The following is a 55,641-nucleotide window of genomic DNA, read 5'->3' on the forward strand; positions in this document are numbered from 1 at the left end:
GACGTTCCCCACCTCGTCGGCCGTGAAGTACCGCGCCGGTCCGTCACCGCCCTCTTCCCCCAGCAGTGTCCCGCCCAGCACGAAGTCGACCTCGAACCCGGCCCGTTCGGTCAGGAACCACAAGGCGTGCCACGCCTTGTCGATGTCCACGGCCCGCTCGGTGTCCCTGGTTTTCTCGGCGTACTCCCAGTACTGATCGGGCTTCTCGATCAGCTCACGCAGTTCACCGGACGTGACGCGAAAGTACGCTCCGCACATGCCCATCGGTCAAAGCCCCGCCATGATGTCGGTCTCGGTGATACCCGGCCCCTGACCTGCGCGGATGAACCACTCGGTGCCGAACGCCTGCGCGAAACCCTCGTCGGGCATCGCGAGGAAGAACGAGTCCTCACTGATCTGACTGGCGTGCGCGCGCATCGCGGCCCGCTTCTGCGGCAGGTACGCGGAGACGTCGACCCTCGCCGTCAGCACCGCCTCCGGCTTGCCGAACTCGGCACCGCTCTCGTCGAAGTCGGGCAGGTCCTCGGCCTTCATCTGCCCTGCCCGCACCGCCTCCTCCATCCCGCGGCGCATCTCGTCACTGTTGCTCGTGGCCTCGTAGACCCGCGGCGTGCCCGCCAGCTCGGCCGCCCGCATGCCGACGCGGTACACCTGGATGTGGTCCGGATGCCCGTAGCCGCCGTTGTCGTCGTAGACGGTCAGGACGTCGGCCTGCTCCTCGCGCAGGATCTCGGCCAGCCGCTGTGCTGCCTCCTCGACGTCGGCCTGCCAGAACGTGCCGGGCACGTCGTTACGCGGCTCGCCCATCATGCCGGAATCCGTGTACCCCAGGAACTCCACGCGCTTGGCCCCCAGCACCTCGGCCGAAGCGTGCGTCTCCTGCACGCGGCGCTGCCACAACTCCTCTCCGTCGTCGAGGAACCCGTCCGGAACCTCGCCGACCTCGCCCCTGGTCGCGACGACGAGCACGACACGGTGACCTTCCTCGAAGGCCTTGCGCATGACGCCGCCCGCGACGATGCACTCGTCGTCGGGGTGGGCGTGAAAACTCACCAATGTGGCCATAGTGGGGAAACTACCGGGAGGCACCGACATATTCCGGCGCGCACCCACCCGCATAACGGTTGGCCATCCGCGTGTTGCGGATCCGGCCGCTCACCCGACTCAAGACACACGGACAACGGGGTGGAAAGGGTGGCCGGCTTTGGTGAGGATCGACGATTGGTACCTGGACCGTGCGCACCGGCGCGAGGTGAGGTCAAAATACGGCCCTGACGACGACATCCCGGATCCGGATGTTTTCGGAGAGTCATCGGCGCAAGGGTGGATCGTCCTGGGAAGCGGGCGGCTACGGCACAAGCATCCGGCCCCGGCGCCTGAAGCTCCGCGCAAACTGCCACGCGCTGGTGCCTGCAGGGGCCGAGCGGGGAGGATTTCGGACGTTCAACGTCCGAAATCCTCCCCGCTCGGGAGTGTGCCGGGGGAACTCAACGTCCCAATTCCTACATCGTCAGCCTCACACAGCGACGAAGAGCCGTCCGACTTGCAAGACCTCGACTTTGCCGGGACCCTGCACCCTCAGAGTAGGGAAGCCGGGCGCGGCACGCTAAGCCGGCTCAAGCAGGGAAGGTCCGCTCCAGGAACTCCAGCGTCAGCGCCCAAGCCGCCGCGGCAGGCTCAGGCTGATGAAACATCGGCGCCACGTGGTTGTGGAACGCGTGTCCCGCCCCCTCGTGAATGTGGATCTCCGCGCCCTCATGACCGGCGACAGCGGCTTCCAGTCGACGCACACCCTCGACGGGGATGTAGGGATCGGCCCCGCCGAACTGGAACTGGATCGGGCAGGTGATCCTGTCCAGCAAGGGAAGCTGCTCCGGCACCCGGGATCCGTAGTACGAAACGGCGACGTCCGGGTCGCCCTCGGCGGCGGCCGCGTAGGCCATCGAGCCGCCGAGGCAGAAACCGAAGACTCCCGCGCGGCCATCGGTTTCGGGCAGGGAACGCAGCGTCGCCAGTGTCGCGAGTACGTCGGTGACCGCGCGTGGCGGGTCGAGTTCGCCGGCGACCGCCATCGACGCCGAGACCCCGGCTTCATCGTGGGTGGCCGACCAGGCGGGGGCGATCCGCCAGAACAGTTCGGGCACGGCGACGACGTAGCCGAGTGCGGCCAGGTCGGCGGCGACGGACTTGAGGTAGTCGTCGAGACCGAAGATCTCCTGGATCAGCACCAGTCCCGGGCCGGAGCCGGATTCGGGCAGCCAGAGCGGGGCGTCGAACGAGCCGTCGTCGACGGTCACTTTCGTCATCGGGTTCCTTCCAGTGCGTGCACGAGGCAGTCCGTCACCAGGGCGGCCTGCGTGCCGTCGGGGTCGAGGTCGGGATCGAAGATGGTTAGCTCCAGTCCGACCGCGCCGGGGATCGCGAGCAGACCGCGGAGAAGTTCGACGAGCTTGTCCGGGCTGAGCCCGCCGGGGTCGGGACTGTCCACAGCGGACACGAACTCCGGGTCGAGGGTGTCGATGTCGATGTGGATCCAAAAACCTTCCAGTGGCGCGAAAATCTCACGGGCGGCGGCGAGCGCGCCGTCGGTGCCGGAAGCCATGATCTCCTGGCTGGTCACGATGCGAAGCCCGGCATCCCGCGCCTCGGCGGACTCCTCCGCGCGTACGCCGAGCACGAGGACGTCTTCGTCACGGACGTAGGGTCCCAATCCGTCCACATCGGCCAGTTCCGGAGCGCCGCGACCGGTCACGACGGCCAGGGCCTCGCCACCGACGGAGGCGACGTGATCGGAGTTGCCGACGTGCCGGAAGTCGTCATGCCCGTCGAAGTAGACGATGCCGAAGCGGCCTTCGCGACGCAGGGTCAGCATCGCGGCGAGCGCGATGGAGCAGTCGCCGCCGAGCACGACCGGGAAACCACCGTCCGCGCGGATCTTCGCGATCCGCCCGGCGAGGGCCGCCGTGTAGTCCGCGATACCGGCCGCGTTGCGGACGCCACCGTCCGGGGACCAGTCCGGCAGATAGCGCGGCGGAGTGACCACGCCGCCGTCGGTCGCGCCCAGACGGGTGCGCAGTCCGTGATCACGCAGCGCGCCCGGTGCCTTGTAGCAGCCCGGAACCACGCCTTCGGCGGGTGGCCGCAGCCCGAGGTTGGACGGCGCGTCCAGCAGTACGAAATTCCCCATGCCCACACCGTAGTAGTCGCGCCGTCCGTCCCTTCAGGTTGAAGAGATACGGAGGAGGCTCAATGGCGGAGCGGACGAAGTACCCCTTCCCCTGATCGCGATTCGTCCTCTAGTTGCGGTACTTGCACACGCATCTACCGCAACTAGAGGACGAAACGCGGGAGGAGGTCAGCCGGTCACCTGGTAGCCGGAGGTCCGGTTCCGCCCGGTGTTCTTCGCCTCGTACAGCGCCTGGTCCGCGACGGCGATCACCGCGTCGAGGTCGGTCACGCCCGGCCGGTCGGCGAGGCCGATCGACACGGTGACGTGCTCCGGCAGACCATCGGCACGCGAAGCCACACTCGACCGGATCCGCTCCGCGATCGCGTGCGCGTGCACCGCGGGCGTACCGGGCAGCAGGACGACGAACTCCTCACCGCCGAACCGCCCGACCAGATCGGTGCCGCGCACCTCGGTGCGCAGCGTTTCCGCGATGGCGGCGAGGTACCGGTCGCCGACCAGATGCCCGTGCCGGTCGTTGATCAGTTTGAACCGGTCGACGTCGAGCATCAGCAGGCTGGTGTGCCGTCCCGCGCGACGCGCGCGGTCGAGTTCGTCGGCCGCGGCCTCCCGCCACGCCTTGGCGTTGAGCAGCCCGGTCTTGGCGTCGTTGCGCGCCTGCCGTTTCAGTTGCCGCAGCAGCACCCCGCGGTGCAGCACCAGCGTGATCCCGACGACCAGCAGCAGCACCACCGGCCAGTCCCGCAGCGCCCACGCCACGATGACGCCGAGCGCGATCGTCGCCGCCTCGAGCGCGTACTCGAACGGCTTCGCGAGCGCGTCGCGCAGCTGGTCGTGCGGGGTGCCGTAGTACACCGCGATGGTCATCAGCACGGTGTTGACCAGCAGGAACACCCCGCCTGCCGCGATGACCAGCCCGAACGACCGGACGTCGCGGGGGAGGACGTCGAACGGGACGGCGTACCGGTCGAGGAACGTGGCGGCCGCGAAGCCGGAGAGCACGGTGGCCGACGCGGAGAACGTCCGCCGGAACAGCGGGTTCGGCTGGCCGCGGAACCAGCGGTAGAAGAACGACACGGCGATGACGAGCGCGGCGAGCGTGGGGTGTGTCAGCAGGACCGCGGCGAAGGTCCATACGCTGTCCAGTGAAATGTGCGGCGTCCCCGCGAAACGTTCCCGAACTCGCTCTACAGGGCGTGACAACTCCGTGTACAGCACGGCGCTGGTGATCAGGATCGCGAGGGGGACCGCGTCACCCGGAGTGACCGGGACGCGAACAAAAGACCAGGCGGATCCGACGATCGCCGCGACGTCCACCAGAAGGACGAAGCCGATCAAACCGCGGTGGGGTAGCCGCCACAGCGCCCAATTCGTTAGCGCCACGGTGACGAACGTAATCGGTTGGATACTCGGTGTCACTACGCTGTATGGGTAGGCGTGGGTGCACCACGCGTGACCGGGATCGAGATCAAGAGGGGGTGAGCTCCATGCGCGGGCAGAACTGGTGAATACCCGGTTCCGGTCAAAGGGGGTGAAGCGGGGCCACGTGGCGCCATGCCCGGGTGGCCGGAACAGCCACTACGAGACCGGCGAGTGCGATGACCGAGACCGTCGTCGCGGGTGAACCGAGTACGCCGACGAGCAGGCCGCCGGCGATCAGCCCGATTCCCTGCACGGCGATGAGTCCCGACCCGGCGAGGCCGAAGGCCTGGCCTCGTTCGGTGTCGGGTACCAACCGCATGAACGTGGTGCTCGCGGTGACCTGGTAGGCCGCGCACATCCCGGACAGCACGAGCAGTCCGGCGGCGTAGGGGAGCGAGGGCCGGAACCAGAACGCCGCGAGCGGCACGATCGCGCCGAGCGCCAGCGTCCCGACCAGCCGCAGCCGGACTTCCGGCCGGACCAGGCGGCCCAGCACGAACACCCCGAGCACGATCCCCGCCGGATGCGCCGCGAGCAGCAGCCCCGCCGTCACCGCACCGCCGCCGATCTCCGCGGCGTAGGGCACGGCGAGCCCTTCCGGCACGATCACGAAACCCGCCAGCCACGCGAGGCCGACCAGCGCGCGCAACCGCCGGTCGTGCCAGATCGTGCGGGCACCCGCCGAGAGCCGCCGCAGGGTCGACGTCGCCGGTCCGCCGGAACCCGAAGCGGGCCGGGCGCGGACACCCAGCCGCAGGACGATCGCGGAGATCCCGAACGTCACCGCGTCCAGCGCGAGCCCGCGCCCCGGCCCGATCGCGGCGATGATCGCGCCGCCGAGGGCGAACCCGGCGAGCTGCCCGACCTGGTTGGTGATCTTCAGCAGGGACTGGCCGAGTACGTACTGGTCCCCGCTCAGCACCGACGGCAGGACGGCGGCCTGAGCGGCGGTGAACGGGGCGTTCGCCAACTGCACCACCACGAGTACGGCGGCGAGCACGGGCAACGGGATGCCGGGGATCGCGAGTACCGCGACCAGCATGGCCCGGACGACGTCGGAGCAGACCATCACCGCCCGTCGTGGGAACCGGTCGGCCAGCCCGCCGAGCAGTGGCCCGCCGACCAGGTCGGGCAGGTAGGTGAGCGCGTAGGTCAGCGCCGGCCAGGTCGCCGACTGGGTCCGCTGGAACACCAGTACCGACAGGGCGACCCTGGCCACCTGGTCGCCGAGGATCGACTGGAGTTCCGCGAACCAGATCGCCCGCAGTTCACCGACCGCGAGGATCTGCCGGAAGGTCGCCTTCGAGGTCACGAGGTGGCCACCCCCGTTCAGTCGGGTCGGCCACTCAGCGTACCTTCCCGGACGCGCTCGGTGAACGCGTCCGGGTGAAAATTACTCCGTACCGCAGGTGATCTTCGGCTGCGGGTTGTAGTGCACGTTCCGGGTGTGGCGCCGGACCTCGCGGCCGGACGCGGCGTCCTTGATGACCCGGGTGTCCGACGTGGTGAAGCCGGGCGCGCCGTTGCTGGGCTTGCAGTTCTCGGCGGGGCCGGGCTTCGTCGGCGGCTCGGACGGGTTGGTGCGGCCGCCCGGTATCGACTCGACGGTGTACTTCTTGGTGCCCCACAGCCGGATCGTGATGTCCGACGGCGACCAGATGGTCTGGATCGCGACGCCGGTGTCACCGTCGTTGGTGAACTTCAGGTCGATCACGCTGCCGCCGCCGTGGTTCTGGAACACGGTCGCCTCACGCGCGGCGGGGTACCGGCTGATGTAGTAGCTGTGTTCCTTGTGTTCGGTGTCCTTCATGCCGGCGAAGTACGAGGCGTTGTACAGCGTGGTCGCGAACTGCGAGATCCCGCCGCCGACCTCGCGGCCGGGCGCGCCGTCCTTGATGACACCGGCTTCGACGTAGCCCTGAGCCGCGCCACGCGGCCCGGTGAACCCGTTGAGGCTGAACGTCTCGTTCGGCTTCACGATGGCGCCGTTGACCTTCTGCGCCACGACCCGGATGTTCGTCCCCGAGTCCGAAGCGAAGCCGCCGGTCTTGAACTCGCTGACGACCTCCTTGATGCCGAGCTGGTTCGCCTGCTCGGTGGTCACCTTGGCCGGGGTCTTCTTGTAGGTCACCGGCAGCTCGCGGGGACCGGTGCGCTTGAGCACGTCGAGCACCGGTTTGAGGCTCGGCTCCCAGTCGACGACGTTGGCGTCCTCGGAGGGCTGGACGGTCGGCTTGCCGCCTTCGAAGACGATCTGCGCGTCCTTGCCCTCCTTCTCGGTGGACTTCAGCTGCGGGCCCGCGGCCTCGATGATCTTGTTGTTGTCCACCTTCGGGTTCAGCACGCCGCCGTCGGCGGGCTCGAAGGTCAGCGCGGTCGCGATGGCGTCGGGTTTCACGACGGCGTCCTTGCCATCGCCCTTGATCACCATCGGCGCGGCCACGGCGGGCTTCGCGACCTGTTCGAGGGCGGTGTTGACAGCCTCCGCGGAGACCTTGACCGGGGTCTGGGTGACCGCGAGCGTGAGCGGCTCACCGCTCGCCCAGCGGTCCAGGATCGTCTGCTTGGCGGCCTCGACGTCGAGCTTCTGCCCGGTCTTCGGCTCGACGGCGACCGGCTTGGCCTCCTCGAAGCGGATGGTGCCCTCGACGGGGTCGCGGTCGATCTTGTCGCGCAGGCCCGCCAGCGCGGAGGTGAGCTTCTCGTCCTCGGTGCGCGTGACGACCCCGACCTCGGTGGTGGAGAAGAACGACGCGACCCGCGTGAACGGGTTCAGCGGCTGGTCGCCCGCCTGGTCGAGGGTGGCGGGCCAGTCGAGGCGCAGGCCTGCCGTGTTCGGCGCCAGCGACTCCTCGGCGTCGCCCGCGACGACCTTCACCGGCCGGGTCAGGCGCGGCTCGATCGTTCCCTTGAGCTCCTTCTCGGCCGCGGCGCGGTCCATCCCGCCGACATCGACCCCGGCGACGGTGACGCCGCGGGGGACGCTGCCCTGGGAGACCAGCACGTCGAGGGCGTACGCGACGACCAGCAGGCCGAACACGCCGCCACCGATGAAGGCGGCCTTGCGGTAGCTGCGACGGCGTTTCGGTGGCGCGGGCTCCTGCGGCGTGGCAGACTCCGCGGCCCCGGGCGTGACGACCGGGAGAATGTCCGTCTGCTCGGCATGGGACTCGGGCCAGCGCGGTTCCTGCGGCAACACTCCACCCTCCACGGTCCGGCGAGTACGCCGGACGTCGTGATCGAACATCCGGGCCTTCCACGCGTTCCGGACGTAGGTTCAAGATACGGGGCGCGTTTTGTGGGCTTGCAACTCGCCCGGTTGGGCGATCGGGCCACTCCGTCGGGTGGTCACTGGGCGTCAGGTTCGTAACTTTCACTCTTTCTGGTGAGGAAATTGAAGTCCCAACCCGCGTCGGCTTGCGTGATGTGTTCGGAGTACGACGCGCCGTAACCTCTTTCGTGGCGCGGGGCGGGCGGTGTCCACTGTGCTCGCCGGTGTTGCAATTCCGCATCATCGACGTCGAGGCCGAGTTGTCGCGAAGGAACGTCCAAGGTGATCGGATCGCCATCGCGGACCAGCGCGAGCGGTCCGCCGACGTGTGTTTCCGGCGCGACGTGCAGCACGCGCCGTAACCGGGTGCCGCTCATGCGGGCGTCGGAGACCCGGACCAGGTCCCGGACCCCCTTGGCCGGCAGGTGATCGGGCAGCGGCAACATCCCGTACTCGGGCATCCCGTGGCCGCCGAGCGGGCCGGAACCGTGCCGCACCATGACAGAATCCTCGGTGCTGCCGAGCGCGCGGGATCGTTGACGCGTGCCTCCAAGTCCTTGTGATCGCCGAAAGCCACCGCTGGTCCAGTGTGGACGAGCAGGTTGCCCCGAAGCACCGCGACGCCTCCTTCGGTGAGGCCAGGGTTGTCGCGGGTACGGATGACGTCATCGTTGTGCACTCGCGCCATTCCCAGTGAATTGCCAAGGGTTTCGCCGGTAACGGTGACGCGATCGGTGTGCAGCAGGTCGGCCAGCCGGGAGAGCAGGCCGGGAAGTCCTCCCGCGTGAGAGAAGTCCTCCATCAGCCAGTCCCCGCCGGGCCGGATGTTCGCCAGCACCGGGGACCCGGCGCGCGATCATGTCGAAATCGTCGATGGACAGCGGGATCCGCCCGCGGCCGCCGAGCGCGGTGGTGATCGCGTCGGCGTACGCGCGCTCGTCGAGGATCTTCGTGATGGTGAGGGTCCTCCCACGCCAGGTCCGCCAACCGCGCTCCGCTCGCCGCGGCCATCCGGTGGTGCGCCGGGCAGTGTCAGCCCGAGCACTTCGGCGACCGACATCATCGTGGGGCGGTTCCCATCGTCGTACAGGTGCCGGGGGAGCGGGCGAGCCCACGCTCCAATTCGGACAGTTCCTCGCCGCCGATCCTCCCGGCGCGCTTGTCGTCCCGGTACTTCCACAGGTCGGTGCCGCTGCCGAGCACCTCGGTCCGCCAGTGCCCACGCTCGCCGCGCCCATCAGGACCGCCGTCGATCGGGTAGGACCGCAGGATCTCCTCGGTCTCCATCGACAACAGGTTGCGGTAGAGCGTGGGTGTCGGTTTCTGGAAGGTCTCCGACAGCGTCGCGACCGGAACCAGGGGTTGATATCCCTCCAGGTGTGAGGATGGCGATGACCGGTTTACCGAGGTGATCTTCCGGGTTATGCCGAGTTGCCTGCTCCGGCCCGGTGGCCGCGGAGTTCCTCAGGGTCTTTCATGAACCGAGTATGACATCTCATATATGATTACCCGATGTCGTTGACCTTCAATCTGCCCGCTTCGCGCACCGAAGTGGTGCTCGAGGAGATTCGCCGCGGCATCCTCACCCGTGAGCTGAAGCCCGGTCAGCCGTTGGTCGAAGCCGAACTCGCGGCCCGGCTCGGGGTGTCGAAGACGCCCGTCCGGGAGGCGCTCAAGGTGCTGTCGAACTCGGGACTCGTGACCTTCAGCCCGTACAAGGGCGCGTCGGTGTGCGTGGTGGACGCGGAGCTGGCGAAGTCGGTCTACGACGTCCGCATGGTGCTGGAGCCCGAAGCCGTGCGCCGGTCGGTGGAACGCCGCTCGCCGGACCTGCTCGAAGACGCCACCGAACTGCTGAAAGAGGCGTCGGCGGCGATCTCGGACAAGGACCAGGTCGCGCTCAGCCTGCTCAACCGCCGGTTCCATCGCGCGCTCTACAGCGGCTGCGGCAACCCGCTGATGGTCTCGATGCTGGACGACCTCAAGGACCGCGCCGCGCTGATCAGCGCGGTCGGCTGGGAGACGAACCCCAGCTGGCGCAGGGAATGGAACGAGCACAAAGCGGTGCTGGCGGCGGCGAAGAAGGGGGATGCCGACGGCGCCGCCGGGTTGCTGCGTGCCCATATCGGCGACTTCCTGGCCCGGATCCTCGGGGCCATCGGGGACCGGTGATGCGCCTGCTGCTCATCGCCGACACGCATCTTCCGTCGCGCGCGAAGGCGCTGCCGGACCAGGTCTGGCGCGAGGTCGAAGCGGCGGACGTCGTCGTCCACGCCGGCGACTGGGTCGAGGCCGGCCTGCTCGACGAACTCGAGGCCAGGAGCAAGCGGCTCATCGGGGTCTACGGCAACAACGACGGGGCGGACCTGCGATCGCGGCTCCCCGAGATCGCGCGGGCCGAACTCGGCGGTGTCCGCCTGGCGGTCATCCACGAAACCGGCGGCAAGCAGGGGCGCGAGCGGCGCTGCGACGAACTCTTCCCCGAGACCGACGTCCTCGTCTTCGGGCACAGTCACATCCCGTGGGACACGGTCACACCGAAGGGGTTACGGCTGCTGAACCCGGGCTCGCCGACCGACCGGCGCCGTCAGCCGTTCTGCACGTATCAGACCGCGGAGATCCACGACGGCGAGTTGCGCGATGTCGCCCTGCATGAGCTGCCGTTACGCCGTTGACGGGGTAGACAGGTAGCCATGGAACCGGCGCAGGCGTTGAGGGAGATCGCGTTCCGGCTGGAGCGCGCCGGCGAGCCGACCTACCGGGTGCGGGCCTTCCGGCAGGCGGCCTCGGTGATCGCCAAGGTCAAGCTGGACGACCTGCGCAAACGTGCCGAGGCGGGCACGCTGACCGCCTTGCCGAACATCGGCAAGGCGACCGCGGCCGTGGTCGAGGACGTCCTCGCCGGGCGTCGTCCCGCGTACTTCGAGAAGATCGGCGAGCCGAAGCTGCCCGACGGCGGCTCGATGCGGGCGGCGTTGCGCGGCGACTGCCACACCCATTCGGACTGGTCCGACGGCGGGAGCCCGATCGACGAGATGGCCGAGGCCGCCCGCGCGCTGGGGCACGAATGGATGGTCCTGACCGACCATTCGCCGCGGCTGACCGTCGCCAACGGTCTTTCGCCCGAGCGGCTGCGGCGGCAGATGGACGTGGTCGCCGAACTGAACGAGACGATGGCGCCGTTCCGGATCTTGCACGGCATCGAGGTCGACATCCACCTCGACGGCACCCTCGATCAAGAGGAAGACCTGCTGGAGCGGCTGGATTTCGTCGTCGCGAGCGTGCATTCGAAACTGCGGATGCCCGCGAAGGAGATGACACCGAGGATGCTCGCGGCCGTCCAGCATCCGCGGGTCCGGGTGCTGGGGCACTGCACCGGGCGGCTGGTGATGGGGGCGCGGGGGAAGCGGCCCGAGTCGGAATTCGACGCCGAGGCGGTGTTCACCGCTTGCCGGGACAACGGGGTGGCCGTCGAGATCAACTCACGCCCCGAACGCCGTGACCCGCCGACACGCCTGCTGAACCTGGCCGTGGACCTGGGCTGCGACTTCGCGATCGACAGCGACGCGCACGCGCCGGGGCAGCTGGACTGGCTGGTCTACGGCTGCGTGCGGGCCACCGAGCTGGGGATCGAGCCGGACCGGGTGATCAACACGCGGACCGCCGAAGACCTGCTGGCCTCGTGAGTGCTGATTCGGAACTCCGTGAAGGCCTCCTTACCTACTTTCAGGCAGGGTCCTGGCAAAGTCGCAGAGCTGGTCAAGCGGGTCGTGAGTGGCGATTCGGGTTCTGCCCGACCCGTTTTGCCTACTGGCTGAAAACGGTGTCATCCTCCCCACCCCAGCCGACCGAGTTGACCTTGATCGACGGAGGATCGGGGACGTTGAGTGTCCCCCATCCTCCGTCGATCAAGGTCGGAGGCCCTGCGCCGTCGGGCTGATTCACGTGGGTAAGCAACTACCGGTCCGCCCTGACCCGACTTACCCACTCACGACCGAAGGGTGGCTCAGACGTCAAGCGCGGCCGCCCCCCGGTGTCGCGAAAGCCACTTTCGCGACACCGAAACGGCAGTTGCGCGACTTTGCCGGAGCCCTGCTTTCAGGGTAGGTAAGGAGGCTTCACGACATGCGGGAGGTGCCGGCGGGCGAGTGGGTTCTGGGGACCGAATTCATCGAGCAGGTCGCCGGTGCCGGAGCGGAACCCGATGATGCCGACGGTGTACCCGCGTCCGTCCCGGCGAGGCGAACACGACACGAGGCGAAACAGCGAGGCGAGGACGGAGACCGCGCCGCAAAGGAAATATCAATGAAAGGTATCCCTTTGCGTAGAGAATTGTCTCTTTCTGTTATTGCTGGCAGGAAAAGCGTCAGCGGCGGTCGCCGGTGTAGACGACGGCGGCGCCCACCGCGTCCACACCCGAGATCAGATCGGCCAGCGCCCGCGGGAGTTCGCGGTGGGTGGCCTCGGCCCACGCTCGCAACCCGGCGCGGTCGAGCTCCGGTTCGCAGAGGTCGTCGAGACCGATGGTCCAGGCCAGCAGGGCGAGGCAGACCGAATGCGGATCCGGTCGTTCGGTGCCGAGCACGGCGGCCCTCGCCTTGCTGCGCGCGGCCGTCGACATCAGCAGATCCCGTGGCGGGTACCGGTGATTCTTCCGCACGAGCCCCCGGTCGGTCTCGTGGTTGATCACTCCCGCGGCGAGCAGATTGTCGGCGACTGTTTCCCCGAGATCCTGACGGAGGTGGTCGACCCATTCCCGGACGGTGTGCCACTCGCCTTCGCCGAGGATTTCCGAGAACACCCGATCCAGCGCGGGATGGGCGAGGCCACGCCGCGACAGCGGCCGGATTCGCTTGCGCTCCACGGTGATCCGCTCGGCGAGGAGGAGATCACAGAGCGCGGAGCCTGCCATTCCGATGCCGAGCCCCGTGCGGCGCAGCACGGGTTTTCCGGTGAACTCGTCGTGGGCGAGGAAGAACAGGGAATCGACCAAGGTCAGCCGACGCATGAATGGCACGCCCCCCGGCGTTGTAGTGCGGGACGGCCAAAGTAGCGGTAGGCGGTGGACCACTGCGACCCGAGGTCCGTTTTTAGCCTGAACGGACGTATCTCACCGCCCTGCCCGGCCCTAAGGTTGGATGGCCTCTCAAGATCAAGAGCACGAACCGACCGTGTTCACCGCCATTCGACGTCCGGGGGGACGGGTCAATGGGTACGCACAGGCCGAGGCGTGTCCTCGGCCACCGGCGGCTCGGTGCCGCCCAGATCGTCTTCTTCGTCGTCGCCGCGGCGGGTCCGCTGTTCGCCATCGCGGGCGGTGTCCCGACGAACTACGCGGTCACCGGCAGTGTCGGTGTGCCGCTGTCGTTCCTCCTGCTCGCCCCGATACTGGGGCTGTTCGCGGTCGGGTACGCGGCGATGAGCCGCTACATCACCAACGCGGGCGCCTTCTATCCCTACGTCGCCAACGGTGTCGGCAAATCCACCGGCGCCGGGATCGCGTTCGTCACGCTGATCTCCTACAACGCCATCCAGATCAGCATCTACGGCCTGTTCGGCTGGTCGGTGTCGACCTGGCTGGGCACGCTCACCGGGTCCCCGCCGCCGTGGTGGCTGTGCGCGCTGGTGATGGTGCTGATCGTCGGCGCGCTCGGTGTGCTCCGGGTCGATCTCAACGCCAAGGTGCTCGGGGTCGCGCTGTGCCTCGAGGTCGCCGTCGTCGCGATCGTCGACATCGCGTTGTTCGCGAATCCCGCCGGTGGCAGTGTTTCCTTCGTGCCGCTGGAGCCGTCGAGCCTGTTCACCACCGGCGTGGGCGCGGTGTTCGCCTTCTCCGCCGCCGCGTTCGTCGGCTTCGAGGGCGCGGCGACCTACGGTGAGGAGACGCGCGAACCCAGCCGCACGGTCGGCAGGGCGACGTTCGCGGCGATCGGGCTCACGGCGGTGCTCTACGTCGTCTCGTCGCTCGCGCTGGCCGTGGGCACCGGACCCGACGTCATCGTGACCACCGCGGCCGCGCAGGGGCCGGACCTGCTGTTCACCCTGGCGGGCGAGCATCTGGGCGGCACGTTCTCCGACATCGCCTACACGCTCTTCGTGACCGGCCAGTGCGCGGCGCTGCTGAGCTTCCACAACGCCGTCGCGCGATATTTCTTCGCGCTGGGCAGGGAAGGACTGCTGCCGCACTCACTGGCCAAGACCAGCAAGCGCACCGGCGCGCCGGTGGCCGGTTCGGCCACGCAGACCGCGCTCGCGCTGGTCGTGGTGGCCGCGTTCGCGATCGCGGGCCGCGACCCGGTGACCGAACTGTTCACCTGGCTCGGTGCGACGGCGTCGACCGGCGTCGTGGTGATCATGATCGCCGTCTCGCTTTCGGTGATCGGCTTTTTCAAACGGCGCCGCCACGCCGAAAACGCATGGCGCCGCTGGATCGCGCCGGGGCTGGCGATGCTCGCGTTGTCGGCCGTTCTCGCGCTGATCCTGCTCAACTTCGACCTGTTGCTCGGCCCGGCGGGGACGTTCCTGTTGCGCTGGGGTCTGCCTGGCCTCATCGTCGTCGCGGCACTGGTGGGTTTCCTGCGCGCGGAAGTGCTGCGGACCAGGGATCCCGAGACGTACGCCGCGATCGGCGGCCCGCTCGAAGACGAGGGTGACCGACGCGAACCCGCCATGCTGAGGTCGGGGCGATGACCGTGCGCACCGCCCACTGTCCTAAATGGACACGGACCGGCTTTCGCGGTCGAGGACCGGCCGCCGATGCGCTCGATCCGTGACAGATCTCTCGCCGATCTGTCTATAAAGGACTGGTAAAGTGGCGGCCAGATGACGACGAACCGTGCCCCCGCCCCACGGCACCGTTCCGTCTTCTTTCTGCTGATCTTGCTCGTTTTCGCCTTCGTCACGCCGACCGTCCCCCACGGTCATGGCGGCGTCGCGAAGGAAGATGACCCCGTCGCCGTCTTCGCGACCCATCCGCTGCCCGCCTTCCATGGTGGCCAAGCCGTTCCCCTCGCCGACGCGCCCGCCGAAACGGCGACCGTCGACCTCCCCGACGCCGGACTCGCCCCTGCGCAGGGTGTGCCCGTCGTCGTCAGCCGTGCGGTGCCTCAGGCCGCCGCGCGGGCACCTCCGCGCTGATCGGCGTCCCCATCCCGCATCAGCCACCATCGGAGGTCTCATGAGTTCCGGTCATGCCCTGCTGGCCGTCGGCGGGGCGTTCCTCGCCGCCGGTGTCATCGCCAGAGCGGGCGCCCGCATCGGGCTGCCCACGATCCCTTTGTTCATGCTGGCCGGTTTCGTCTTCGGCCCCAACACTCCTGGACTGTCCCTTGTGGACGATCCGAGTGAGCTCGGTGTGCTCGCCGGGCTCGGTCTCGTCTTCCTCCTGTTCTACCTCGGCCTCGAATTCTCCCTCGACGACCTGGCCAACGGGGGTCGCAAACTCGTCTGGTCCGGGCTGATCTACCTGATCCTCAACATCGGCGGCGGGCTCGCGTTCGGCTTCCTGCTGGGCTGGGGGACAAGGGAGGCGCTGGTCATCGCCGGCGCCATCGGGATCTCGTCGTCGGCGATCGTCACCAAACTCCTGGTCGAAGCACGCCGGATGACCAATCCCGAGTCCCGCCTGATCATGGGCATCATCGTGATCGAGGACCTGTTCCTCGCGCTGTACCTGGCGTTGCTGCAACCGGTGTTGTCCGGTGCCGGGAGTTTCGGCTCGGCCATGGCCGATTTCGGCAAGGCCTTCGGGTTCCTGATCGTGCTGGCCGCGCTCGCCCGCTGGGGCGGCCGCGTGGTTTCGAAGCTGTTCGGCTCGGCCGACGACGAACTGCTGACCGTCTGCTTCGTCGGTGTCGCCGTGATGGGCGCCGCCGTCGCCGAAGAGGTCGGGGTGTCCGACGCCATCGGCGCGTTCATGGTCGGCATGATGCTCGGCGGCTCGAAGGTCGCGCCACGCATCCACAAGCTGGTGCTCCCGCTGCGGGACGCGTTCGGCGCGCTGTTCTTCTTCATCTTCGGCCTCGGCATCGACCCGAACGCGGTCGGTTCGGTGGTCGTGCCGGTGCTGATCGCGGTGGCGCTGACGATCGCGGCGAACCTCGGCGCGGGCGCGCTGGCCGCGCGACTGCACGGATTCGGCCGCCAGGCCGGGGTGAACATCGGGCTGACCGTGCTCACGCGCGGCGAGTTCTCGCTGGTGCTCGCCGCGATGGCCACCGCGGCCGGGCTGGACTCGAGGGTCGCGCCGTTCGTCGCGGGCTATGTCCTGCTGCTGGCCGTGATCGGTCCAGTCGCGGTCATCCGCTCGGAGAGACTCACCTGGTTGCTACCGGCGAGTATCGTCCGGGGTACTTCGACCCGCGAAGGCCGCGAAGAGGTGGCACGGGCGACGTGACGAGGAGGCCTGGGTGACAGAGCGGTTCGGCGGCTACCAGAACGAGATCTACCTGCGGGGGCTCGGCGGGACCTTCCCGCCGTGCTCCACCGACGCCACGAAGCTGGAGGAGTCGGCGAGGGAGATCCTGGAGCCCGGGCCGTTCTGGTACGTCGCGGGCTCGGCCGGTTCGGGCGCCACCGCGCGCGCCAACCGGGAGGCGTTCGACCGCTGGCGCCTGGTGCCGAGGATGCTCACCGGCTCCACCGAGCGCGATCTGTCGACGACCGTCCTGGGGACGCCCGTGCCGGCGCCGGTGCTGCTGGCGCCGGTCGGCGTCCAGTCGATCGTGCACGAGGGCGCGGAACCGGCTGCCGCTCGCGCTGCGGCGTCGGTCGGTCTGCCCTACGTCATGTCGACGGCGTCCTCGACGAGCATCGAGGACGTCGCGCAGGCCAGTGGCGAGGGGCCGCGCTGGTTCCAGCTCTACTGGCCGACCGACAACGACGTCTGCGCGAGCATCCTGGCGCGGGCGAAAGCAGCGGGCTTCACCACGCTCGTGGTCACGCTCGACACCTGGACCCTCGCGTGGCGCCCGAACGACCTCGACCACGCGTACCTGCCGTTCATCAAGGGCGAGGGACTCGGCGTCCCGCTGAGCGACCCGGTGTTCCGCGGCCTGCTGGAGAAGACGCCCGAAGAGGACGCGCCCACCGCGATCCTGCGCTGGATCTCGATGATCACCGGCACCGACAGCACCTGGGACCGGCTGCCGTTCCTGCGTGAGCACTGGGACGGGCCGATCGTCCTCAAGGGAATCCAGCACCCCGACGACGCGCGCCGCGCCGTCGAGGCCGGGATGGACGGGATCGTGGTGTCCAACCACGGCGGTCGCCAGGTCGACGGCGCCGTCGGCTCGCTCGACGTGCTCCCGGAGATCGTGGCCGCGGTCGGCGACCGGCTCGAGGTGCTGTTCGACTCCGGGATCCGCACCGGCGCCGACATCGCCAAGGCCCTCGCGCTCGGGGCGAAGGCCGTGCTGGTGGGGCGGCCCTGGGTGTACGGGCTCGCGCACGCGGGGGAGGACGGCGTCCGGCACGTGCTGCGAAGCCTGCTCGCCGACCTCGACCTGACCATGGGCCTGTCCGGTCACCGCACCCTCGCCGACCTCACTCCCGCCTCCCTCGCACGCCCCTGACCCCCCGCGTTTAGTCCTCTAGTTGCGGTAGTTGGTGGTGCGAACTACCGCAACTAGAGGACTAGTTGCGGGGGGTGGTGGTGACGTGAGGGATATTCGGGAGCCCTGATCGTCACGCGCGGCTATCCTGGTGCCGGTCATGGCTTCCACAACTTCCCCGCTCGGCGCCCTGCGCGCTCGCTTGCCCGAACTCATGTCGCGCGACGAGCACCGCCTCCGGCGACGGCTCGACGGTGCCCGGAAAGCGCGAAACGCCGAGGACCTCGCCGCCCGGATCGAGGCCGACATCGAGGCCGCGGAATTGCGGGTCACCCGCCGCCGCGACGGCGTCCCGAAGATCTCGTTCCCCGAAGAGCTACCCGTCAGCCAGCGCAAGGACGAGATCGCCGCCGCGATCCGCGACCACCAGGTGGTGATCGTCGCGGGTGAGACGGGCTCCGGGAAGACGACCCAGCTGCCGAAGATCTGTCTCGAACTCGGACGCGGCATCCGCGGCCAGATCGGGCACACGCAGCCGCGGCGGCTGGCCGCGCGCACGGTCGCCGACCGGATCGCCTCCGAGCTGAGCACCGAACTCGGCGAGGCCGTCGGCTACAAGGTCCGGTTCACCGACCAGTCCGGCCAGGACACGCTGGTCAAGCTGATGACCGACGGCATCCTGCTCGCCGAGATCCAGACCGACCGGATGCTGCGACAGTACGACACGCTGATCATCGACGAGGCGCACGAGCGCAGCCTCAACATCGACTTCATCCTCGGCTACGTCAAACAGCTCCTGCCGCGCCGCCCCGACCTCAAGGTGATCATCACCTCGGCGACCATCGACCCGGAACGCTTCTCGAAGCACTTCGGCGACGCGCCGATCGTCGAGGTCTCCGGCCGGACGTATCCGGTCGAGGTCCGCTACCGGCCGATCATCGACCCCGACGATCCGGACGCCGACTCCGATCGCGACCAGACGCAGGCCATCTGCGACGCCGTCGACGAGCTCCAGCACGAGGGCCCCGGCGACATCCTGGTGTTCCTCTCGGGGGAGCGGGAGATCCGGGACGCCGCGGACGCCTTGTCCAAACAGGACCTTCGCAACACCGAGATCCTGCCGCTGTACGCCCGGCTCTCGTCGTCGGACCAGCATCGTGTGTTCCACCGGCACACCGGGCGCCGCGTCGTGCTCGCCACCAACGTCGCCGAGACGTCGCTGACCGTGCCGGGCATCAAGTACGTCGTCGACCCCGGCACCGCCCGGATCTCGCGCTACAGCCACCGCACCAAGGTCCAGCGCCTGCCGATCGAGCCGGTCTCGCAGGCGTCGGCGAACCAGCGCAAGGGCCGCTGCGGCCGGACCTCGGACGGTATCTGCGTCCGGTTGTACTCCGAAGACGATTTCGACGCGCGGCCCGAGTTCACCGATCCGGAGATCCTGCGGACCAACCTCGCGTCGGTCATCCTGCAGATGACCTCGCTCGGCCTCGGGGACATCGCGGCGTTCCCGTTCGTGGAGCCGCCGGATCGTCGCCAGGTCACCGACGGCGTCCAGTTGCTGCAGGAACTCGGCGCCTTCGACATGACCGACGGCAAGAAGCTGACCGAGACCGGCCGCAAACTCGCGCTGCTCCCGGTCGACCCGCGGATGGCGCGGATGGTGCTGGAGGCCTCGCGCAACGGCTGTGTGCGCGAAGTGATGATCATCGCCGCCGCACTGTCCATTCAGGACCCTCGTGAGCGGCCGGCGGAAAAGCAGCAGGCGGCGGACGAGCAGCACGCGCGGTTCGCCGACAAGACGTCCGACTTCCTGGCGTACCTGAACCTGTGGGAGTACGTCAGCGAGCAGCAGAAGGCGTTGTCCACCAACCAGTTCCGCCGGTTGTGCCGCAACGAGTACCTGAACTACCTGCGCATCCGCGAGTGGCAGGACATCTTCAGCCAGCTGCGTCAGCTGGCCAAACCGCTCGGCATCACCCTCAACACCACCGGCCCGGCCGATCCGCAACGTGTGCACACGTCGCTGATCGCCGGGCTGCTGTCACATGTGGGACTCAAGGACCCGGCCAAGGGGGACTATCTCGGCGCGCGCGGGGCGCGGTTCTCGGTGTTCCCGGGTTCGGCGCTGTTCAAGAAGCAGCCGCGATTCGTGATGTCGGCCGAACTGGTTGAGACCTCGCGCCTGTGGGGCCGGGTCAACGCGCGGATCGAGCCGGAATGGGTCGAGCCGCTCGCCGGGCACGTGGTGAAGCGGAGCTACTCCGAGCCGCACTGGGAGCGCAAGCAGGGCGCGGTGATGGCGCTGGAGAAGGTGACGCTGTACGGCGTCCCGCTGGTCGCCGATCGCCGGGTCAACTACGGGCGCATCGATCCGGAACTGAGCCGCGAACTGTTCATCCGGCACGCGCTGGTGGAAGGCGACTGGGAGACCAGGCACCACTTCTTCCGCGAAAACCGCGCGCTGCTCGATGAGGTCGAGGACTTGGAGAACCGGGCCCGCCGCCGCGACATCCTGGTCGACGACGAGACACTGTTCGAGTTCTACGAGCAGCGCGTCCCGGCAGACGTCGTCTCCGCGAGGCATTTCGACAGCTGGTGGAAGAAGGCGCGGCACACCGAGCCCGACCTGCTGAGCTTCGAGAAGACGATGCTCATCAACGAGACCGCGGGCGGCGTGCGCGAGGCCGACTACCCCGATTTCTGGACTCAGGGCAGCCAGACCTTCAAGCTGACTTACCAGTTCGAGCCGGGCGCGGACGCGGACGGCGTCACCGTGCACATCCCGCTGCCGGTGCTGAACCAGGTCACCCCGGACGGCTTCGACTGGCAGGTCCCCGGCCTGCGCGAAGAACTGGTGACGCAACTGATCAAGTCGCTGCCCAAGGCGATCCGGCGCAACTTCGTGCCGGCGCCCGACCACGCGAAGCTGGTGCTGTCGCGGGTCGGCCCGGCCGACGGTCCACTGCTGCACGCCGCCGCCGACGAACTGGAGGCCTTGCGCGGGGTGGTGATCCCCGACGACGCCTGGCAGCTGTCCGCGGTACCCGAACATCTGAAGATGACCTTCCGCGTGGTCGACGTCCGCGGCAAGAAGGTGTCCGAGGGCAAGGACATCGAGGCGCTGAAACGAGACCTGTCCGGCCAGGTGCGCGCGACGATCTCGAAGGCCGCCGACAGCATCGAGCGCCAGGGCTTGACGACGCCCGCGTTCGGCGAGCTGCCGAAGGTGTTCGCGAGCAAGCAGCGCGGGCACGACGTCAAGGCGTATCCGGCGCTGGTTGACGAGGGCGGCACCGTCGCGGTGCGGCTGCTGGACACGCCGGGACAGCAGGAACAGTCGATGTGGGCGGGTACGCGGCGGATGCTGCGGCTGAACCTGCCGTCGCCGATGAAGTTCATCACCCGCAATCTGGGCAATTCGTCGAAGCTCGTGCTGAACCGCAATCCGCACGGGTCGGTGGCGGCACTGCTCGAAGACTGCGTCGACTGCGCTGTCGACAGACTCGTGGGTGACAACGGCGGCCCGCGCTGGGACGAAGCCGGTTTCGCCGTCCTGCAGGAAAAAGTGCGTGCCGGGCTGAACGCCGGAGTGCTCGACGTGCTGACCAACGTCGAGAAGATCCTGCGCGCGGCGAACGACGTCGAAACGCGGCTGGCCGACACCCGCGGCCCGGCGGATTCGCTCGCGGACATCCGGGCACAGCTGGACGGATTGGTGCGCAAGGGTTTCGTCACCGAAACCGGGCAGGACAGGCTGAAGCACGTCGTCCGGTACCTGCGGGGGATCGAACGGCGGCTGGAGAAACTCCCGACCGAACCGACCCGCGACGTCCAGCGCACCGGCGACGTCGCGTGGCTTTGCAACGAGTATCAGGCCGCGCTCGACGCTCAGCCGCCAGGGACCTCGTCCCCGGCGCTGCGCGAGATCCGGTGGATGATCGAGGAATTGCGGGTGAGCTTCTTCGCCCAAACTCTCGGCACAGCTCACCCCGTCTCGCTGAAGCGCGTCATCAAGGCCCTGGACGACGCAGCCTCCTGATCACGCGTGTTGTCTGCCCAATCACGAGAGTTCGCCGCCCAATCACGAGAGTTCGCCGTTCAATCACGCAAGCCCGCCGCCTGATCACGCGCGTCGTCCGTTCAATCACACGTGTTTGCCGCCCAAGCACGCGTCTTCCGTGGCGTGGAAAGTGGAACGCGCTTGATCGGAGGCGGAACTCGTGTGATTGAACGGCGAACTCGCGTGATCAGGCGGCGAGTTCGTGTGATTGGGCGGCGAACTCGCGTGATCAGATGGACGACACGGTGCGGGTCACTTGGCGTCGGCGTAGGTGTCCACGGCGGCGATGTGCAGCGGGAACCGGACCGGGCAGGCGGCACCGAACATCATCCTCGCCGACTCCGCCATGCTGTCCACAATGGACTGCGAGATCTCGTCGGCGAACTCGGCCGGGGTGTGCACCAGGACTTCGTCGTGCTGGAAGAAGACCAGGTGCGCGGGGGAGGGGAGCTTGCCCCGCAGGGTCGCCAGCAGGACCGCGGTCATGTCCGCCGCGCTCGCCTGCACGACGAAGTTCCGGGTGAACCGGCCCCAGCCACGCGACGCCTGACGCGCCTTCGTCTCGGCCGCTTCGTCGTCGGTGGAGCCGCCGGTCAGCGCGCGCCAGGCTTCCGACGGCGCGGGCGACGTCCGGCCCAGCCGCGAGCGGACGCGCTCGCCGCGTTCCCCGGCCTGAGCGGCACGCTCCACATAGGACACCGCGTCGGGGAACCTGGTCCGCAGCAACGCCAGCAACGGACCGGCCTCCCCGGACGTGCCGCCGTACATCGCCGACAGCATCGCGATCTTCGCCCGGTCGCGATCGTCCCTGTCGTCCCAGGCGGGCACCGGCACGCGACGCACTCCGGAGAACATCGCCTCGGCGAGGCTCGCGTACAGATCCGTGGCCGCGGCGACGTCGGCCAGCTTGCGGTCCCCGGACAACGCCGTCAGCACCCTCGGCTCCAGCTGCGCGGCGTCGGCGACCACCAGTTTCCAGCCCGGATCGGCGCGGACGCAGGTCCGGAGCACTTTCGGGATCTGCAGCGCGCCGCCGCCACGGCTGGCCCAGCGGCCCGAAACGACCCCGCCGACGATGTAGTGCGGGCGGAACCGGCCGTCGTGCACCCATTCGTCGAGCCAGGTCCAGCCGTTGGCCGAATGCAGCCGCGCGAGTTCCTTGTACTCCAGCAGCGGCGGGACGGCGGGATGGTCGATGTCGCGCAGCAGGTACTTCCTGGCCGAGGTGACCTCGATGCCCTCCCGTCCCAGCGCCCGGACGACGCTGGCCGGAGCGTCCGGGTTGACCGGACGCCCGCCGAACGCGTCGCTGATCTTCGCCGCCAGTTCGACCAGCCGTTTCGGCCGCTGCCCGGCCGGGACGCGCGGCCCGAGCTGGTCGGCTAGCAACTCGAGGTGCAGGTCGGCCCGCCACGGCAGCCCGTCGGCCGACATCTCCGCGGCCGCCAGCGCGCTCGCCGACTCCGCCGCGAAGAGCAGCCGAAGCCGCTCCGGATGTTCGGCGAGCGCGACCCGCTTCTCCTGCTCGGCCAGCACGCGGCGGGCGGCCTCTACGACGGTGACGCCGTCGGGCAGTTGCGGGCCGCGCGTCTCGAACAGCGTCGGCTGGTCGTCCTCGGCCCAGGGCGGCGGCTCGTCGGCGGGCGCCTCCTGTCCGTTCGCCCTGGCCAGCGCCGCGTGCAGGCTCCGCGACTCCTGCGGGCGACCCTCATGGGCCAGCAGCAGGCCTTCGGTCAGCGCCAGGTCGTGACACCGCCGCACCCGGACGCCTGCCTTGATCAGTGCCGGGTACGCCCGCTCGACCGACGGGAACACCCAGCGCGGTGCGTGCTCGGCTTCCAGGCCTCGCACCTTCTCAGCGAACTCCGCGAGCTTCAGGCCCCGCAGCGTTTCGCCGGGAAACGAGATCGCGAAGTCGCCATCTTCCTCTTGACCTGCGAACGCCTGCACGTTGCCATTGTGCTAGTTCCTACCGACATTTCTGTCACCAGCGGGTTAATGCGCCGCAGCTACCGGTCGGCTACTGTCGAGTAGCAACCCCATACCGCCGGTACGCGAACGACGGCGGCATGGTGTCTCGCCGCAGCAGCAACGGAGGTGCCCGGATGAGAAACCCCACCGGCCTCGCCACCATGGTGGCGGGCAAGGTGACCGAGACCGTGCGGAGCATCGACGTGATGCGCCAAGCGGGCCTGCTCCCGATCCCCCGGGTCGACGAGGGCCTGCGCTCGCTGGTCTTGGTGCGGAAGTGGGGCCCGTTCGCCGGCGCCAACATGATCGCCGCCCGCCGGGACCCGGCCGCGACCGGCATCATCGACGAGCTCGGGCCGCTGACCTTCAAGCAGCTCGACACCCAGTCGAACGCGCTGGCCAGGGCATGGGCCGAACGCGGCCTCGGCCCGGGTTCGGTGATCGCCGCGCTGTGCCGCGACCACCGCGGTCTCGTGCTGACGATGCTCGCCTCCGGCAAACTCGGCGCGAAGCTGCTGCTGATGAACACCGGATTCGCCAAACCGCAGCTCGCGGATGTCGCGAAGCGCGAAGGCGTCACGGCGCTCGTGTACGACCAGGAGTTCACCGACCTGCTGGAAGCCATCGAGGGCGACGTCGAGCACTATCTCGCGTGGGTCGACACGGACTCCGCACGTCAGGGTGATATCCCGGTCGTCACCGAACTGGTGGCCAGCACCGACGACCGCCCGTGGCCCGCGCCCGCCAAACCGGGCGGGTTCATCCTGCTGACCAGCGGTACCACCGGGACGCCGAAGGGCGCGCCCCGGCCGCACACCTCCGCGCTCGCGTCGGCGCAGTTCCTGGACCGCATCCCGCTGCGGACCGGCGAAGCGACCTACATGGGCGCGCCGCTGTTCCACGGCACCGGGTTGTCGCAGTTCATCCTGTCCTTCGCGCTCGGCTCGAAGGTCGTCATGCGGCGCAAGTTCGTGCCGGAGGAGACGTTGCGCGGGGTCGCGGAGAGCCGCTGCACCACGCTGGTCCTCGTGCCGACGATGCTGCAGCGGATCGTCGACCTGCCCGAAGAGATCCGCGCCAAATACGACACCTCGTGCCTGCGGATCATCTTCGTCGCGGGTTCCGCGCTGTCCCCGGACCTCGGGAACCGCGCGACCGCCGCGTTCGGGGACGTCGTGCACAACCTCTACGGCTCGACCGAGGTCGCGGTCGCGACGGTCGCGACGCCCGAGGACTGGCGCAAGGCGCCGGGCACGGTCGGCCGCGCGCCGGTCGGCTGCAAGGTCGCGTTGTACGACGAGAAGGGCGGCAAGATCACCGAGCCGCACGTCACCGGCCGGGTGTTCGTCGGCAGCGGGCTGAGCTTTCAGGGCTACACCGACGGGCGGAACAAGGAGATCATCGACGGGCTGCTCTCCAGCGGCGACGTCGGCCACTTCGACGAGGACGGCTTGCTGTTCATCGACGGCCGCGACGACGAGATGATCGTCTCCGGCGGCGAGAACGTCTTCCCGATCGAAGTGGAGAACCTCCTGGTCGAGCGCGAGGACGTGATCGAGGCGGCGGTCGTCGGCGTCGACGATCCCGAGTTCGGGCAGCGGCTGAAGGCGTTCGTCGTGCGGGCCGACGGCGCGGATCTGGACATCGAGGGCGTGCGCGAGTACGTCAAGGCGAACCTCGCCCGGTACAAGGTGCCGCGCGACGTGGAGTTCCTCGACGAACTACCGCGTAACGCGACCGGGAAGGTGCTACGGAACAAGCTGCACTAGGGCTTGTCACCTGGAGGTGAAGAACGCCGGGGACTCTGAAGCCGTTGATCAACATCACCGAAAACCAAGTCCCCGGCTAATACTCCCAGTCGATGCCGAAGACACCGGGACCGAAGTCGAGCGCGACGGCGTGGACGCCATGGTTCTGATCGAGCTTCAGGTCCCGGCGGTCCAGCGGCGATGTCCCCTGCCGGGAGTACTGCCAGCATTTCGTCGGGATGGTGTCCGGGTCGAACCGGATCTCCAGCAGGTACTCCCGGACGGGCCGCCGGAACTCGCGGTAATGCGTGTTCCGGCATTCCGGATACGGCGGCCCGGGGTTCGTCAGCGAATACTCGATCAGGTGGGTCTCGCCGCGGTCGATGGGCCGGTCGAAGAGCAGTTCGGCCACCGTGAGCCCGTGCTCGTCGTCGACCTCGGCGCGCCCGACGTGGCAGTTCCGCAGGGTGTTGAGCACCGGCGGTCCCGCCTCGGGATCACCTTGGGCGTAGACCAGCAGCCAGCGGTCCTGGCCGTCCGCGCCCGCCTGGAACACCGCCCGCGCGGTCACCGCGCGCTGTCCGCCGTCGGCGGCGATCTCGCACAGGTCGTGCAGGCCGACCAGTTTCAGCTGATGGTGTTGTTCGAGCGCGTTGGGAGCGCCGACCTTCTCCAGCAGGGCCTGGAGCGCTTCGAACGGGAAGGTCATCGGCTGTTCGGTGGTGGCGCGGCTGCGGCGTGACGCCGCCCCACGTGGCCGAGGCGGCGGCAGCAGGCTGAGCAGTGAACCGGCGGGAATCGCCAGCACTTCTTCGAGGACCCGCACCGCGGACAGCGAACTCTGCCGTTCCGGCTGTCGTTTCCCCGATTGCCAGTAACTCAACGCGGTGACACTGACCGACGCGCCGCGCGCCAGGAGCCGGGCCTGGATGCGGTCGAGACTCAGCCCGCTGGTCGCGATGGCCGACCGCAACGCGGTGGCGAACGCCGTACGCGGCTGGTCGTCCTCGTTCGTGATAGCGCTCCCCACCGCCATATGCTGCTGACCGCCCCCATCTGCCGCTTCTTGACATCGCTCGGTTGATAACAACACGAATAACTTCAACAGTCCGGGGTAACACTCCAAGGGCGCCTTCCGTCAGGCGAAAACGCCTTTCCGGACGAGCGCCGCTACTCCCTTCGGTCTAGTACTGGTAACTGTGAATCATTGCCCGGCCCATGGCGCACCGGTTTGCATGACCTCAGCAACGATCATCCTCCCGGGTGATCCGCACGGTGCGGCAGGAAGGGATCCAGTGAGCAAGTCCCGGAAAAACCTGAAGTCCCGAAAGACCCGGAACGGCTTGATGGCGGGGGTCGCCCTCGCCGGTGTGACCGCGGCGGTCGCCACCTTCGGTGCGGGTCCGGCCAATGCCGACCAGCAGGGCGAGATCCGCGGCGCCGGTGCGGCCAACGCGGTCGGCGGCAGCTACATCGTCGTCCTCAAGCCCACCGCCGTCGGCCAGGGCGTGGCCGTGGCGGGCGAGGTCACCGCGAACGTCGCCGCCAAGGCGCAAGGCCTTACCGGTCGATATGGCACCACGCTTTCCCGCACGTTCGGTTCGGCGCTGAACGGCTTCTCGATCAAGGCCGACGAGGCCGCCGCCAAGCGTCTCGCTGCCGACCCGCAGGTCGAGTACATCGTCCAGGACAAGACGTTCAAGATCAGCGAGACCCAGGACAACCCGCCGTCGTGGGGCCTCGACCGCGTCGACCAGGCGGACCTGCCGCTCGACAAGAAGTACACCTACCCGAACAAGGCCGACGACGTCACCGCGTACGTCATCGACACCGGTGTCCGCGGCACGCACGGCACCTTCGGTGACCGCGCCGCCGGCGGCAAGGACTTCATCGACAACGACGACACCCCCAACGACGAGCACGGCCACGGCACGCACGTCGCCGGCACCATCGGCGGCACCGAGTACGGCCTGGCCAAGGGCGTGAAGATCGTCGGCGTCCGCGTGCTGGACGCCAACGGCAGCGGCACCACCGAAGGTGTCGTCGCCGGTGTCGACTGGGTCGCGGCGAACGCCAAGGGCCCGTCGGTCGCGAACATGAGTCTCGGTGGTGGCGCGGACGACGCCCTCGACGAGTCGGTTCGCGGTGCCATCTCCAAGGGCGTGACCTTCGCGCTCGCGGCGGGCAACGAGTCTTCCGACGCCGGCACCACTTCGCCTGCCAGGGTGAAGGAGGCCATCACGGTGGCCGCCAGCGACAAGACCGACAAGCAGGCCGGCTTCTCGAACTACGGCTCGGTCGTGGACCTCTACGCCCCGGGTGTCGACATCACCTCGTCGTGGGGCACCGGTGACGACGCCACGAACACCATCAGTGGTACTTCGATGGCTTCGCCGCACGTCGCGGGTGCTGCCGCGCTCTACCTGTCGGCCCACCCCGACGCCACCCCGGCTCAGGTCTCCGAAGGCCTGGTCGCCGCGGCGGCCGACGGCAAGATCAGCAACCCGACCGGTGGCACCGCCAACAAGCTGCTCCAGGTGAAGTAGTAGGCCTTCCGGACAGGCTGCCCCCGGCGAATCCTAGGCGCCGGGGGCAGCCTTTCGTCCGGAGGGCGCCGAACTTGTTACCAACCGGTACGCTCCCGGACATGGTCCTGCGGAAGAACATCCTGATCACCGGGGCGAGCTCCGGACTCGGCGAGGGAATGGCGAGGCAGTACGCCGCCAGAGGCCGCAACTTGGCCTTGGCCGCCCGCCGTCTCGACCGGCTCGACGCTCTCGCCGCGGAGCTCAAGAAGGCGTATCCCGGCATCACCGTGGTCACCCGGAAGCTGGATGTGAACGACCACGACCAGGTCTTCGCCGTCTTCGAGGAGTTCCGCGAGGAACTCGGCTCCCTCGACCGCGTGATCGTGAACGCGGGCCTCGCCAAGGGACAGCCGATCGGCTCCGGCCGGTTCGACGCCAACCGCCAGACCCTGCAGACCAACTTCCTCGCCGCGGCCGCCCAGATCGAAGCCGCCGTCGGCATCTTCCGGAAGCAAAAGGATGGTCACCTCGTGGTCGTCTCCTCCTTCTCGGCGCTTCGCCCCTTCCCCGGCAACATGACCGCGTACGCCGCTTCGAAGACGGGCGTCTCGGCGCTGGCCGAGGGCACCCGGATCGAGCTGATGCGGACGCCGATCAAGGTAACCCAGCTGCTGCCAGGGTTCATCGAGTCGGAGATGAACGCGGACATCTCCAAGATCCCGCTCGCCATCAAGGCGGAGGCCGGCGCGCTGGCGCTGGTCAAGGCGATCGAAACCGAGAAGGCGAAGGCGTTCGTGCCGTCGTGGCCGTGGACCCCGCTCGCGAAGGTGTTCCGGTTCGTCCCGGCGTCGGTGCTGAAGAAGTTCGCATGACCCTGGGCTCGGACAAGACGGTCGAGGTTCGTGATGAGGACGCGTTCGACCCGGCCGCGGTGCACACCTGGCTGACCGGACGGGTGCCAGGGCTCGGCGATACGCCGCCCGAGGTCCGCCAGTTCCCCGGCGGCGCCTCGAATCTCACGTACCTGCTGACCTACCCCGGCCGGGAGCTGATCCTGCGGCGTCCGCCCGGTGGGCACAAGGCCGCGTCCGCGCACGACATGCGCCGCGAGTTCCGGGTCCAGCGGGCGTTGCGGCCGGTCTTCCCTTACGTGCCCGAGGTGCTCGCCTTCTGTGACGACGAAACCGTGCTTGGCGACGACTTCTACGTGATGGAGCGGCTCGAAGGCCTGATCCTGCGCGGGGACCTGCCTTCGGGACTGGATCTGGCGGCGGAGAGCGCGCGTGAGTTGTGCGGCAAGGTCGTCGACAGGCTGGTGGAATTGCACGCCGTCGACGTCGGGGCCGCGGGACTGGCCGACCTCGGCAAGGGCGCCGGATACGTCGAACGCCAGGTGCGCGGCTGGTCGGAGCGGTTCCTCAAGGCGCGCACGGAGAACGTCCCGGACTGCGCCGAGGTGATGGCGTGGCTGAAGGAGAATCAGCCGTCCGAGGTGAAGATCTGCCTGATCCACAACGACTATCGGCTCGACAACCTGGTGCTCGACGACGATCTCGACATCGTCGGGGTGCTCGACTGGGAGATGGCCACGCTCGGCGATCCGCTGATGGAGCTCGGCAGCACGCTGGCGTACTGGGTGCAGGACGACGATGACGACGTCATGAAGCTCAGCCGTCGTCAACCGACGCACGTGCCGGGCATGTACAAGCGTGAAGATTTCGTGCGGCGGTACGCGGAGCGATCCGGCCTCGGGATCGGCGATTGGACGTTTTACGAGGTGTACGGCCTGTTCCGGCTCGCGGTGGTGATCCAGCAGATCTACTTCCGTTTCCACGAAGGACAGACGGACAACCCGGCACTGAAGGATCTTTGGCAGTTCGTCGGCTATCTGGACGGGCGCTGCCGCCGGATCATCGCGAAGGGAGGACACGCGTAGATGGGCGCGATTTACCTGGTCCGGCACGGGCAGGCGTCCTTCGGTGCGGAGAACTACGACCAGCTCTCGCCGCACGGCTTCGAACAGTCCACTGTGGTCGGTGCGGAACTGCTGCGGCGCGGCGTCGAATTCAGTCAGGCGCGCTCCGGTTCCCTCGCCCGGCAACGGGACACGGCCGCGACGGCGTTAAAGGTGCTCGACTCCGGGATCGCCGTCGTCGAGGACGAGCGCTGGAACGAGTACGACCACGTCGACATCGCGAAGTACCACGCCGCCGGTGTTCAGCAGACCGATTCGCGGGCGTATCAGGCCGCTTTGGACGGCGCGCTGAGCGCGTGGATCGCGGCGGGGGCCGCCGGGCCGTGTGCCGAGACCTGGCCTCAGTTCCTGGAACGGGTCAAAGGCGCGCTGGCCGATCTCGTGGCATCGCTGGGCAAGGGTGAGCACGCCGTCGTCTTCAGCTCCGGCGGGGTCATCGCCACGGTCTGCGGCGCGCTGATGGGCGCGCCCGAGGCCGGGCTGCTGAAACTGAACCGGGTCACCGTGAACGCGGGCATCACCAAACTGGTGTCCGGCCGCGGCGGGGTGACCATGCTGTCGTTCAACGAACATCCGCATTTCGAGGCGGAAGCCGCGGAACTGCTCACCTACCGCTAGGAGACACGCGATGGCGTTCGGCGAGGTCACGGTCATCCCGGTCAACGGGCACGGTCCCGAGGACGTCCTTGTCGACGACCAGGGCCGGATCTACACCGGCGTCGACGACGGGCGCGTCCTGCGCGTCGCGCCGGACGGCAAGCGGATCGACGTCCTCGGTGACACCGGCGGCCGACCGCTGGGACTGGAGTTCTACGGCGACGACCTCCTGATCTGCGACGCCAAGGCCGGGCTGCTGACCATGCCGCTCGCCGGTGGCGCCGTCACCACCTTGGCGACTTCGGCGGTGGGTCTCGACTTCGTGTTCTGCAACAACGCCGCCGTTGCTTCCGACGGCACGGTGTACTTCACGGACTCGTCGCGGCGCTTCGGCATCGAGAAGTGGCGTGACGACCTGATCGAGCAGACCGGCGGCGGGCGCCTTCTGCGGCGAACCCCGGACGGCGAGTTCGAGCAGCTCGCCGACGGTTTCCAGTTCGCCAACGGCGTCGCGCTGCCGCCCGACGAGTCCTTTGTGGCCGTCGCCGAGACCGGCGCCTGCCGGGTCGCCCGTGTGTGGCTGACCGGCGAGAAGGCGGGCACGCGGGACTACCTGGTCGACGATCTGTGGGGCTACCCCGACAACATCTCGACCGGCAGCGACGGGCTGATCTGGATCACCGTGGCGAGCCCGAAGGTCCCCGCGCTTTCCTTGGTGCAGAAGCTTCCCGCGCCGTTGCGGGCCGGTGTCCGCGCGCTGCCGACGTCGCTTCAGCCCGCACCCGCGCGGGAATGCGGGGTGCGGGGTGTCACGCCCGACGGGAAGCAGGTGCACGAACTGCGCGGGGAGATCGACGGGTTCCATGTGCTCGTCGGGGTCCGCGAGCGGGCCGGAACCCTGTATTTCGGCTCCCTGGAGGACAACGCGATCGCCGTGACGACGGTCTGAGTCAGTCCAGGCAGAATTCGTTGCCCTCGGGGTCGTTCATCACGATGAAGCCGAGGCTCAGCGGCTGCTCGGGCTCGAAGCGCTGAATCCGCTTCGCCCCGAGTGCGACGAGCCTGTCGCACTCGGCTTCGAGCGCCGCCATCCGCTCGTCCCCCTGAAGCCCGGGAGCGGCGCGGATGTCGAGGTGGACGCGGTTCTTGGCGATCTTGTCTTCCGGGACCTGCTGGAAGAAGATCCTCGGCCCCTCACCTGCCGGGTCTTCGAGCGCGGACCGGCTGTTGCGCTGTTCCTCGGGCACGCCCACGCGCTCGAGGAATTCGTCCCAGGCGTCCAGTGGGTCGGTGCCCTCGGGCACCTCGACCCCCGGCGGGCCGGGGTGGACGTAGTGCAGGGCGTCGCGCCAGAAGGTGGACAGCGCCTTCGGGTCGAGGGCGTCGAAGCTGACCTGGATTTCGCGGCTCTTGTGGTTCATGGGATTACTCTGGCACGCCTAGCGGACAGGATCGGTCCGCTATCTCTGACACAGTGGGTGACATGGAGGCGGAACGGGGTACGACGGAGCGGGTGCTCACCCTGCTCGGGCTGCTGCAGCAGCGCGCCGTGTGGACCGGCCCTGAACTGGGGGAACGACTCGGCGTCACCCCGCGCACGATCCGGCGGGACATCGAGCGGCTACACGCGCTCGGCTATCCGGTGCGGTCCAGCAACGGCGTCGGCGGGGGTACCAGCTCGGCCCCGGCCACGACATGCCGCCACTGCTGCTCGACGACGAGGAAGCGATCGCCACCGCGGTCTCGCTGCTCGCCGGCGCGGGCAGCGGTGACGCCGCGCTCCGAGCCCTCACCAAACTCGACCGGGTGCTGCCGACCAGACTGCGACACGAGGTGCGCGCGCTCTCCGGCTCGGTGGTCTCCTTCGACGGAAGCCGCGCGCCGATCGACCCCGACGTGCTGATGACACTGGCCAGGGCCTGCCGGGACGAGGTCGAGGCGGGTTTCGACTATCCGTTTCCGACGGCCTCGCTCGGCGTCGGGTCGAAAACTATGACGCCCACCACATTCACCATTTGGGTAGACGGCGGACCCACCAACCTGCGCAACCTCACACTGCTCTGCGGTTTCCATCACCGCCTGATCCACCACGGCGACTGGGAAGTCCAGATAGCCGCCGACGGACTACCCGAATTCATCCCACCCCAATACCTGGATCCATTGCGAAAAACCCGACGCAACACCCTCCCAGCTTGACCCGAGGAGCCCGCCAGCCACACCGGCGACGGGCCCCTCGGCATGCCCACACCCCACCAGCCTGAGCGACAACACCAAGCCCCGACGGACAACACTGGGTCAAGGCGGTCGTGAGGGGCGATTTATCCTGGGGATGAGGTTGAAACGCTGGGCGCGGGTCCGTGAAGGACTCCTTGAGGGACCCAGACCCCCACCGGAACGCCAAGTAGTCGCCTACTCGCGGAAGAGGCTCACCGACCGGTCCACTGGGGCGAACGCCCAGCCGTCCAGGCCGCATAGAACTCCCCGTGATCCTTCGCGGTCATCAGCAGGGCCTGAGTGATCGCCTCAAGTTCGATGGAACTTCCCAGGTCCATGTCCAGCTCTCGCGTCAATAGCACCTTCGTCGTGCTGTAAGCCAACGCCGGTCCGTCAGCGAGACGGCGAGCCAAAGCCGAAGCCTCGGAAGCCAGCGAGGAATCGTCAACGACCCGGGAAGCCAGCCCGATCGCCTCGGCCCGTGTGGCGTCGATCTTGTCGCCCAGCATCAGCAACTCCGTCGCCCGGCCCAGTCCGACCAGCCGCGGCAGCAGGTACGCCGAGCCCATGTCCGCCCCGGCCAGACCGACCTTCGTGAACAGGAAGGCGAACTTCGCCGAGGACGCCAGCAGCCGGAAGTCGCTGGCCAGCGCGATCACCGAACCCGCGCCCGCCGCGACGCCGTTCACCGCGGCGATCACCGGGATGGGGCATTCCCGCAGTGCTTTCACCACCGCGCCGGTCATGCGGGTGAACTCCAGCAGTTCCGCGGACTCCATCTTCCGCAGTTCGCCGATGATCTCTTCGACGTCGCCGCCGGAGCAGAACCCGCGCCCGCGGCCGGTGATGACCAGCACCCGGACGTCGCCGCGGTGCGGCAACTCGGCCAGCAGGTCGCGCAGATCCGCGTAGATGTCGAAGGTAAGCGCGTTCAGTTTTTCGGGACGGTCCAGGGTGACTGTGGCGACGCCATCGTCCACAGTGAACTCGAAGTGCTCCCAGTTCGCCGTGATCGGCGGCGTGGCGCGGAACGGGCTCATGACTGGATCCCACCTCCATCGAGGACGAGTGTCTGTCCGTTGATCGCGGCGGCTTCCGCCGCGGCGAAGAAGGCCACCGCGTGGGCGACCTCGTCGGGTTCGAGCAGGCGGCCGAGCGGGGACGCGGCGGCGAGGGCGGCTTCCGCACCGGCCTCGTCGCGGCCGGTCCGTTCCTGGATGCGGGCCACGGAGGCGGCCGTCATGTCCGTGCGCACGAAGGCGGGGCAGACTGCGTTCGCGGTGACGCCGGTGCCGGCGATCTCGGCGGCGGTCGCGCGCATCAGGCCGACGGCGGCGTGCTTCGACGCGGTGTACCCGGCCGTATAGCGGTAACCGATCTGCGCCGCCGTCGAGGCGACCGTGACGATCCGGCCGGTGTCACGGGACCGCATACCGGGCAGAACCGCCCGCGTGCACAGGAAAGCGCCGGTCGCGTTGACCTCGATCTGCGTCCGCCACTGTTCCAGCGACGTCTTCGCCAGTGGGGCACTCGCCGAGATCCCGGCGTTGTTCACCAGCACGTCCACCGGGCCGAGGCCGTCGAAGTACCGGGCGACGGCGTCCTCGTCGGTGACGTCGCAGTCGGCCCGGCCGGGGGCGTGCACCTGGTCACCCGCGGCCTGGAATCGCGCGGCGATGGCCGCGCCGATCCCGCGTGTCCCGCCGGTGACGACGACGATTCTCACTCTGCCTCCACCCGGCGCAACGTGCGCCGATCGAGTTTTCCGTTGGCGGTGCGGGGGAGTTCGGTCACGAACACCACCTCGCGCGGATATTTGTGCTTCGCCAGATGAGCCCGCGCGTGGTTCTTCAATTCTTCAGCGGTAACGGAAAAGCCCTCCGCCAGCACGACGCACGCCCGCGGGACCATCAAGCCGTCGACGGTCACCCCCAGCACCGCGCAGTCGACGACGGCGGGATGACCGATGAGGCAGTCTTCGATCTCGCTCGGCGCGACGAACACGCCGGACACCTTCAGCAGGTCGTCGACGCGGCCGTGGTGGTGGAAGTATCCGTCCGTGTCGCGGCTGAACAGGTCACCCGTGCGCAGGGTGTCGCCGTGGAACGTCCGCGCGGACTTCTCCGCGTCGCCGTAGTACTCGCGGGCGATGGACGGGCCGGTGACCTCCAGCGTGCCGATCTCGTTGTCCGGCAACGGATCACCGGTCTCATCCAGTATACGAGCGGTGTAACCGGGGACCTCGCGGCCGAGGCTGCCGACCCGCTGCGCGCCGGGCACATTGGACAGATAGATGTGGTACGCCTCCGAAGAGCCGATCCCGTCGATCACCGGGACACCGAACAGGTTGTCCCACTTGCGATGCAGCTCCGAAGGCAGCGCCTCACCGGCCGACGTCGCTAGCCGCAGCGAACTCATGTCCACTCCTGCCGCGTCCGGATGGGCGATCATCGCGCTCATCATGGTCGGCACGTTCACCAGGATCGTCGGCCGGTAGCGCTCGATCAGGGTGAACAGCAGATCGGCGGTACTGCGCTGCGGGAACACGATCCCGGACGCGCCGACACCGAACGGGAACAACGCGGTCAGATCGCGGGCGTAGCCGAAGAACAGTTTCGGCACGGCCAGCACGCGGTCGTCTTCGCGGAGTCCGAGGACGCCGAGCGCGTACCGGTCGAAGCTCTCCAGCGCGCTGCGCGCCGGGTGCACGCACGCCTTGGGAGAACCGGTGCTGCCGGTGGTGAACTTCCAGATCGCGACGTCGTCCAGCGTGGTCGGCGCGGCTTCCAGTTCGGGGGAGGCCGAAGCGACCAGCGAGGCGAACGAGTGCTCGCCGGGTTCCAGGGAAGCCTCGCCGATCACCAGCAGGTTCCGCGCCCCGGCCTCGCGCAACACGGGCAGTGTGGAGCCGTCGGCGATGACGACCGCGGCTTCGGTGTAGTTCAGGTAGTACGCGTAATCCTTGGGTTGCAGGAAGGAATAAACCTCGGCGGTGACCGCGCCGATCTTCTGCGCCGCGTACCAGACGGCCACGAACTCGATGCTGTCGTTCAGCGCCAGCAGGACCCGCTGTCCACTTCGGACACCGAGATCGCGCAGCACGTTCCCGGCCCGGTTCACCAGGGCGGCCAGCTCCGCGTAGGTCACTTCCTCGTCGCCGCACACCAGCGCCGTCCGCGCGCCGGGGAGCCGGTCGACGAAATGGGTCGCCAGGTTGAAGGTCATACCAGCTCCCGGATCGCTTCGACCAGGATGTCGGTGAGTACCGAGAAGGTCCGCTCGCCTTCTTCGGCGGTCGCCTGGGCAGGGGTTCCGCAGTAGGCCTCGGTCATCCCGGCCGAGGCGAAGTCGGTGACCCCATCGCGGGCCAGGTCGACGTGGACCGGTCGCAACTCGCGCTGAATCGTGACATCGACCAGGTCCGGCCGGTCGGCGAGCACCAGCGACGTCTCGTACTGCCCGGCGTGGCACGTGCCGGACCGGAACTCGTCGGTGAGCCGGGCCGCGTACCGGCGGCGGACGAGATCGACGAAGCCGACACCGGCGGTCTCCGCCACGCGTCGCAGCACCGCCAGATGTGCGGGCTCGAAATGGTTGTTGACCAACAGGATCTTCGGCAACCCCTGCTCGACGAGCGCGCCGCAGATGTCGGTCAGCAGCGTGTGCAGGGTGTCCTCGCCGATCGAGACGCCGCCCGCGAACCCGGCCGCGAACCGGGTCACGCCGTAGGGCACTTCGGGCAGGATCAGCACGCGCACGCCGGGGTCGCCCGCCAGCCGCGCGGCGGCGCGCTCGCACATTCCCCGTGAGATCAGGGGATCGGTGCCCAGCGGCGCGTGCGGCCCATGCGGTTCGACGGCTCCCACCGGCAGCAGCAGCACCGGAACGCGCTCACTGGACGCGAGCGCGGCCGCCTGACGCGAGCTCAAATCCGCGAAGTACGTCACTCGAATCAAGCTACACCGCAGCGGCCTGAGGTGTATAGAGTTGCCCGCATGCCCGAATCGGCCCCGCCCCACGGCGACCCAGGCCCCCAGGAACTGGTGATGACGCTGCTCGGCACCTATGTGTCGCCACGCGAGAGCCGCCGTGTCTGGTCCGGCGGCCTGGTCGGCGTGCTCGCCGGGCTGGGCTTCTCCGACGGCGCCGCGCGGATCGCGCTGGCACGGCTCGCTCGCCGCGACCTGCTCGCGAGGCACAAGGCGGGCAGGCTCGTCCACTACTCGCTGACCCGCCGCACGATCGCGCTGCTGGAGGACGGCGATCGCCGGATCTTCTCCCTCGGCCGCCGCGAACGCGAGGTCGGCCAGTGGACCGTGTTGTGGCAGAGCATCCCGGAAAGCCGCCGCCAGGCGCGGGAGCGGCTGGTGCGCCGCCTGCGTTTCCTCGGCTTCGGCCCGGTACAGGACGGCACCTGGATCGCCCCGCACGACCGCGAGGCCGAGGTGCTCACCCTGCTGGCGGAATTGGACGTCTCCGAACACGCCGGGCTGATGCTCGGCAAACCGTCGGAAGCCCTCGACGTCCGGCGGTTCGCCGGCCGGGCCTGGAACCTCGACGACCTCGCCGCGCGTTACGACGCGTTCGTCCGAGATTTCGGCGGCTGTTCAGGTGACCTGCCTGACGTCGAGGCGTTCCAGGTCCGAACCTGGTTGACGCACACCTTCCGCGCCTTCCCGTCGCTCGACCCGGAACTCCCGGTCGGGCTGGTGCCGGCTCCGCCGAGCCGGGCGGCAGCGGTCGAGCTGTTCCACGATCTTTACCGGGCGCTCGCTCCGGCGGCACAGCGCCACTTCGACGAGGTGACCGAACCATGACAGGCGACCGCGGTCGGCGCGATATCGATGGAGTGACTGAACCATGAACGACACCCAGGCCGCATTGAGTTACACGTCCTACCTTTCACTGGACGAATTACTGGACGCGCAGCATCCGAAGTCCGATGAACACGATGAATTGCTCTTCATCGTGATCCACCAAGTGTATGAACTTTGGTTCAAACAAGTTCTCCACGAGGCGCTTTACCTGCAGGAGCAGCTCGAGGCGGGTAACACCGCTCACGCCGTCCGCACACTGAGGCGGATCCTGACTATCTTCAAGGTGGTGGTCGCGCAGATCGATGTGCTCGAGACGATGACTCCGAGCCAATTCGCCAGTTTCCGTGCGCGACTCGACGCTTCGAGCGGGTTCCAGTCGGCTCAATTCCGCGTACTGGAGGCCGTCCTCGGCCGCCGGGACGAACGGGTGTTCGCGCATTACCCCGAGGGCGGTGAACAGCGTGCCGGCATCGCCGGCGCGATGTCACGGCCGTCGCTCTTCGATTCCTTCGTCACGTACCTCGCGGTGAAGGAGTACGACGTCCCGACCGGGCGCGATGTCACCAAGCCACTCGAACCCTCTCCAGCGCTCCAAGAGGTTCTACTGCGGGTTTATCGCGACGACACAGGGCCGTCGGTCGTGGCGGAGCACCTGGTCGATCTGGACGAAGGGATGCAGGAGTGGCGGTATCGGCACGTGAAGATGGTCGAGCGCACCATCGGAGACAAGACCGGGACGGGGGGTTCGTCGGGCGCGCACTACCTGCGTACGACTCTTTTCTCCCCGATGTTCCCGGACCTCTGGGCGGTGCGGAGCAAGCTTTGAGGAACCTCGACGAGCTCCGCCGCGACCCCAACGCGCTCGCGGCGCAGTACACGAAATTCGGTGTTGCGGACCGGATCCTGTTGACCGGGCACTCACACCAGGCCTGGCCTGACGTCGCGCAAGAAGGCCTTCTCGAGGCTTTCACCGACGCGGCCGAAGAGGTCGACACGAAGTGGGACAGGGCCTTCGCGAAGGCCGACGAGATGCGGGCCGGGTTCCGGGCGCTGCTCGGTGACCCGCACGGCGACATCGCGCTCGGTGCCAGCACCCACGACCTGGTGATCCGATTCCTTTCGGCGATGGACCTGCGCGGGCGTCCGCGCCTGATCACCACCGACGGGGAGTTTCACACGCTGCGCCGTCAGCTGGCGCGGCTGGCCGAGGAGGGCGTCGAGGTGGTCCGCGTCCCCTCGACTCCGGTCGCCACCCTGGCCGAACGCGTCGCGGCCGAGGTCACCGAAGACACCGCCGCGGTCCTCGTCTCGGCCGTGCTGTTCGAGACCTCCAGACTCGTACCGGGCCTGGCCCACCTCGCCGACGTCTGCCTCGCGAAGTCGGTGAATCTCGTCGTCGACGCCTACCACGCGCTCGGCGCCGTCCCGTTCGCGCTGCACGACCTCGGGCTCACCAACGCCTGGGTGCTCGGCGGCGGCTACAAGTACCTCCAGCTCGGCGAGGGCAACTGCTTCCTGCGGATGCCCGCGCACGCGCAGGAACTGCGGCCGGTCGTCACCGGCTGGTACGCCGAGTTCGGCGCGCTCGCGGACGAGCGCCGCCCCGGCCAGGTCGCGTACGCCTCCGGATCGGACAGGTTCGCCGGGGCGACCTACGACCCGACGAGCCACTACCGGGGCGCTCGCGTCTTCCGGTTCTTCGCCGAGCAAGGGCTCACGCCCGAGTTCCTGCGGGAGGTGTCACGGCACCAGGTCGGCTTCCTCGCCGAGGGGTTCGACAAGCTGGGCTTGCCAGAGGACGTCATCACGCGTGACCGGGAGGCGCCGCTGGACCGCATCGGTGGTTTCCTGTCGCTGAACTGCGCCGACGCCGGCGCGCTGCAGGCCGCCCTCGCCGAACGGGGGGTCCGGGCCGACAGTCGCGGCGCGTACCTGAGGTTCGGACCGGCGCCGTACCTGTCCGACACTCAGCTCGACTCCGCACTCCGCATCCTGGACGAAATCGTCCGCTAAGTTTGCGCTGTGGCACTGTCGCCGCCCGGATGACCTTCGCGCGGGGACCGTGCCTTGATCGAGGAACGCGCACGTCCGCCACAAGCGGCGTGCACTCCAGTGACAAGGAGTCACCACAGTGACCGAAGTGTTCGGCCAAGGTACCGGCCATGAACAGGTCGTCTTCTGCCAAGACCAGGCCACCGGCCTGAAGGCCATCATCGGGATCTACTCGACGGCGCTGGGCCCGTCGCTCGGTGGAACCCGGTTCTACCCCTACGAGTCCGAGGACGCGGCGCTCGCGGACGTCCTCGCGTTGTCGAAGGGGATGGCCTACAAGAACGCGCTCGCCGGCCTCGACCTCGGCGGCGGCAAGGCCGTCATCATCGGCGATCCCCACAAGCACAAGACCGAAGCGCTGCTTCGCGCCTTCGGCCGGTTCGTCCAGACACTGGGCGGCCGCTACATCACCGCCTGCGACGTGGGCACCTACGTGCAGGACATGGACGTCGTCGCCCGTGAATCGGAGTTCGTCACGGGCCGCTCGCCGGAGAACGGCGGCGCCGGCGACTCCTCGGTGCTCACCGCTTTCGGCACCTATCAGGGCATGCGTGCCGCCGCGGACGCCGTCTGGGGTGTCCCGGACCTCGCGGGCCGCAAGGTCGGTGTCGCCGGGGTCGGCAAGGTCGGGCACATCCTGGTCGGGCACCTGATCGAGGCGGGCGCGCAGGTGGTCATCACCGACGTCTCGCCCGCGGCGATCGAGCGCACCCGCGCGGCGTACCCCGCCGTCGAGGTGGTCGAAGACCTCGACACGCTGATCCGCACCGAACTCGATGTCTTCGCGCCGTGCGCGCTGGGCGGCGTGCTCACCGACGAGACGGTCGGCGAGCTGCGCACCAAGATCGTCTGCGGCGCGGCCAACAACCAGCTCGCGCACCCCGGAATCGACAAGCAACTCGACGACCGCGGCATCCTTTTCGCGCCGGATTACCTGGTCAACGCCGGTGGAGTGATCCAGGTCGACGACGAACGGCACGGTTTCGACTTCGCGCGGGCGAAGCGCAAGACCACGGCGATCTTCGACACCACCAAGGCGGTGTTCGCGCTGGCCAAGGCCGACGGCGTGCCCCCGGCGGCGGCCGCGGACCGGCTGGCCGAGCGGCGGATGACCGAGGTCGGCGGGCTGCGGTCGATCCTGACGGTGTAGGTCTCGCCGGGCCGAACGTAACGAACGGGACTTTCATCGCGAAATTTGCGATGAAAGTCCCGTCATCACACGTGCGTGAGGGGACTCAGCCGCTCTTGCGACGGAAGGTGCGCTTGTTCGCGGCGGGCCCGTGGGCGTGCAGGTTCTTCCCGCCGGCGTTCTCGTGGGCCGAGCCGGAGCGGGCCTGCGCCTGCTTGCGCTCCAGCGCCTCACGGAACTTGCGCTTGTTGTCGTCCTCTTCGCCATCCGCTGGGGATGGTGCCGGTTCAGTCATTGCTACCTCCGAGGTGACGACATGTGACGATCCCAGCCTGTCAGGAACCAACCCGGTTGGCGAGTCGATTTACGTCACCTGGTCGGCGCGGGCAGCTGGACGGGGCCGTGCGGATGGTGCACGACGTGCGTCAGGTGGCGGGAACCGCCGGGCCCCCTTCAGGTCGAAGGCGTGCGGAAGGCGCTGACCTTGAACGTTGGCGGATCCTTCACGACCGTCGTCGCGATGGTCGTCGCGCGCTGAAGCCAGCGGCCGCGTTGTGCCGCTCCGGCGAGTGCGCCGGTCACCGTCGCGCCCGCGAAAACGACAGCGGCGAGACCTGTCTCGGCGGAGAATTCGAGCGCGCCCAGCGTCCCGGCGGTGAATCCCGAATGGACACTCCAGGCGATCACCGCCGTCCCGCCCGCGGCGGCCGCGGTGGTCACCACGCCGGCCACGAGCACGACGAACCCCAAGGCCGCCAGGGAAAGGCCAGGATGTCGGGCCGAACCGAGCAGACCGGCCACCGACGCCGCGGCGACGACGGAGACACAACCGAACGGGAAACCGAAGCACTCGGGATTCCTCATCCGTTCAGTCAACTCCGCGTCACCGGCCGTGTCGTGCGCGTGAACGGGTTCCCTACGCGGACGCCGAAGTTCTTGACGAAATTTTGTCGCGTCAGACCTTGCGCGCGTGCTCGATGATCGCGTCTGCGATCGCGGACCACAGCTGCCGTGGCAGTTCGTGTCCCATGCCGGGGAACAGCAGCAGTTCGGCGTCCGGGATCGCCTCCGCGGTCGCCTTCCCGCCGCTGACGTTGATCAGCGGGTCGTGCTCGCCGTGGATGACGAGCGTCGGGACGTGGACCTCGCGTAGTTTCGTCGTGCGGTCGCCCGAAGCGACGACGGCGGCCGCTTGCCGCAGCCCACCCGCCGGGTGGTTCGCGCGGTCGTGGTTACGGGCAGCCTTCATCCGCAGGAACTCGTCGTCCGAAGGGTGACCGGGCGAGCCCACGAGCTTGAACCACGCGACGCCGTCTTCGATCGCCTGCTCGCGGGTGGCGGCGGGCGGGCGCGTCAGCCCGGCGAGGGCCGACGGCTCCGGATGCCCGACCGAGGGGTCCCCGGTGGTCGACATGATCGACGTCAGGCTGAGCAGCCGCTCCGGTGAATCGATCGCGAGCTGCTGCACGATCATCCCGCCCATGGACGCGCCGACGACGTGCGCGCGCTCGAAGCCGAGCGCGTCGAACAGGCCGGTGACGTCGGACGCGAGATCGGACAGCAGGTACGGCGCCGTGTCCAGGTCACCGGCCGCGAGGGCGGCCAGGTCCGGCGCGGGAAGGTCGTCCAGATAGGACGACAGGCCGATGTCGCGGTTGTCGAACCGGACGACGTGGAACCCGCCCTCGGCGAGCAGTTCGCAGAAGCCGACCTCCCACGTGACCAGCTGGGCGCCGAGCCCCATCACCAGGACGAGTGGCGGGTTCGAGGGGGAGCCGAAGGTGTCGTATTCGAGTTCGAGGCCGTTCACACGCGCGCGGGGCATGCGCTGATCCTCCCCGGATGTCCCCCGCCGTGCCACCGGCCGAATGCGGATACGGTAGCCCGCATGCCGACTTTCTCCGAAGACGCGGGTTCCCGGCCACGGTCGCGCGCGGCTTCCGGACGGCAGGCGGTCACCAAGGAGCGGATCGTCGACGCCGCGCTGGAGCTTTCGGCCGAATCCGGCTTGGAGAACTGGACGCTGCGGCAGCTCGCGGCCGCTGTCGACGCCTATCCCGCAGTGGTCTACCACCACGTGGGCGACCGGGACACCGTCGTCGTCGCGGTGCTGGACCGGGTGGTCGGCGAATTGACCCTGCCCGACGAGACCCTGCCGTGGCGGGCCTGGTTCGACGAGTTCCTGCCCACCGTGCGGACCGTGCTGCGCCGCTATCCCGGTTCGGCGCGGCGGCTGGCCCTGTTCGGGCCGTCGGTCGCCGCGGCCGTGCCGACCATGAACACCGGTATCGGCCGCCTGCTCGCGGCAGGCTTCGGTGCCGAGTCGCCGTTCGCCTACAACTTGCTGCTCGCCACCGCCTGCCAGTTCGTCGCGATGGAGGACGACCGCGAGAGCGCGATGGCGCTGCAGCTCGACCGGTCCGAGGGGTATGCGGCGTTTCGCACCCGCGAGGACCTGCCGGGGATGGCGGCGCTGGGGGAGTCGATCGCTGCGCTGATCGCCGATCCCGATCTCGCGGCCGGCTACTACGAACGTCTCTACGCCTACGCGGTCGAGTGTTGCCTTGACGGGCTGGAGCACCGGCTCGCCCAGCTGGGGGCTCTCGAAAGTTTGACAGAGCCGTGACAGTGAATCGGCGTAGTGTGGAGGAATACCGGTGCTCGTCACCGGTCATGAAGCCCCTGGCACCCACCTCCCCCTCGAGGTGCCGGGGGCTTCTCCCCGTCAGCTTCGCGGTGCCGCCCGCTGGATCTCGGGGAAGACCTCACCGACCAGCGTGACCAGCGACTTGCTGAGCAGCGTGTGCACCTGCTCGCGATTGAGCGAACCGCGCACCAGCCATTCGCGGCCCGCCGCCTTGACCATTCCGCCGAACGCGCGGACCAGCGCGTTGAGCTCCTGCCCGTGCTCGCTTTCGCGGGAGAGACCGACCGCTTCGAGCACCCGGTCCGCCGATTCGCGATCGGCCTCCTCGAGGATCCGTTCGACTTCGAGGTCCCTGCCGATGCCCTCGGGCGCGATCGCGGCCAGCCACATCTTTTCCTGGCTGGTGACCATGTCCAGGAACCAGTCGATGGCGACGTCGGCGCGCAGATCGAGCGGGCCCTCCGGCAGGATCTCGACCGCGAGCCGCGGCACGGTCAGCGCCCGCCGGATGATCTCCAGGTAGAGTTCGCGCTTGGTGCCGAAGTAATGGTTGATCAGACCCCTGGCCACCCCGGCCTCCGCCGCGATGTCCGATGTGGACACTTCCGAGTACGGACGGGCCCCGAAAAGGCGGGCCGCGCAGGCGAAGATCTGTTCCTTACGCTCGTCCGGTTCCAGTCTCCGCCATCTCGGCGCCGGCTCGGTGGTCATACGCCCAATCTTCCCACGATCGATTCAGTCCGGCTGGACGGTCACGGAAGTCCTTTCGTCATCTGAAAGCGCAGTGACATTCAAAAGCAAAGTGTCAGTTAATCCGGCGTGTACCGTCCGTTGGCCCGCTGGTCTTTACCGTCTTCTTTCAGGTGGCATGCCGTGCGCGCTGTCGGGGCGCGTTTGCCTCCTACCGGCCCGGCCTGGCGAGTAACCCCCCCTAGCTCGCCAGGCCCGGGCCTTCTTCGCAGGGTGAGGGACGCTCGGCGGGCAGGAGCAGTGTGAACGTCGTCGGCGACGGGCTGGTCAGCCGCAGACGTCCGCCTTCCGCCTCGGACAGGCTCCGCGCCAGCCGCAGCCCGATCCCGTGGCCCGCCCGCTCCTCGGACTCGTCCCCGGTCACGAACGGATCGTGCCCGTCCGGGATGGCGCCCTCGTCGCTCACGTCGATGGCCAGCGCGTCCCCGGCGTCGCGAGCGAGGACGGTGACCGTGCCGCGTCCGTGCGTCGCCGCGTTGTCCAGGAGTACGGCGAGAACCTGCCGCACGGCCGCGTCCGCCGCCCGCGCCGGCAGGGCCTCGCGTCCGCTGATCCGCAGCGCCCGGCCGCGTCCGGCGAGCAGGCCGTGCCAGGTCTGGCGGACCTCCTCGAAAAGTTTGCCCAGGTCCAGCAGGGCGCGCGGGGCCCTGGTCTGTTTGGCCAGCGCCAGCAGGTCGTCGATGGTGCGTTCCAGCCGGTCGGCCGACGCGATTCCGTCGCGGATCGTCGCGTAGGGGTCGCGATCGGGGCTCTCGAGTGCCGCCTCCAGTTGCAGGCGCAGCCCGGTCAACGGCGTCCGCAGCTGGTGAGAGGCGTCGGAGGAGAAAGTGCGCTCCCGTTCCAGCGTCTCGCCGATCCGGGCGGAGGTGACGTCGAGCGCTTCGGCGACCTGATCGATCTCGCGGACCCCGGTGCGGCGAGCGCGCACGGTGAAGTCACCCTCGCCGAGACGTTCGGCGGAGACGGCCAGATCCTCCAGCGGCCGCGCCAGCCGGGTGGCGATCCGGCGCCCGATCAGCCAGCTCGCCCCGATCGCGATGGCGGCGAGCCCGGCCATCTTCAGCCAGGTCAGCCGGATCCTGGCGTCCAGTTCGGACCGGGGATGGGCGGCGCGGATCACCCCGACCAGCGACGGTCCGCTGAGTACCGGGATGGCGAGGACCACTTCGTCACCGAGTAGCCCGGTCGCCATGTCGGTCCGGCGCGCTTCGAGCACGAACGCGTCGGCGGTGGCCGGCCCGTCGCCGGTCATGAGCCTGCCGGTCGGGGTGTAGACCGCGACCTTGATGCCGTGGATCCGGTCTTCGCCCTCGCCGGGCACGACGGGCCTGAGCTCCGGGACCCGTCCGTTGGCGAGTTCACCGGTCACGGCGAGGGCGACGGTGTCGGCGGCGCGTTCGAGGTCGTACGTGGACATGCTCTCGTGGAACCTCGCGACCGCGACGGCCAGCGGCACTCCGAAGAGGGTGATCGCCAGCACCGCGGCCAGCACGGTGAGGGTGACGATCCGGCGGCGCACGGACAGAGTGTGGCCGACAAGGGCGAGGATCACCCACCCGACGCGATATTTTGCCGTCCGTTGACCTGAGATCAAGGCGATGTTGACCCCGTTCGCTCTACCTTGGGGCCATGCGCCGACGTGCCGCCGTCCTGGCAGGCCCGGGGCCCGGATCCGTCCCCCTCGTCCGGTACGCCGTCCCGGGCGAGTGTGTGGCCGTGCTGCCCGCCGGAAGTGGCGACGCCCCGGTGGTCGCCGCCGGCGTCGGCGTGCTGCTCAGGCGCGGGAACCTCTTCGGTCATCTCACCGTGGCGCAGAATGTCCTGCTGGCGGGACGGCTCTCCACCCGCCGCGCCCCCGGAAACGCCGCTGACCTGCTTGAACTGGCCGGGCTGGCCGCACGCGGCGACGCCTATCCGGATACGTTGTCCGCACTGGAGGGCGCGCGGGCCGGGGTCGCCGTCGCACTGGCCGGTGCGCCCGAGGTCGTCTTCGCCGACGAACCGGCGGGCGAACTCGACGGGCTCGCCGCCCTCGAACTCATGGACCTGTTGTGCGCCGTCGCGCGCCGGGGGACGGCCGTCGTCGTGGCGACCCGTGATCCCGACATCGCGGCGGCCGCGCACCGGATCGTGAGAGTGGCGTGACGGCACCGCTGGTCCGCACCGACGAACTGGCGCACACCTACGGCACCGGACTGACCGCGGTGGTGGCCGTGCACGGCGTCAGCTGCGCCATCGGCGCGCGGACCCGCGCGGTGGTGACCGGCAGGGCCGGAGCCGGGAAGACCACGTTGCTGCATCTGCTCGCCGGGATGAAGAAGCCGACGGCGGGCACCATCGACTGGCCCGCGTTCGGACCGTCGCCGCCGGGCCCCGACCTGATCGGGCTGATGCTGCAGGACGGCGGGCTGCTGCGCGATCTCGACGTCCGGCTCAACGTCGCACTGCCGCTGGTCCTCGCGGGCCGGACCGGCACCGCGGTCCGCGACGCCGTCGACGGCGCGCTGGAACTGGTGGGTCTCGCCGGTTTCGCCAAGAAGGCGCCTCGTGACCTGACCGGTGAGCAGATCCGGCTGGCCATCCTGGCCAGGGCGCTCGCGCCCGAGCCGAAACTGATCCTCGCCGACGACCCGGCGGGCTGGCTGGACCGGCGGTCCGGGGAACGGCTGCTGGGCAGGCTCGTGCAGGCGGCGGACCGGCTGGCCGCCGGGCTGCTGGTGGCCACGGCCGAGCAGGCACCGGCAGGGCTGTTCGGCGAGAGCTGGGCGATGGTCGACGGGAAGCTGGTGCGGGACCTGTGATCGCGGCGATGGCGTTGTGGGTCGGCGGGATCGCGCGAGTGCGCCCCGCCAGGCTCGGCGTGCCCGCGGCCGGGGTCGCGATCGTGATCACGCTGCTCGCGGTGCACGGCTGGGCCGGGCATCCGGCCCCGCCGTGGGTACCCGCGACAGTGCTCGTGGTGCTGCTGGCCGCCCCTTCGGAGCGTTCGTTGCGGGCGGACCAGGACCTGCTTCGCGCCCGCGGCGCGACCGGTGGACAGGTACTCGGACTGGCCTCCGCCGAAGCCGCGGTCTCCGGGCTGACCGGTGGCGTGGCCGGGGTCGTGCTGTCGCTGGCGGGTGGCTTCCTGACCGGAACCGGCGTATCGCTCACCTGGGAAATCGTTCTCTTGCTGCTGGCCGGGCCGCTCGTCGCGGCCCTCGCCGTGCTGCCGCCGGTGCTGCGCGAGTGGTATTTCGTCCCCGCCGACGACGGGCCGCCGTGGTGGTCGCCCTACGGTCTCGACTTCATCCTGCTCGCGCTCGCCTTTCTCTGGCCGCTGCTCGGCTGGGCCGGCGGCACGATGCTGTTGTGGCGGCTGGTGGAGCTGGGACTGCGTAAGGGAAAGCGGGCGATCGGCGGGGTGCTCAGGCCGTTGGTCTCCGGGCTCGCGGGTGTCCTCGCGCTGTCCATTTCGTGGCGGAGTGCGCTGCTGGCGCGGTCGGTGTCACTGGTCGCGCTGGCGGTGGCCTTCGCGATCGCGTCCGCGCTCACCAGGGACGGCTGCACGGCGGCCACGGTGGACAAGGTGGCGTCACTCGTGCTCGCCGCGGCCGCGGCCGGGCCGTCGTTCGGGCTGGCGCTCAACGAACGCCGCCGTGACCTGCTGATCGTCAGCACCCTCGGCGGGAAACGCCGCCAGGTGGCGACGTTCATCGCGGGCGACGCGCTGATCGTCGGCGGCGGTGGCCTGATCGCCGGACACCTGCTGGGCGTGCTGTTCGTCCTCTTCACGCCGGCGGAATGGGAATCCTTTCCCCACGGGTACTTCGGGATGCTGGGGGCGGTGGTGATCGTGTCGTGCGTGGTGGCGTCGGCGTGGATCGCGCAACTCGCCGCCCGCGACGAGGTCTCCGACCTCCGCGACTACTGAGGTATGTCTCGTGACTGGACGGGCATCACACGTGATTGAGCGGGCATCACCCGTGATGTCCATCCAGTCACGGGTGATGCCCGTCCGATCACGTCTCGAAGGGTTGTTCGAGGCGGTAGCCGTGGCCGCGCAGCGTCGAAATCCGCGGCGCCTGCTCGGGCGTGGGCGCCGATTCGGTCAGTTTCCGCCGCAGCGCGGCGATGTGGACGTCCAGGGTCTTGGTGGAGCCGTACCAGTGCGCGTCCCACACCTCCGACATCAGGGTGTCCCGGCTGACCGCGACACCCGGCTGCTCGGCGAGCCGCGCGAGCAGGTCGAACTCCTTGGCCCGCAACGAGATCTCCCGTCCGCCGACACTGACCCGGCGTCCGGCGGTGTCCACCCGCAGACTCCCGATGGCGATCGCGGGCCTGCTTTCCGGCGGGGCCGTCCCGCGCCGCAGGTGCGCCCGCACTCTCGCGAGCAGTTCGCCGAGGCGGATGGGTTTGGTGAGGTAGTCGTCGGCCCCGGCCTCCAGGCCCACGACGACGTCCATTTCCTCCTGCCTGGCGGTCAGGATGACCAGAACGGCGCCGGGGAGTTCCGCGCGCAGCCGACGGCAGACCTCGACCCCGTCCAGATCCGGCAGACCGAGGTCGAGCAGGACGAAATCGATGTCGCCGTCCGCTGCCGCCGTGAGCGCGGTGCGGCCGTCGCGTTTCCAGGAGACCTCGTAACCGTGCAGGCGGAGGGTCGATTCGAGGACGCCGCCGATCGCGTCGTCGTCTTCCACCACCAGCAGTTTCGGCATGCGGGGGAGCTTAACCGTTGAACGCTGTTCTTTTCGGCCAAGACGTTACGAACGCCACCCTTTCTGTAACAGGGCGCTAACGGTTGCCTGTGCGCTTCCGGCTGTACGTCCATAAAGGACAGAGGGCGGCGAAGGCGAGGCACAGCCAGGCGAACACGTCGCCGATCGAGCCGTACACGGTCTGTGTTCGCGGCTGTACCGGCAGATCCGCGAGGAGCGTCTGCTGATCGGTCCGGGCGTGGTCGGCGTTCCCGAGTACCCGGCCCTGACCGTCCACGGCTGTGGAATTTCCGTGCGTGGAGTGCCGGAAGATCGAGTAACCGTTTTCCACCGCGCGGAACACCGCCTTTTCCGCGTGCAGTGAGCCGAATCCCGGCCAATCGTTGGCGGGGACGAGCATCAGCGCGGTCCCCTTGTCCGCGGCCTGTCGCATCAGGCCGGGGTAATCCGCGTCGTAGCAGATGACCGTCGCGAGCCGCCCGTACGGCGAATCCGCGGTGGGCACGACGCCGGGGCCGGGAGTCATCGGTTCCATCGGCGTCGGATGTGCCTTGTCGTAGGTCCACGACACCTCGCCGGCCGGCCCGACGAGCACGGCCACATTCCGGATGTGGGGAGCCTGCGCGGTGTAGAGCGCGTAGGCGAGTTCTACGTGGATACCCGCCTGCTTCGCCTCGGTGCCGACCCGCTCCAGCAACGCGGCCTGGTCTCGCTCCAGCACTCTGGCATGGGTTTCCGGCCAGACCACGATCTTCGCCCCCGCCGACGCCAGCTGTCGTGTCCTGGTCACGAGATCATCGGTGATCGGCGCGAAGGCGGCACCGACCGCGACCGGGTCGGCCGCGTTGACTTCTTCGGCACGCCAATACTTCACGCCGATCCGCTCCAGTGCGTCGGAACTTGCCCGGTCCGCGTCGGATGATGGACTGATCCCCGCGATCCGCACCGTCTGTGTCGTGGGCGCGTCGAACAGCAAGCGCGCGCCACCGGCGGCGAACACCAGGCCCAGCAGGCAAACGTGGACGAGGACCGTGCGCCTGACCCGCGGCCACCCTTCCGCCCAACCGGTGTTCACCACCGAGGCGAACCACGCGAGGACGAAGGTGAGGCCGTACACGCCAGTCACCGACGCGGCCTGGAGCAGCGGCAGATTCCCGGACTGGGTGCTGCCGAGCGCACCGAAGTCCCCGAATCCGGTGATGAGGGTGAAGAGGTACTCGCCTGCCACCAGTGTCGCCGGGAACACCAGGGTCCTCAGCGGTCCGGCGCGTTCGGCGAGCAGGCGGTCGGCCACGAACGCGGTCGTCTGCAGCAGGACCAGCAGGGTGAAGGCGAGCAGCGCCGGCAGCACGAAGATCAGCCCGGTGACACCGAGCCAGAAAAGTTGCCCGATCAGCAGGGAGAGCCCGACCATCAGGGCCGCGCGCCGGATGGGCGCCCGCCGCGCGTAGCGGAGCAGGAAGACCGGGAATACCCACGCGGCGAAGGGAACGTTCCAGTCGGTGTGGACGGCGAGCAGGAGCAGCGCTGTGCCCAGCCACCAGAGCAGCCGTTGATTCATACCGCGAACGGTAGGAAATCGCGGCTGCCCCGGCAGCCCACCTTGGGCAGCGGTGACCCTTACTTTCGTCAGGAAACGTGGTCGCGATACGCCCTGACGGTCTCCGCGAGGACCTCGCCGCCGGGACGCCGCCAGAGATCGGCGTCGAACACCTCGACCTCGATCGGCCCGGTGTACCCGGCGGCCTCGACACACGTCTTCAGCCGCCGGTGGTCGATCGGGCCGTCACCGGGCAGCGCGCGGCCGAGCAGGGTGTCGGTCAGGGGCACCTTCTGGTCGCAGACGTGGAATCCGGCGATCCGCCCGGTCGCCGCGGCGATCGACTCCTCGATCCGCGGGTCCCACCACACGTGGAACTCGTCGACGATCACGCCGACCTGGTCGGCCGGATGCTCCAGCGCGATCGCCAGCGCCTGATCCACAGTGGACAGAACCGAACGTTCGGCGCACTGCATGGGATGCAGGGGTTCCAGGCCAAGACGGACCCCGCGCTCACCGGCGTAGGGCGCCAACTCGCCGACCGCGTCGGCGACGCGCTGCCTCGACGTCGCGAGGTCACCGTTCACCCCGCCGACGACGAGTACGAGAACGTCCGCGCCCAGCGCGGCCGCTTCGTCGATCGCCTCGCGGGTCTGCGCGACACCATCCACAGGGGACCCTTCCGGGGTGATCCCGGTGAAGAAACCGCCGCGGCACAACGACGACACGCCGACGTCGTACTCCTTGAGCAGCCGGGCCGTCTCCTCGACGCCGGTCTCGGCGACCTTGTCCCGCCACAGGCCGATCCAGCGGACGCCCGCCTTGGCGCAGCCCGCGACGGCTTCCGGTAGCGACCACGCCTTGGTAGTGATCTGGTTGAGGCTCAAGCGGTCCATCAGGCCACCCCCGCCGCGGCCAGCAGCGGCCGCATCCGCGCGACGGCGAGATCCGGGTCGGTGAGCGCCCCGGCGGTGTCCGCCAGGCGCAGCAGTTCGGCCAGATGCGTGATGGACCGGGCCGACTCGCGGCCCGCGACCATCCGGAAGTGATCCTGGTGCCCGTTGAGATAGGCGAGGAAGACGACGCCGGTCTTGTAGTTCCTCGTGGGGGCGCGGAAGATCGCCCGGCTGAGCGCCACCGTCGGGTCCAGCAGGTCGTGGAATCCGGCCGTGTCGTCTTCGTCGAGCCGCGCGAGCGCGGCGCCGGCGACCTGGGCGACGGCGTCGAAGATACCCAGAAGTGCTTCACTGTGGCCCTGCTCGTCCCCGGCGATCAGTTCCGGGTAGTTGAAGTCGTCGCCGGTATAGCACACGACGCCTTCGGGCAGCGCGCGGCGGAACTCGGTCTCGATCGACGCGTCGAGCACCGAAACCTTGACGCCCGCGATCGCGCCGGCGTGGTCGGTGCAGAGCCTGCCCAGTTCCTTGGCGGCCTCACGGACGTCGCCGTGGCCCCAGTAGCCCGCGAGTGCCGGGTCGAACTGCTCGCCCAGCCAATGCAGCAGGACCGGACGGTCCGCGCCGGAGAGCAGTTTCCCGTACGCGGCGTGGTAATCCTCGGGGCCGGACGCCGAAGCGGCCAGTGCCCGGCTGGCCATCACGACCGGGATCGCCCCGGCCTCGCCGACCAGGTCCAGCTGCTCACGCCAGGCGTCCACAATGGACGCCGCGGTGGCGTCGCCGCCGGGGAGCTGGTCGGTGCCGACCCCGGCGACCCACGGCCGCCCGTCGGCGAGCGCGCCGGTGCGCCGGATGAGGTCCTGGATCCTGCCCCAGTCCAAGCCCATCCCGCGTTGCGCGGTGTCCATCGCCTCGGCCACGCCGAGACCGCAGGACCACAGGTGCTCGCGGAAGGCGAGTGTCGTGTCCCAGTCCAGGACCGCGCCTTCTTCGGGATCGGCGGCGGCGAGCGGGTCGGCCACCACGTGTGCGGCCGCGTAGGCGATCCGGGAGGTCGGAGGTGATGCCGGTTTCGCGGGCGTTTCCGCCCCTCGCGGCGTCCACTCCACCAGTCCGCCGTCGGCGGTGGGCAGGGCGATCAAGGTCATCGGGTCTCCGTGGCGCGGGGTTGAGAAAGCGCTTTCTCGTGCCACGGTAAGTCACCTCATGGGCCGCACACAAGGGTTTCAGCGAGGGCGAGCGGCGGTGCTGAGGCGCAGGACGACCTCGCCGGACATCCGCACGACTCGAGGCCGCGTGCCGGGGGAGGCCTTGAGTGCCAGGTCCATGGCCCGTTCACCCAGCTTCTCCAGCGGCAGCGCGACCGTGCTCAGCGACGGCGTGAGATCGCGCACTACCGGGATGTCGTCGAAACCGGCGATCGACATTTCACCGGGCACGGAGACCCCGGCGTCGCGCAGTGCCGCCATCGCGCCGATCGCCATCACGTCGGTCACCGCGAACACACACGTCGGCCACTGCTTCCGCGGCCGGGCGAGGACCTTCTCCATCGCCTCGTAGCCCCCGTCGCGGGTGAACGCCGCCTCGGCGACATCGTCCTCGTGGAGTTCGACGCCGTGCTCCCGCAGTTCCGCCGCGAAACCGTCGAGCCTGTCGACGACCGTGGTCAGGCTCCTCGGCCCGGCGAGTACGGCGAACCGCCGGTGTCCCAGGTCCAGCAGTGCCTTCGCCAGTTCGGCGCCGCCGCCCCGGTTGTCGGGTTGCACGGTGTCCACTTTGAGCCCCCGGTGCCTGCTGACCGCGGCGACGTGGCCGCCGCCGCGCCGGTACGGCTCGAGTTCGGCGGCCATCGCCTTCTCCCACGTCTTGTCCTCGAAGGCGGAGCCGATCAACAGGATCGCCGACGCGCGCTGGGCGCGCAGCGTGGAGACGTAGGCGACCTCCTTGGCCGGGTCGCGGAACGTACTCGCCAGCATCACCAGGAGGTCGTTCTCACTCGCGACGCGCATGATGCCGCCCGCGATGGCGGCGAAGTACGGGTCGCCGACGTCGTGGCAGATCACCCCGACGGTCGGCTGTGAGCCACCGGCCAGCGCCTGAGCGTGCGCGTTGGGGGTGTAGGAGAGGTCGGCCGCCGCGGCGATCACCCGTTCGCGGAGATCCCCCCGGACGGTGGCGGTGCCGTTGAGGACGCGGGACGCGGTCGCGAGCGACACGTCCGCGGTACGCGCCACATCTTCCAGCGTCACGTGGGGGCGGGCCTTCATCGATCCTCCAAGCTGACGTTTGGGGCATAGTGGCGGATATGCTCGGCCTTTACCCGGAAATCGAACCTTACGTCCAAGGGATGTTGCCTGTCGGTGACGGCAATGAGATCTATTGGGAGGAATGCGGCGACCCCGCGGGCAAACCCGTGATCTTCCTCCACGGTGGCCCCGGAAGCGGGGCGAACGCGAGACATCGCAGACTGTTCGATCCCGAGCGGTATCGGATAGTTCTTTTCGATCAGCGCGGCTGCGGGCGCAGCACGCCGAACTGCGCCACTCCGGACGCGGATCTCTCGGTCAACACGACCTGGCACCTCGTCGCCGACATCGAACGGTTGCGCGAGCATCTCGATATCGAACACTGGATGGTCTTCGGCGGTTCGTGGGGGAGTGTGCTCGGGCTGACCTACGCGGAAACGCATCCCGGGCGGGTCACCGAACTCGTCCTCCGCGGTGTGGCCACGTTGCGGGTGAAGGAACTGCAATGGCTCTTCGGCGGGGGAGCGGCGTTCCTCTTCCCCGAGGCGTGGGCGCGTTTCCTGGCACCGGTGCCGTTTCCGCGCCGCCAGGAGAACTTGATCGAGGTGTATCACGAACTGCTGCACCATCCGGACCCGGCGGTGCACGAGCCCGCCGCGATCGCGTGGAGCCGCTGGGAGGGCGAAACGGTCAAACTGCGCCCGCAGGAGGAAGTGATCGACGCGTTCAGCGATCCTTCGTTCGCCCTCGCGATCGCGAGGATCGAGAACCACTACTTCCGGCACGGCGGCTGGCTGGCCGAGGATCAGCTGCTCCGCGAGGCCGGGAAGCTCCGGGGCATTCCCAGCGTTCTGGTCCAGGGACGCTACGACGTGGTCACCCCGGCCATCACCGCCTGGGAGCTCAGCCAGGTACTGCCCGGCGCGGAACTGGTGATGGTCGGCGACTCGGGTCACGCGTTCGACGAACCCGGCACCCTGCACGAGTTGATCAGCACGACCGACCGGTTCGCGTCAAACTGAGTGCGCCGGTACACCCAGGACGAGGAGAGGAACGCAGACATGCTTTTCGGTGACGAGCACGTCCGTCGCTACGAAGAGACCGATGGCGAGGTGGGCCACGACTGGGAGAAGGGCGCCCCCTGTCTCATCCTCACCACCAAGGGCCGCAAGACCGGCGAGGACCGCAAGTTCGCGCTGATCTACCAGTTCGACGACGAGAACAACCCGGTCATCGTGGCGTCGAAGGGCGGTGCGCCGGAGGACCCGGGCTGGTACAAGAACCTGCAGGCGAACCCCGAGGTCAAGGCCCAGGTCAAGGCCGACAAGTTCACCGCGCGGGCCCGCACCATCGAAGGTGAGGAGCGCGCGAAGCTGTGGGAGAAGCTGGCCGCCGTCTGGCCGGACTACAACGAGTACGCGAAGAAGACCGACCGTGAGATCCCCGTGGTGGTCCTCGAACGCGTGTGATCCGCGCCGCGTTCACGCGTGGTTTCAGCCGAAGAGGAGCGGGTTCGGCTACGAATTACGTCCATGGTGCTGAGACCCCGTGAACGCTGGACCGCGCTCACCCCCGTTTCGGGTGACTTGCTCACGTTTCGCCGGATGATCGCCTTCGGCCGGCGCTTCGCCCGCGCCGGCCGGGGGTTCTGGTTCAGCCTCGCGATCAACCTCGTGTGGCCGTTCCTGGTGCTGTTCACCCGGTTCCGGGTACGCGGCGGCGAGCACCTGCCCGCCACGGGTGGCTTCCTGGTGGCGTCGAACCACCTCTCGTTCGCCGATCCGACGACGGTGACGGCGTACTGCCTCGCGCACGGCCGTGTGCCGCGCTACCTGGCCAAGGCGAGCCTGTGGGGCGCGCCGGTCGTCGGCTCGGTGATGCGTTCGGGCAAGCACATCCCGGTCCACCGCGGGGCGCCCACGGCGTCGGGCGCGTACCGCGACGCCGTCAGTGCCGTGCGTGAGGGCGAATGCGTCGTCATCTTCCCGGAGGCGACCTTCACGGATCACCCGGACGGGTGGCCCATGCGCGGCAAGACCGGGATCGCGCGGATCGCGCTGGAGACCGGTGCCCCGGTGGTCCCGCTGGCGAACTGGGGCACGCACCATCTGCTGCCGTCCGACGCCGTGCTGCCACGAGGATTCCCCCGCAAGACGGTGAACCTGGTCGCGGGTCCTCCGGTCGACCTTTCGGACCTCGTGACGCCTTCGCCGTCGCGTGAGGTGCTTGAGGAGGTGACCGAGCGGATCATGGCCGCGGTGACCGACCTGCTGGTCGAGATCCGGGGCTCGCGGCCGCCCGCTTGAGTAGGCAGTCTCACCCTTCGGACCG

Annotated in this window: 53 protein-coding genes and 2 pseudogenes (1 of these 55 only partly in view); 26 read left to right on the forward strand and 29 right to left on the reverse strand. The window is 68.9% G+C overall.

All coding sequences use genetic code 11. From position 1 onward, the window contains the following. From ACM6LR_RS24910 to ACM6LR_RS24955, 10 genes and pseudogenes are all read right to left on the reverse strand, one after another. Positions 1-258: the 5' portion of a YfbM family protein gene (locus ACM6LR_RS24910; protein WP_414944607.1), read on the reverse strand. Its footprint begins 201 nt before the window's first position; the window shows 258 of its 459 coding nt (coding positions 1-258); the start codon lies at positions 256-258; its stop codon lies beyond the left edge, outside the window. A gap of 9 nt (positions 259-267) precedes the next feature. Further along, positions 268-1,065: a PIG-L family deacetylase gene (locus ACM6LR_RS24915; RefSeq protein WP_414941068.1), complete on the reverse strand. Its 798-nt coding sequence runs from the start codon at positions 1,063-1,065 to the stop codon at positions 268-270. A gap of 551 nt (positions 1,066-1,616) precedes the next feature. Continuing rightward, positions 1,617-2,306, reverse strand: a complete 690-nt coding sequence (locus ACM6LR_RS24920; protein ID WP_414941067.1) for a dienelactone hydrolase family protein — start codon at positions 2,304-2,306, stop codon at positions 1,617-1,619. Continuing rightward, a complete protein-coding gene (locus ACM6LR_RS24925) occupies positions 2,303-3,187 on the reverse strand; it encodes an arginase family protein (protein ID WP_414944608.1) in 885 nt (294 codons plus the stop codon). The genes ACM6LR_RS24920 and ACM6LR_RS24925 overlap by 4 nt, the downstream gene beginning before the upstream one ends. 168 nt (positions 3,188-3,355) lie before the next feature. Further along, the gene (locus ACM6LR_RS24930; protein WP_414944609.1) at positions 3,356-4,570 is read right to left on the reverse strand and encodes a GGDEF domain-containing protein; all 1,215 of its coding nucleotides are present in this window, start codon (positions 4,568-4,570) and stop codon (positions 3,356-3,358) included. 139 nt (positions 4,571-4,709) lie between these two features. Beyond that, positions 4,710-5,921, reverse strand: a complete 1,212-nt coding sequence (locus tag ACM6LR_RS24935; RefSeq protein ID WP_414941063.1) for an MFS transporter — start codon at positions 5,919-5,921, stop codon at positions 4,710-4,712. An 81-nt stretch (positions 5,922-6,002) separates the two neighbouring features. Next, positions 6,003-7,856: a VanW family protein gene (locus tag ACM6LR_RS24940; protein WP_414941062.1), complete on the reverse strand. Its 1,854-nt coding sequence runs from the start codon at positions 7,854-7,856 to the stop codon at positions 6,003-6,005. Between the two features lie 101 nt (positions 7,857-7,957). Next, on the reverse strand, positions 7,958-8,380 hold the full coding sequence (locus ACM6LR_RS24945; RefSeq protein ID WP_414941061.1) for a dihydroxy-acid dehydratase: 423 nt from the start codon (positions 8,378-8,380) through the stop codon (positions 7,958-7,960). 149 nt (positions 8,381-8,529) lie between these two features. Beyond that, a pseudogene (locus tag ACM6LR_RS24950) lies at positions 8,530-8,682 on the reverse strand (dihydroxy-acid dehydratase); the annotation flags it as partial. A 257-nt stretch (positions 8,683-8,939) separates the two neighbouring features. Further along, positions 8,940-9,167 (reverse strand): hypothetical protein, encoded by a 228-nt coding sequence (locus ACM6LR_RS24955; protein ID WP_414944610.1) that lies wholly within the window; start codon positions 9,165-9,167, stop codon positions 8,940-8,942. A 225-nt stretch (positions 9,168-9,392) separates the two neighbouring features. Here ACM6LR_RS24955 and ACM6LR_RS24960 point away from each other — a divergent pair, with 225 nt between their 5' ends. Genes ACM6LR_RS24960 through ACM6LR_RS24970 form a run of 3 tightly spaced genes read left to right on the forward strand, consistent with a single transcriptional unit; the run spans position 9,393 to position 11,566 of the window. Then, entirely contained in the window at positions 9,393-10,052 is a 660-nt protein-coding gene (locus ACM6LR_RS24960) for a GntR family transcriptional regulator (RefSeq protein ID WP_414944611.1), read from the forward strand. After that, entirely contained in the window at positions 10,052-10,555 is a 504-nt protein-coding gene (locus ACM6LR_RS24965) for a metallophosphoesterase family protein (RefSeq protein ID WP_414941058.1), read from the forward strand. The genes ACM6LR_RS24960 and ACM6LR_RS24965 overlap by 1 nt, the downstream gene beginning before the upstream one ends. 18 nt (positions 10,556-10,573) lie before the next feature. Continuing rightward, on the forward strand, positions 10,574-11,566 hold the full coding sequence (locus ACM6LR_RS24970) for a PHP domain-containing protein (RefSeq protein ID WP_414941057.1): 993 nt from the start codon (positions 10,574-10,576) through the stop codon (positions 11,564-11,566). A gap of 412 nt (positions 11,567-11,978) precedes the next feature. Here ACM6LR_RS24970 and ACM6LR_RS24975 read toward each other — a convergent pair whose 3' ends face one another. Both ACM6LR_RS24975 and ACM6LR_RS24980 read right to left on the reverse strand, forming a co-directional pair. Beyond that, positions 11,979-12,134: a chitosanase gene (locus ACM6LR_RS24975; RefSeq protein WP_414941056.1), complete on the reverse strand. Its 156-nt coding sequence runs from the start codon at positions 12,132-12,134 to the stop codon at positions 11,979-11,981. A gap of 112 nt (positions 12,135-12,246) precedes the next feature. Beyond that, complete coding sequence (locus ACM6LR_RS24980; RefSeq protein ID WP_414941055.1) at positions 12,247-12,888, reverse strand: GOLPH3/VPS74 family protein; 642 nt, start codon at positions 12,886-12,888, stop codon at positions 12,247-12,249. Positions 12,889-13,088: 200 nt separating this feature from the next. Here ACM6LR_RS24980 and ACM6LR_RS24985 point away from each other — a divergent pair, with 200 nt between their 5' ends. From ACM6LR_RS24985 to hrpA, 5 genes are all read left to right on the forward strand, one after another. Then, positions 13,089-14,570 carry an APC family permease gene (locus tag ACM6LR_RS24985; RefSeq protein ID WP_414941054.1) on the forward strand — a complete coding sequence of 494 codons (1,482 nt, stop codon included), beginning with the start codon at positions 13,089-13,091 and terminating at the stop codon, positions 14,568-14,570. A gap of 132 nt (positions 14,571-14,702) precedes the next feature. Then, positions 14,703-15,017: a hypothetical protein gene (locus tag ACM6LR_RS24990; protein ID WP_414941053.1), complete on the forward strand. Its 315-nt coding sequence runs from the start codon at positions 14,703-14,705 to the stop codon at positions 15,015-15,017. A gap of 40 nt (positions 15,018-15,057) precedes the next feature. Beyond that, positions 15,058-16,275, forward strand: a complete 1,218-nt coding sequence (locus ACM6LR_RS24995; protein WP_414941052.1) for a cation:proton antiporter — start codon at positions 15,058-15,060, stop codon at positions 16,273-16,275. Positions 16,276-16,288: 13 nt separating this feature from the next. Further along, positions 16,289-17,452: a lactate 2-monooxygenase gene (locus ACM6LR_RS25000; protein ID WP_414941051.1), complete on the forward strand. Its 1,164-nt coding sequence runs from the start codon at positions 16,289-16,291 to the stop codon at positions 17,450-17,452. A 139-nt stretch (positions 17,453-17,591) separates the two neighbouring features. After that, entirely contained in the window at positions 17,592-21,473 is a 3,882-nt protein-coding gene (gene hrpA / locus ACM6LR_RS25005) for an ATP-dependent RNA helicase HrpA (protein ID WP_414944612.1), read from the forward strand. Positions 21,474-21,746: 273 nt separating this feature from the next. On the opposite strand, the gene ACM6LR_RS25010 is transcribed toward hrpA, so the two are convergent. Next, positions 21,747-23,444 (reverse strand): bifunctional 3'-5' exonuclease/DNA polymerase, encoded by a 1,698-nt coding sequence (locus tag ACM6LR_RS25010; RefSeq protein ID WP_414941049.1) that lies wholly within the window; start codon positions 23,442-23,444, stop codon positions 21,747-21,749. Between the two features lie 155 nt (positions 23,445-23,599). Here ACM6LR_RS25010 and ACM6LR_RS25015 point away from each other — a divergent pair, with 155 nt between their 5' ends. Beyond that, positions 23,600-25,234 carry an acyl-CoA synthetase gene (locus ACM6LR_RS25015; RefSeq protein WP_414944613.1) on the forward strand — a complete coding sequence of 545 codons (1,635 nt, stop codon included), beginning with the start codon at positions 23,600-23,602 and terminating at the stop codon, positions 25,232-25,234. 76 nt (positions 25,235-25,310) lie between these two features. Here the strand turns inward: ACM6LR_RS25015 and ACM6LR_RS25020 are convergent, their stop codons facing one another. Further along, on the reverse strand, positions 25,311-26,249 hold the full coding sequence (locus ACM6LR_RS25020) for a hypothetical protein (protein WP_414944614.1): 939 nt from the start codon (positions 26,247-26,249) through the stop codon (positions 25,311-25,313). A 259-nt stretch (positions 26,250-26,508) separates the two neighbouring features. Here ACM6LR_RS25020 and ACM6LR_RS25025 point away from each other — a divergent pair, with 259 nt between their 5' ends. The 5 genes from ACM6LR_RS25025 to ACM6LR_RS25045 all read left to right on the forward strand — a co-directional run bounded on the left by ACM6LR_RS25025 (position 26,509) and on the right by ACM6LR_RS25045 (position 31,262). Beyond that, positions 26,509-27,759 (forward strand): S8 family peptidase, encoded by a 1,251-nt coding sequence (locus ACM6LR_RS25025; RefSeq protein ID WP_414941046.1) that lies wholly within the window; start codon positions 26,509-26,511, stop codon positions 27,757-27,759. Between the two features lie 101 nt (positions 27,760-27,860). Next, positions 27,861-28,613, forward strand: a complete 753-nt coding sequence (locus tag ACM6LR_RS25030; protein ID WP_414941045.1) for an SDR family oxidoreductase — start codon at positions 27,861-27,863, stop codon at positions 28,611-28,613. Then, a complete protein-coding gene (locus ACM6LR_RS25035; protein ID WP_414944615.1) occupies positions 28,610-29,677 on the forward strand; it encodes a phosphotransferase family protein in 1,068 nt (355 codons plus the stop codon). The genes ACM6LR_RS25030 and ACM6LR_RS25035 overlap by 4 nt, the downstream gene beginning before the upstream one ends. After that, positions 29,678-30,334: a histidine phosphatase family protein gene (locus ACM6LR_RS25040; protein ID WP_414941043.1), complete on the forward strand. Its 657-nt coding sequence runs from the start codon at positions 29,678-29,680 to the stop codon at positions 30,332-30,334. A gap of 10 nt (positions 30,335-30,344) precedes the next feature. Next, positions 30,345-31,262 (forward strand): SMP-30/gluconolactonase/LRE family protein, encoded by a 918-nt coding sequence (locus ACM6LR_RS25045; protein WP_414941042.1) that lies wholly within the window; start codon positions 30,345-30,347, stop codon positions 31,260-31,262. Position 31,263: 1 nt separating this feature from the next. On the opposite strand, the gene ACM6LR_RS25050 is transcribed toward ACM6LR_RS25045, so the two are convergent. Continuing rightward, on the reverse strand, positions 31,264-31,734 hold the full coding sequence (locus ACM6LR_RS25050; RefSeq protein ID WP_414941041.1) for a VOC family protein: 471 nt from the start codon (positions 31,732-31,734) through the stop codon (positions 31,264-31,266). Between the two features lie 62 nt (positions 31,735-31,796). On the opposite strand from ACM6LR_RS25050, the pseudogene ACM6LR_RS25055 reads away from it, so the two are divergent. Further along, positions 31,797-32,307: pseudogene (locus tag ACM6LR_RS25055) on the forward strand (helix-turn-helix transcriptional regulator); the annotation flags it as partial. Between the two features lie 432 nt (positions 32,308-32,739). Here the strand turns inward: ACM6LR_RS25055 and ACM6LR_RS25060 are convergent. The 4 genes from ACM6LR_RS25060 to ACM6LR_RS25075 are packed head-to-tail and all read right to left on the reverse strand — an operon-like array spanning position 32,740 to position 36,474. After that, complete coding sequence (locus ACM6LR_RS25060; protein ID WP_414941040.1) at positions 32,740-33,567, reverse strand: enoyl-CoA hydratase family protein; 828 nt, start codon at positions 33,565-33,567, stop codon at positions 32,740-32,742. Continuing rightward, entirely contained in the window at positions 33,564-34,253 is a 690-nt protein-coding gene (locus ACM6LR_RS25065) for an SDR family NAD(P)-dependent oxidoreductase (protein WP_414941039.1), read from the reverse strand. Before ACM6LR_RS25065 ends, ACM6LR_RS25060 begins: the two co-directional genes overlap by 4 nt. After that, complete coding sequence (locus ACM6LR_RS25070) at positions 34,250-35,752, reverse strand: benzoate-CoA ligase family protein (protein ID WP_414941038.1); 1,503 nt, start codon at positions 35,750-35,752, stop codon at positions 34,250-34,252. The genes ACM6LR_RS25065 and ACM6LR_RS25070 overlap by 4 nt, the downstream gene beginning before the upstream one ends. Continuing rightward, entirely contained in the window at positions 35,749-36,474 is a 726-nt protein-coding gene (locus ACM6LR_RS25075; protein ID WP_414941037.1) for a creatininase family protein, read from the reverse strand. The genes ACM6LR_RS25070 and ACM6LR_RS25075 overlap by 4 nt, the downstream gene beginning before the upstream one ends. A gap of 48 nt (positions 36,475-36,522) precedes the next feature. Here ACM6LR_RS25075 and ACM6LR_RS25080 point away from each other — a divergent pair, with 48 nt between their 5' ends. The 4 genes from ACM6LR_RS25080 to ACM6LR_RS25095 all read left to right on the forward strand — a co-directional run bounded on the left by ACM6LR_RS25080 (position 36,523) and on the right by ACM6LR_RS25095 (position 40,546). Continuing rightward, complete coding sequence (locus ACM6LR_RS25080; RefSeq protein ID WP_414941036.1) at positions 36,523-37,344, forward strand: PaaX family transcriptional regulator C-terminal domain-containing protein; 822 nt, start codon at positions 36,523-36,525, stop codon at positions 37,342-37,344. A 43-nt stretch (positions 37,345-37,387) separates the two neighbouring features. Continuing rightward, positions 37,388-38,170 carry a tryptophan 2,3-dioxygenase gene (locus ACM6LR_RS25085; protein WP_414941035.1) on the forward strand — a complete coding sequence of 261 codons (783 nt, stop codon included), beginning with the start codon at positions 37,388-37,390 and terminating at the stop codon, positions 38,168-38,170. Further along, complete coding sequence (locus tag ACM6LR_RS25090; RefSeq protein ID WP_414941033.1) at positions 38,167-39,357, forward strand: kynureninase; 1,191 nt, start codon at positions 38,167-38,169, stop codon at positions 39,355-39,357. Before ACM6LR_RS25085 ends, ACM6LR_RS25090 begins: the two co-directional genes overlap by 4 nt. A gap of 118 nt (positions 39,358-39,475) precedes the next feature. Next, positions 39,476-40,546, forward strand: coding sequence for a Glu/Leu/Phe/Val family dehydrogenase (locus ACM6LR_RS25095; protein WP_414941032.1), 1,071 nt, complete (start codon positions 39,476-39,478; stop codon positions 40,544-40,546). Positions 40,547-40,631: 85 nt separating this feature from the next. Here ACM6LR_RS25095 and ACM6LR_RS25100 read toward each other — a convergent pair whose 3' ends face one another. From ACM6LR_RS25100 to ACM6LR_RS25110, 3 genes are all read right to left on the reverse strand, one after another. Next, a complete protein-coding gene (locus tag ACM6LR_RS25100) occupies positions 40,632-40,820 on the reverse strand; it encodes a DUF5302 domain-containing protein (protein WP_414941031.1) in 189 nt (62 codons plus the stop codon). A 158-nt stretch (positions 40,821-40,978) separates the two neighbouring features. Beyond that, positions 40,979-41,389: a hypothetical protein gene (locus tag ACM6LR_RS25105; RefSeq protein ID WP_414941030.1), complete on the reverse strand. Its 411-nt coding sequence runs from the start codon at positions 41,387-41,389 to the stop codon at positions 40,979-40,981. Positions 41,390-41,480: 91 nt separating this feature from the next. Further along, on the reverse strand, positions 41,481-42,350 hold the full coding sequence (locus ACM6LR_RS25110) for an alpha/beta fold hydrolase (RefSeq protein WP_414944616.1): 870 nt from the start codon (positions 42,348-42,350) through the stop codon (positions 41,481-41,483). Positions 42,351-42,413: 63 nt separating this feature from the next. On the opposite strand from ACM6LR_RS25110, the gene ACM6LR_RS25115 reads away from it, so the two are divergent. After that, positions 42,414-43,151 (forward strand): TetR/AcrR family transcriptional regulator, encoded by a 738-nt coding sequence (locus ACM6LR_RS25115; RefSeq protein ID WP_414941028.1) that lies wholly within the window; start codon positions 42,414-42,416, stop codon positions 43,149-43,151. 99 nt (positions 43,152-43,250) lie between these two features. On the opposite strand, the gene ACM6LR_RS25120 is transcribed toward ACM6LR_RS25115, so the two are convergent. Both ACM6LR_RS25120 and ACM6LR_RS25125 read right to left on the reverse strand, forming a co-directional pair. Then, complete coding sequence (locus ACM6LR_RS25120) at positions 43,251-43,883, reverse strand: TetR/AcrR family transcriptional regulator (RefSeq protein ID WP_414941027.1); 633 nt, start codon at positions 43,881-43,883, stop codon at positions 43,251-43,253. Between the two features lie 220 nt (positions 43,884-44,103). Next, the gene (locus tag ACM6LR_RS25125; protein WP_414941026.1) at positions 44,104-45,474 is read right to left on the reverse strand and encodes a sensor histidine kinase; all 1,371 of its coding nucleotides are present in this window, start codon (positions 45,472-45,474) and stop codon (positions 44,104-44,106) included. A 77-nt stretch (positions 45,475-45,551) separates the two neighbouring features. On the opposite strand from ACM6LR_RS25125, the gene ACM6LR_RS25130 reads away from it, so the two are divergent. The 3 genes from ACM6LR_RS25130 to ACM6LR_RS25140 are packed head-to-tail and all read left to right on the forward strand — an operon-like array spanning position 45,552 to position 47,835. Then, the gene (locus tag ACM6LR_RS25130; protein WP_414944617.1) at positions 45,552-46,067 is read left to right on the forward strand and encodes a lipoprotein ABC transporter ATP-binding protein; all 516 of its coding nucleotides are present in this window, start codon (positions 45,552-45,554) and stop codon (positions 46,065-46,067) included. After that, entirely contained in the window at positions 46,064-46,723 is a 660-nt protein-coding gene (locus tag ACM6LR_RS25135) for an ATP-binding cassette domain-containing protein (RefSeq protein ID WP_414941024.1), read from the forward strand. The genes ACM6LR_RS25130 and ACM6LR_RS25135 overlap by 4 nt, the downstream gene beginning before the upstream one ends. An 8-nt stretch (positions 46,724-46,731) precedes the next feature. Continuing rightward, positions 46,732-47,835: an ABC transporter permease gene (locus tag ACM6LR_RS25140; protein ID WP_414944618.1), complete on the forward strand. Its 1,104-nt coding sequence runs from the start codon at positions 46,732-46,734 to the stop codon at positions 47,833-47,835. Positions 47,836-47,923: 88 nt separating this feature from the next. On the opposite strand, the gene ACM6LR_RS25145 is transcribed toward ACM6LR_RS25140, so the two are convergent. The 5 genes from ACM6LR_RS25145 to ACM6LR_RS25165 form a co-directional block, all read right to left on the reverse strand. Next, positions 47,924-48,625: a response regulator transcription factor gene (locus tag ACM6LR_RS25145; RefSeq protein ID WP_414941022.1), complete on the reverse strand. Its 702-nt coding sequence runs from the start codon at positions 48,623-48,625 to the stop codon at positions 47,924-47,926. A 76-nt stretch (positions 48,626-48,701) separates the two neighbouring features. Beyond that, positions 48,702-50,186: an apolipoprotein N-acyltransferase gene (locus ACM6LR_RS25150; protein WP_414944619.1), complete on the reverse strand. Its 1,485-nt coding sequence runs from the start codon at positions 50,184-50,186 to the stop codon at positions 48,702-48,704. 68 nt (positions 50,187-50,254) lie between these two features. Then, entirely contained in the window at positions 50,255-51,061 is an 807-nt protein-coding gene (locus ACM6LR_RS25155) for a sugar phosphate isomerase/epimerase family protein (protein WP_414941020.1), read from the reverse strand. Further along, the gene (locus ACM6LR_RS25160) at positions 51,061-52,212 is read right to left on the reverse strand and encodes a dihydrodipicolinate synthase family protein (protein ID WP_414941019.1); all 1,152 of its coding nucleotides are present in this window, start codon (positions 52,210-52,212) and stop codon (positions 51,061-51,063) included. Before ACM6LR_RS25160 ends, ACM6LR_RS25155 begins: the two co-directional genes overlap by 1 nt. A 78-nt stretch (positions 52,213-52,290) precedes the next feature. Further along, positions 52,291-53,331, reverse strand: coding sequence for a LacI family DNA-binding transcriptional regulator (locus ACM6LR_RS25165; RefSeq protein WP_414944620.1), 1,041 nt, complete (start codon positions 53,329-53,331; stop codon positions 52,291-52,293). A gap of 38 nt (positions 53,332-53,369) precedes the next feature. Here ACM6LR_RS25165 and pip point away from each other — a divergent pair, with 38 nt between their 5' ends. The 3 genes from pip (at position 53,370) to ACM6LR_RS25180 (ending at position 55,616) form a co-directional block, all read left to right on the forward strand. Next, a complete protein-coding gene (pip, locus tag ACM6LR_RS25170; protein ID WP_414941017.1) occupies positions 53,370-54,332 on the forward strand; it encodes a prolyl aminopeptidase in 963 nt (320 codons plus the stop codon). Positions 54,333-54,371: 39 nt separating this feature from the next. Beyond that, entirely contained in the window at positions 54,372-54,779 is a 408-nt protein-coding gene (locus ACM6LR_RS25175; RefSeq protein ID WP_414941016.1) for a nitroreductase family deazaflavin-dependent oxidoreductase, read from the forward strand. Between the two features lie 63 nt (positions 54,780-54,842). Further along, positions 54,843-55,616, forward strand: coding sequence for a lysophospholipid acyltransferase family protein (locus tag ACM6LR_RS25180; RefSeq protein WP_414941014.1), 774 nt, complete (start codon positions 54,843-54,845; stop codon positions 55,614-55,616). Positions 55,617-55,641 lie beyond the last annotated feature (25 nt).

Origin of the sequence: Amycolatopsis sp. cmx-11-32, assembly GCF_047608695.1 — a bacterium.
GTDB lineage: Bacteria > Actinomycetota > Actinomycetes > Mycobacteriales > Pseudonocardiaceae > Amycolatopsis.

Excerpts from the sequence above, each read along its gene's own strand:
- ACM6LR_RS25145 (WP_414941022.1), bottom strand. The coding sequence starts at position 48,625 with ATGCCGAAACTGCTGGTGGTGGAAGACGACGACGCGATCGGCGGCGTC.
- ACM6LR_RS25015 (WP_414944613.1), top strand. The coding sequence starts at position 23,600 with ATGAGAAACCCCACCGGCCTCGCCACCATGGTGGCGGGCAAGGTGACC.
- ACM6LR_RS25180 (WP_414941014.1), top strand. The coding sequence starts at position 54,843 with ATGGTGCTGAGACCCCGTGAACGCTGGACCGCGCTCACCCCCGTTTCG.
- ACM6LR_RS25080 (WP_414941036.1), top strand. The coding sequence starts at position 36,523 with ATGCCCGAATCGGCCCCGCCCCACGGCGACCCAGGCCCCCAGGAACTG.
- ACM6LR_RS25120 (WP_414941027.1), bottom strand. The coding sequence starts at position 43,883 with ATGACCACCGAGCCGGCGCCGAGATGGCGGAGACTGGAACCGGACGAG.
- ACM6LR_RS25130 (WP_414944617.1), top strand. The coding sequence starts at position 45,552 with ATGCGCCGACGTGCCGCCGTCCTGGCAGGCCCGGGGCCCGGATCCGTC.
- ACM6LR_RS25150 (WP_414944619.1), bottom strand. The coding sequence starts at position 50,186 with ATGAATCAACGGCTGCTCTGGTGGCTGGGCACAGCGCTGCTCCTGCTC.
- ACM6LR_RS25045 (WP_414941042.1), top strand. The coding sequence starts at position 30,345 with ATGGCGTTCGGCGAGGTCACGGTCATCCCGGTCAACGGGCACGGTCCC.
- ACM6LR_RS24940 (WP_414941062.1), bottom strand. The coding sequence starts at position 7,856 with ATGTTCGATCACGACGTCCGGCGTACTCGCCGGACCGTGGAGGGTGGA.
- ACM6LR_RS24990 (WP_414941053.1), top strand. The coding sequence starts at position 14,703 with ATGACGACGAACCGTGCCCCCGCCCCACGGCACCGTTCCGTCTTCTTT.
- hrpA (WP_414944612.1), top strand. The coding sequence starts at position 17,592 with ATGGCTTCCACAACTTCCCCGCTCGGCGCCCTGCGCGCTCGCTTGCCC.
- ACM6LR_RS25020 (WP_414944614.1), bottom strand. The coding sequence starts at position 26,249 with ATGGCGGTGGGGAGCGCTATCACGAACGAGGACGACCAGCCGCGTACG.
- ACM6LR_RS24965 (WP_414941058.1), top strand. The coding sequence starts at position 10,052 with ATGCGCCTGCTGCTCATCGCCGACACGCATCTTCCGTCGCGCGCGAAG.
- ACM6LR_RS24920 (WP_414941067.1), bottom strand. The coding sequence starts at position 2,306 with ATGACGAAAGTGACCGTCGACGACGGCTCGTTCGACGCCCCGCTCTGG.
- ACM6LR_RS24995 (WP_414941052.1), top strand. The coding sequence starts at position 15,058 with ATGAGTTCCGGTCATGCCCTGCTGGCCGTCGGCGGGGCGTTCCTCGCC.
- ACM6LR_RS25085 (WP_414941035.1), top strand. The coding sequence starts at position 37,388 with ATGAACGACACCCAGGCCGCATTGAGTTACACGTCCTACCTTTCACTG.
- ACM6LR_RS24980 (WP_414941055.1), bottom strand. The coding sequence starts at position 12,888 with ATGCGTCGGCTGACCTTGGTCGATTCCCTGTTCTTCCTCGCCCACGAC.
- ACM6LR_RS25060 (WP_414941040.1), bottom strand. The coding sequence starts at position 33,567 with ATGAGCCCGTTCCGCGCCACGCCGCCGATCACGGCGAACTGGGAGCAC.
- ACM6LR_RS24960 (WP_414944611.1), top strand. The coding sequence starts at position 9,393 with ATGTCGTTGACCTTCAATCTGCCCGCTTCGCGCACCGAAGTGGTGCTC.
- ACM6LR_RS25155 (WP_414941020.1), bottom strand. The coding sequence starts at position 51,061 with ATGGACCGCTTGAGCCTCAACCAGATCACTACCAAGGCGTGGTCGCTA.
- ACM6LR_RS25165 (WP_414944620.1), bottom strand. The coding sequence starts at position 53,331 with ATGAAGGCCCGCCCCCACGTGACGCTGGAAGATGTGGCGCGTACCGCG.
- ACM6LR_RS24925 (WP_414944608.1), bottom strand. The coding sequence starts at position 3,187 with ATGGGGAATTTCGTACTGCTGGACGCGCCGTCCAACCTCGGGCTGCGG.
- ACM6LR_RS25050 (WP_414941041.1), bottom strand. The coding sequence starts at position 31,734 with ATGAACCACAAGAGCCGCGAAATCCAGGTCAGCTTCGACGCCCTCGAC.
- ACM6LR_RS25140 (WP_414944618.1), top strand. The coding sequence starts at position 46,732 with ATGGCGTTGTGGGTCGGCGGGATCGCGCGAGTGCGCCCCGCCAGGCTC.
- ACM6LR_RS24970 (WP_414941057.1), top strand. The coding sequence starts at position 10,574 with ATGGAACCGGCGCAGGCGTTGAGGGAGATCGCGTTCCGGCTGGAGCGC.
- ACM6LR_RS25105 (WP_414941030.1), bottom strand. The coding sequence starts at position 41,389 with ATGAGGAATCCCGAGTGCTTCGGTTTCCCGTTCGGTTGTGTCTCCGTC.
- ACM6LR_RS25100 (WP_414941031.1), bottom strand. The coding sequence starts at position 40,820 with ATGACTGAACCGGCACCATCCCCAGCGGATGGCGAAGAGGACGACAAC.
- ACM6LR_RS25175 (WP_414941016.1), top strand. The coding sequence starts at position 54,372 with ATGCTTTTCGGTGACGAGCACGTCCGTCGCTACGAAGAGACCGATGGC.
- ACM6LR_RS25030 (WP_414941045.1), top strand. The coding sequence starts at position 27,861 with ATGGTCCTGCGGAAGAACATCCTGATCACCGGGGCGAGCTCCGGACTC.
- ACM6LR_RS24915 (WP_414941068.1), bottom strand. The coding sequence starts at position 1,065 with ATGGCCACATTGGTGAGTTTTCACGCCCACCCCGACGACGAGTGCATC.
- ACM6LR_RS24955 (WP_414944610.1), bottom strand. The coding sequence starts at position 9,167 with ATGGAGACCGAGGAGATCCTGCGGTCCTACCCGATCGACGGCGGTCCT.
- pip (WP_414941017.1), top strand. The coding sequence starts at position 53,370 with ATGCTCGGCCTTTACCCGGAAATCGAACCTTACGTCCAAGGGATGTTG.
- ACM6LR_RS25035 (WP_414944615.1), top strand. The coding sequence starts at position 28,610 with ATGACCCTGGGCTCGGACAAGACGGTCGAGGTTCGTGATGAGGACGCG.
- ACM6LR_RS25070 (WP_414941038.1), bottom strand. The coding sequence starts at position 35,752 with ATGACCTTCAACCTGGCGACCCATTTCGTCGACCGGCTCCCCGGCGCG.
- ACM6LR_RS25115 (WP_414941028.1), top strand. The coding sequence starts at position 42,414 with ATGCCGACTTTCTCCGAAGACGCGGGTTCCCGGCCACGGTCGCGCGCG.
- ACM6LR_RS24945 (WP_414941061.1), bottom strand. The coding sequence starts at position 8,380 with ATGGTGCGGCACGGTTCCGGCCCGCTCGGCGGCCACGGGATGCCCGAG.
- ACM6LR_RS25110 (WP_414944616.1), bottom strand. The coding sequence starts at position 42,350 with ATGCCCCGCGCGCGTGTGAACGGCCTCGAACTCGAATACGACACCTTC.
- ACM6LR_RS25040 (WP_414941043.1), top strand. The coding sequence starts at position 29,678 with ATGGGCGCGATTTACCTGGTCCGGCACGGGCAGGCGTCCTTCGGTGCG.
- ACM6LR_RS24985 (WP_414941054.1), top strand. The coding sequence starts at position 13,089 with ATGGGTACGCACAGGCCGAGGCGTGTCCTCGGCCACCGGCGGCTCGGT.
- ACM6LR_RS25160 (WP_414941019.1), bottom strand. The coding sequence starts at position 52,212 with ATGACCTTGATCGCCCTGCCCACCGCCGACGGCGGACTGGTGGAGTGG.